At 34.3% G+C, this 52563-nt stretch carries 40 protein-coding genes, 1 tRNA gene, 1 rRNA gene, 1 other RNA gene and 1 pseudogene (1 of these 44 running past the window's edge); 13 read left to right on the top strand and 31 right to left on the bottom strand.

Annotation, left to right across the window (positions count from 1 at the left end):
* The 12 genes from MHZ36_RS01755 to gltB all read right to left on the bottom strand — a co-directional run.
* Positions 1-61, bottom strand: a 16S ribosomal RNA gene (locus MHZ36_RS01755); the annotation flags it as partial.
* A gap of 536 nt (positions 62-597) precedes the next feature.
* Positions 598-1194: a recombination mediator RecR gene (gene recR / locus MHZ36_RS01750; protein ID WP_239229204.1), complete on the bottom strand. Its 597-nt coding sequence runs from the start codon at positions 1192-1194 to the stop codon at positions 598-600.
* 4 nt (positions 1195-1198) lie between these two features.
* Positions 1199-1516 (bottom strand): YbaB/EbfC family nucleoid-associated protein, encoded by a 318-nt coding sequence (locus MHZ36_RS01745; RefSeq protein WP_002484224.1) that lies wholly within the window; start codon positions 1514-1516, stop codon positions 1199-1201.
* 83 nt (positions 1517-1599) lie between these two features.
* A complete protein-coding gene (gene dnaX, locus MHZ36_RS01740) occupies positions 1600-3330 on the bottom strand; it encodes a DNA polymerase III subunit gamma/tau (RefSeq protein ID WP_239229203.1) in 1731 nt (576 codons plus the stop codon).
* Between the two features lie 59 nt (positions 3331-3389).
* On the bottom strand, positions 3390-3920 hold the full coding sequence (locus MHZ36_RS01735) for a GNAT family N-acetyltransferase (RefSeq protein WP_239229202.1): 531 nt from the start codon (positions 3918-3920) through the stop codon (positions 3390-3392).
* Between the two features lie 180 nt (positions 3921-4100).
* An RNA gene (ffs, locus tag MHZ36_RS01730) (signal recognition particle sRNA large type) lies at positions 4101-4369 on the bottom strand.
* A gap of 115 nt (positions 4370-4484) precedes the next feature.
* Positions 4485-5204: a trehalose operon repressor gene (gene treR, locus MHZ36_RS01725; RefSeq protein ID WP_239229200.1), complete on the bottom strand. Its 720-nt coding sequence runs from the start codon at positions 5202-5204 to the stop codon at positions 4485-4487.
* 26 nt (positions 5205-5230) lie between these two features.
* The gene (gene treC / locus MHZ36_RS01720) at positions 5231-6865 is read right to left on the bottom strand and encodes an alpha,alpha-phosphotrehalase (RefSeq protein ID WP_239229199.1); all 1635 of its coding nucleotides are present in this window, start codon (positions 6863-6865) and stop codon (positions 5231-5233) included.
* Between the two features lie 77 nt (positions 6866-6942).
* Complete coding sequence (gene treP, locus MHZ36_RS01715) at positions 6943-8370, bottom strand: PTS system trehalose-specific EIIBC component (protein ID WP_239229198.1); 1428 nt, start codon at positions 8368-8370, stop codon at positions 6943-6945.
* A gap of 354 nt (positions 8371-8724) precedes the next feature.
* Positions 8725-8817: transfer RNA gene (locus MHZ36_RS01710), tRNA-Ser, on the bottom strand.
* Positions 8818-8876: 59 nt separating this feature from the next.
* The gene (locus MHZ36_RS01705; protein WP_239229197.1) at positions 8877-10340 is read right to left on the bottom strand and encodes a glutamate synthase subunit beta; all 1464 of its coding nucleotides are present in this window, start codon (positions 10338-10340) and stop codon (positions 8877-8879) included.
* 20 nt (positions 10341-10360) lie between these two features.
* Complete coding sequence (gene gltB / locus MHZ36_RS01700; RefSeq protein ID WP_239229196.1) at positions 10361-14860, bottom strand: glutamate synthase large subunit; 4500 nt, start codon at positions 14858-14860, stop codon at positions 10361-10363.
* A gap of 142 nt (positions 14861-15002) precedes the next feature.
* Here gltB and gltC point away from each other — a divergent pair, with 142 nt between their 5' ends.
* From gltC to MHZ36_RS01685, 3 genes are all read left to right on the top strand, one after another.
* Complete coding sequence (gene gltC / locus MHZ36_RS01695) at positions 15003-15890, top strand: glutamate biosynthesis transcriptional regulator GltC (RefSeq protein WP_239229195.1); 888 nt, start codon at positions 15003-15005, stop codon at positions 15888-15890.
* A gap of 97 nt (positions 15891-15987) precedes the next feature.
* Complete coding sequence (locus tag MHZ36_RS01690; protein WP_239229194.1) at positions 15988-17100, top strand: YibE/F family protein; 1113 nt, start codon at positions 15988-15990, stop codon at positions 17098-17100.
* Positions 17097-17873: a YibE/F family protein gene (locus MHZ36_RS01685; RefSeq protein ID WP_239229193.1), complete on the top strand. Its 777-nt coding sequence runs from the start codon at positions 17097-17099 to the stop codon at positions 17871-17873. The genes MHZ36_RS01690 and MHZ36_RS01685 overlap by 4 nt, the downstream gene beginning before the upstream one ends.
* A gap of 164 nt (positions 17874-18037) precedes the next feature.
* Here MHZ36_RS01685 and MHZ36_RS01680 read toward each other — a convergent pair whose 3' ends face one another.
* The 3 genes and pseudogenes from MHZ36_RS01680 to MHZ36_RS14370 all read right to left on the bottom strand — a co-directional run.
* Positions 18038-19312 (bottom strand): ammonium transporter, encoded by a 1275-nt coding sequence (locus MHZ36_RS01680; RefSeq protein ID WP_239229192.1) that lies wholly within the window; start codon positions 19310-19312, stop codon positions 18038-18040.
* Between the two features lie 105 nt (positions 19313-19417).
* Positions 19418-19819 carry a GNAT family N-acetyltransferase gene (locus MHZ36_RS14375; protein ID WP_343237196.1) on the bottom strand — a complete coding sequence of 134 codons (402 nt, stop codon included), beginning with the start codon at positions 19817-19819 and terminating at the stop codon, positions 19418-19420.
* Between the two features lie 117 nt (positions 19820-19936).
* Positions 19937-20302: pseudogene (locus tag MHZ36_RS14370) on the bottom strand (NUDIX hydrolase); the annotation flags it as partial.
* Between the two features lie 193 nt (positions 20303-20495).
* Here MHZ36_RS14370 and MHZ36_RS01670 point away from each other — a divergent pair.
* The gene (locus tag MHZ36_RS01670; RefSeq protein ID WP_239229188.1) at positions 20496-20768 is read left to right on the top strand and encodes a hypothetical protein; all 273 of its coding nucleotides are present in this window, start codon (positions 20496-20498) and stop codon (positions 20766-20768) included.
* Between the two features lie 101 nt (positions 20769-20869).
* On the opposite strand, the gene MHZ36_RS01665 is transcribed toward MHZ36_RS01670, so the two are convergent.
* The gene (locus MHZ36_RS01665) at positions 20870-21856 is read right to left on the bottom strand and encodes a LysM peptidoglycan-binding domain-containing protein (protein ID WP_239229186.1); all 987 of its coding nucleotides are present in this window, start codon (positions 21854-21856) and stop codon (positions 20870-20872) included.
* A gap of 447 nt (positions 21857-22303) precedes the next feature.
* Here MHZ36_RS01665 and ilvD point away from each other — a divergent pair, with 447 nt between their 5' ends.
* Positions 22304-23992, top strand: coding sequence for a dihydroxy-acid dehydratase (ilvD, locus tag MHZ36_RS01660; RefSeq protein ID WP_239229185.1), 1689 nt, complete (start codon positions 22304-22306; stop codon positions 23990-23992).
* 618 nt (positions 23993-24610) lie between these two features.
* On the opposite strand, the gene lip is transcribed toward ilvD, so the two are convergent.
* Both lip and MHZ36_RS01650 read right to left on the bottom strand, forming a co-directional pair.
* A complete protein-coding gene (lip, locus tag MHZ36_RS01655; protein ID WP_239229184.1) occupies positions 24611-26725 on the bottom strand; it encodes a YSIRK-targeted triacylglycerol lipase in 2115 nt (704 codons plus the stop codon).
* A gap of 596 nt (positions 26726-27321) precedes the next feature.
* Positions 27322-28650: a sodium-dependent transporter gene (locus MHZ36_RS01650; RefSeq protein WP_239229183.1), complete on the bottom strand. Its 1329-nt coding sequence runs from the start codon at positions 28648-28650 to the stop codon at positions 27322-27324.
* Between the two features lie 300 nt (positions 28651-28950).
* Here MHZ36_RS01650 and brnQ point away from each other — a divergent pair, with 300 nt between their 5' ends.
* Both brnQ and MHZ36_RS01640 read left to right on the top strand, forming a co-directional pair.
* Positions 28951-30270, top strand: coding sequence for a branched-chain amino acid transport system II carrier protein (gene brnQ, locus MHZ36_RS01645; RefSeq protein ID WP_239229182.1), 1320 nt, complete (start codon positions 28951-28953; stop codon positions 30268-30270).
* Positions 30271-30576: 306 nt separating this feature from the next.
* Positions 30577-30948, top strand: a complete 372-nt coding sequence (locus MHZ36_RS01640) for an iron chaperone (RefSeq protein WP_239229181.1) — start codon at positions 30577-30579, stop codon at positions 30946-30948.
* 180 nt (positions 30949-31128) lie between these two features.
* On the opposite strand, the gene MHZ36_RS01635 is transcribed toward MHZ36_RS01640, so the two are convergent.
* Both MHZ36_RS01635 and MHZ36_RS01630 read right to left on the bottom strand, forming a co-directional pair.
* Positions 31129-31869 (bottom strand): alpha/beta hydrolase, encoded by a 741-nt coding sequence (locus MHZ36_RS01635; RefSeq protein ID WP_239229180.1) that lies wholly within the window; start codon positions 31867-31869, stop codon positions 31129-31131.
* Between the two features lie 191 nt (positions 31870-32060).
* A complete protein-coding gene (locus MHZ36_RS01630; protein ID WP_239229179.1) occupies positions 32061-32582 on the bottom strand; it encodes a hypothetical protein in 522 nt (173 codons plus the stop codon).
* 259 nt (positions 32583-32841) lie between these two features.
* On the opposite strand from MHZ36_RS01630, the gene MHZ36_RS01625 reads away from it, so the two are divergent.
* Together MHZ36_RS01625 and MHZ36_RS01620 are read left to right on the top strand one after the other, a co-directional pair.
* On the top strand, positions 32842-33570 hold the full coding sequence (locus MHZ36_RS01625; protein ID WP_239229178.1) for a poly-gamma-glutamate hydrolase family protein: 729 nt from the start codon (positions 32842-32844) through the stop codon (positions 33568-33570).
* A gap of 157 nt (positions 33571-33727) precedes the next feature.
* On the top strand, positions 33728-34942 hold the full coding sequence (locus tag MHZ36_RS01620) for a pyridoxal-phosphate-dependent aminotransferase family protein (protein WP_239229177.1): 1215 nt from the start codon (positions 33728-33730) through the stop codon (positions 34940-34942).
* A gap of 627 nt (positions 34943-35569) precedes the next feature.
* On the opposite strand, the gene MHZ36_RS01615 is transcribed toward MHZ36_RS01620, so the two are convergent.
* The 9 genes from MHZ36_RS01615 to allC form a co-directional block, all read right to left on the bottom strand.
* Complete coding sequence (locus tag MHZ36_RS01615) at positions 35570-36781, bottom strand: CynX/NimT family MFS transporter (RefSeq protein ID WP_239229176.1); 1212 nt, start codon at positions 36779-36781, stop codon at positions 35570-35572.
* 99 nt (positions 36782-36880) lie between these two features.
* Positions 36881-37840, bottom strand: coding sequence for a carbamate kinase (gene arcC, locus MHZ36_RS01610; protein WP_239229175.1), 960 nt, complete (start codon positions 37838-37840; stop codon positions 36881-36883).
* Positions 37806-38624: an oxamate carbamoyltransferase subunit AllH family protein gene (locus tag MHZ36_RS01605; RefSeq protein WP_239229174.1), complete on the bottom strand. Its 819-nt coding sequence runs from the start codon at positions 38622-38624 to the stop codon at positions 37806-37808. Before MHZ36_RS01605 ends, arcC begins: the two co-directional genes overlap by 35 nt.
* Positions 38621-39886 carry a YlbE family protein gene (locus MHZ36_RS01600; RefSeq protein WP_239229173.1) on the bottom strand — a complete coding sequence of 422 codons (1266 nt, stop codon included), beginning with the start codon at positions 39884-39886 and terminating at the stop codon, positions 38621-38623. The genes MHZ36_RS01605 and MHZ36_RS01600 overlap by 4 nt, the downstream gene beginning before the upstream one ends.
* Position 39887: 1 nt before the next feature.
* The gene (fdrA, locus tag MHZ36_RS01595) at positions 39888-41648 is read right to left on the bottom strand and encodes an acyl-CoA synthetase FdrA (RefSeq protein WP_239229172.1); all 1761 of its coding nucleotides are present in this window, start codon (positions 41646-41648) and stop codon (positions 39888-39890) included.
* A gap of 15 nt (positions 41649-41663) precedes the next feature.
* A complete protein-coding gene (allD, locus tag MHZ36_RS01590) occupies positions 41664-42713 on the bottom strand; it encodes an ureidoglycolate dehydrogenase (protein WP_239229171.1) in 1050 nt (349 codons plus the stop codon).
* Positions 42714-42901: 188 nt separating this feature from the next.
* Entirely contained in the window at positions 42902-43933 is a 1032-nt protein-coding gene (gene allD, locus MHZ36_RS01585; protein WP_239229170.1) for an ureidoglycolate dehydrogenase, read from the bottom strand.
* Between the two features lie 15 nt (positions 43934-43948).
* A complete protein-coding gene (gene allE, locus MHZ36_RS01580) occupies positions 43949-44737 on the bottom strand; it encodes a (S)-ureidoglycine aminohydrolase (RefSeq protein WP_239229169.1) in 789 nt (262 codons plus the stop codon).
* Between the two features lie 130 nt (positions 44738-44867).
* A complete protein-coding gene (gene allC / locus MHZ36_RS01575) occupies positions 44868-46100 on the bottom strand; it encodes an allantoate deiminase (RefSeq protein ID WP_239229168.1) in 1233 nt (410 codons plus the stop codon).
* Positions 46101-46274: 174 nt separating this feature from the next.
* Here allC and MHZ36_RS01570 point away from each other — a divergent pair, with 174 nt between their 5' ends.
* The 3 genes from MHZ36_RS01570 (at position 46275) to MHZ36_RS01560 (ending at position 49102) form a co-directional block, all read left to right on the top strand.
* Positions 46275-47108 carry an alpha/beta hydrolase gene (locus MHZ36_RS01570; protein WP_239229167.1) on the top strand — a complete coding sequence of 278 codons (834 nt, stop codon included), beginning with the start codon at positions 46275-46277 and terminating at the stop codon, positions 47106-47108.
* Positions 47105-48352, top strand: a complete 1248-nt coding sequence (locus MHZ36_RS01565; RefSeq protein WP_239229166.1) for a M20 family metallo-hydrolase — start codon at positions 47105-47107, stop codon at positions 48350-48352. The genes MHZ36_RS01570 and MHZ36_RS01565 overlap by 4 nt, the downstream gene beginning before the upstream one ends.
* A 150-nt stretch (positions 48353-48502) precedes the next feature.
* Positions 48503-49102: a histidine phosphatase family protein gene (locus tag MHZ36_RS01560; protein WP_239229165.1), complete on the top strand. Its 600-nt coding sequence runs from the start codon at positions 48503-48505 to the stop codon at positions 49100-49102.
* A 224-nt stretch (positions 49103-49326) separates the two neighbouring features.
* Here the strand turns inward: MHZ36_RS01560 and allB are convergent, their stop codons facing one another.
* Both allB and allW read right to left on the bottom strand, forming a co-directional pair.
* Complete coding sequence (allB, locus tag MHZ36_RS01555) at positions 49327-50694, bottom strand: allantoinase AllB (protein WP_239229164.1); 1368 nt, start codon at positions 50692-50694, stop codon at positions 49327-49329.
* Positions 50684-52174, bottom strand: a complete 1491-nt coding sequence (gene allW, locus MHZ36_RS01550; protein WP_239229163.1) for an allantoin permease — start codon at positions 52172-52174, stop codon at positions 50684-50686. The genes allB and allW overlap by 11 nt, the downstream gene beginning before the upstream one ends.
* 307 nt (positions 52175-52481) lie before the next feature.
* On the opposite strand from allW, the gene MHZ36_RS01545 reads away from it, so the two are divergent.
* Positions 52482-52563, top strand: the beginning of a protein-coding gene (locus MHZ36_RS01545) for a PucR family transcriptional regulator (protein ID WP_239229161.1). 1538 nt of this gene lie beyond the right edge of the window; the window shows 82 of its 1620 coding nt (coding positions 1-82); its start codon is at positions 52482-52484; the stop codon falls past the right edge of the window.

Here is a 52563-nt window from a genome sequence, read left to right as displayed (position 1 = left end):
CTTGCATGTATTAGGCACGCCGCCAGCGTTCATCCTGAGCCAGGATCAAACTCTCCATAAAAAATTATGATGTTTGATTAGCTCATAAAATACTAATTTGTGTTATCATTAACACGTTTTTGAACCAACGAATTATCGTTGTGTTCGGAATTAACGTTGACATATTGCGATTCAGTTTTCAATGTTCATTTCTTCAACACAAGAATTAATTTTACAGGTTTTGACTTATAAAAGCAAGAACTTTTTAAAATTAATTTTCGTTTATTTGTTTGAAGCGTTTTGTTTGTTTCTGTCGTTTGCTTCGTCCGACAAGTAAATACTATACACGCTTATCAAAGCTTTAACAACGCTAAAAATTACACTTTTCTACCTGTTAAAAACTTACATCCGCTTAAATAACGAACAATAAAGCTATTTTCATTTTAATAGTTTGTTATGTGGTGGTTAAGAGTAGGTTCGATGTACTTTCAAGCCCCAATATAGCCTACATTACAAACTTTGAAATAATTTACTCTTTTTTAAAATTCTCAATAAAAAATTAAAGCCACCTTCACAAGGTGGCTTTAATAAGAGTCAAATGGCTAATACTAGCATCTTTTACATTTCTGTTCGTCCCATAATTGCTTTTGATAATGTAACTTCATCTGCATATTCCAAGTCACCACCAACAGAAAGACCTTGTGCCAATCTAGTCACAGTAATACCAATTGGCTTAACAAGACGAGAAATATACATTGCTGTTGATTCACCTTCTAAATTAGGGTTCATGGCTAATATCAACTCTTTAACTTCATCATTTTTCAACCGTTCTATTAATGAAGGGATATTAATATCTTCTGGTCCAATACCATCCATAGGCGAAATCGACCCATGCAATACATGATAAAGTCCTTTATATTCCCTCATTTTTTCCATCGCAATAACATCTTTATCATCTTCTACCACACATATCACAGAACGATCTCTTTGTTTATCTTCACATATATAACAAGGATCATTTTCTGTAATATGCCCGCAAACATTACAATAGGTAAGTTCTCGTTTTACATCAACTAACGCTTTGGCAAATTGTACTACGTCATCTTCTTTCATATCTAATACATGAAACGCCAGACGTTGAGCCGTCTTCGGTCCAATGCCTGGCAGTTTCATGAAACTATCAATTAGTTTAGAAATAGGTTCTGGATAATGCATATTATCACATACCAGGAATGTTTAAGCCTTGCGTGTGCTTACCTAAACGTTCTTGTGTAAGTTCATCAGCTTTGTTCATCGCTTCATTAGTTGCAGCAATTACTAAATCTTGTAGCATTTCAATGTCATCTGGATCTACTGCTTCTTCTTTGATTTCTACATCTAAAACTTCTTTATGACCAGATACGGTAACTGTTACCATTCCGCCACCAGCTGTACCTTGTACTTTTTCTTCTTTTAACTTTTCTTGTTCTTCGCCCATTTTCTTTTGCATTTTCTGCATTTGTTTCATCATTTGTTGCATATTTCCGCCACCGCGCATAATATATCCTCCTTAAAACTTTTATATATAGTTATTAATCACTTTTAATTTATTATACATACCTTTTTATTCATTGTCATGTATCACTCTTCATCTAAGACATGCACTGTACTTTCCCCAAAAAGATCTTTTGCTTTTTGAACAACATCGACATTTTCGCTTTCGTCGCTTGATTGATCATCCGCTTCATTTGCTCGGTTTCCTTCACTCGAACTTCCTGATCCTTTTCTATTTTGAATGTATTCAGTCCTCACTCTCATCCATTGATCAGCAGGGACTCCTACAACTTTTACAGTTTTATCTATTATCTTACAGACAACATTTTCTATATTCGTTCGTTTTTCATCATCTTTATTTACAATCTCACAATGAATCTCTTCTTCTAATTTAATCAATACATGTGTTTCACTGGCAGCAACTGGCTCTGAATTCTGTAGTAAACTTACCAATGATTTCATATCATTATTTTTAGCATGATCTATAACTTCATTCCAATGATCTTTTAACAATTTAATATCATCTTTATTCGCTTTGTCTAACACTTTAGTAATTTGTTGCATTGAAAATGCATTTTTACTTTGATTATTTCTACTGTTAGAAGATTTTTTCGTTTGTTGTTGCGATGATCCACCTGTTACACCTTGAGCTTTCAGTGACTTAAGTTCATTCTCCAACTGTTCCATTCTTTGTAAAAGTACATCATTATTAGGCTCAGATGCAACACTTGTAGTAGCAACAGTCTGAATGCTTTCCGGTTGAGTTTTAATCATTTCAGCAATTTTAACTAACAGCACTTCAAAATGTACATTTTGATTAACGCTGAATCGTATAGAAACGAGTGTGTCATTAATAACATCTATCATTTTATATAGCGTATCTAAATCATAATGAAGTAGCGCGTCATACTCTACCTGTAAATTCGATGTTTTATTCATAATGGTATCCCTAACGAAGTAAATCATGTCATTTATCAATCTATTTACTTCTTTACCTTCAGATACAAATTGATGATACGTTGAAAAAGCTGCTTTTACATCACCGCTAGCCACTTCTTTAAACAGTTCATTCAATGCATTTGCATCAACACTACCAGTTACATTCAATGCATCTTGCAATGTTAAGTGTTCATCTCCAAATGCAATTGCTTGATCCATAATACTTAAAGCGTCCCTCATACCACCTTCAGATGCTTTCGCGACAAATTCAAGCGCATCCTCGTCGTATTCTATAGACTGAGATTGTGCTACAAATCTTAATCGATCTACAATCTCATCTTGACCAATCGCCTTAAAATCAAAACGTTGTGCTCTTGAAATAATTGTTGGAGGTATTTTATGTGGTTCAGTTGTAGCTAAGATAAATATGGCATGTGCTGGTGGTTCTTCTAATGTTTTTAACAACGCATTAAATGCACCAGTTGTTAGCATATGCACTTCATCTATAATATAGACTTTGAATTTCGATTCACTCGGAGCATATTTAACTTTATCTCTAATATTTCGAATTTCATCTACACCATTGTTACTCGCTGCATCTATCTCTATAACATCTGAATTCGTACCTCTTGTAATTCCCTTACAAATCGCACATTCATTACAAGGTTCACCATCAGAACGCTCTAAACAGTTAATTGCTTTAGCAAATACTTTTGCGATACTTGTTTTTCCTGTTCCTCTTGGACCACTAAAAATATAAGCATGCGACTGTTTGTCTTTAGAAATCGCATTGCGTAATGTTTTTGTTACATGTTCTTGTCCCACTACATCATCAAAACTTTGCGGACGAAACATTCTATATAATGCTTGATAATTCACTTTCGCACCTCCAATAGCGTTCAACAATTATTATACATTGTAATGTAGCATTGTGAACATCATTTAAATGCATCCGAGTATACTACTGTACCATTTGGTCTATCAATAAGCTGATCCCATAAAAATTTCACCATAAAGTATTCAGACGGTACATTAAAAGGACTAATAATGTCATATGCTTTAGCTTCTTCATACCCAAATCTACTATAATAGTTCGGATCACCCAACACGATAATCGTTGTATAATCCAATGCCTTCACACGCTCTTCAACTGCTTGAATCAATGCTTTACCCAAGCCTTTTTTTCGGTATTCAGGCACCACCGATAATGGCGCTAAAGCCAACGCTGTATAAGATTTTGTGTCATTTACAATTTTAATTTCTGAAAGCATAATATGCCCTACAACATCGCCGTTTTCATTTTTTGCAACAACTTCTAATTCATAATTGTATTCTGGTGACTCTCTTAATCTCACCACTAATTCTTGTTCATCGTGATTCGATTCGACCACATCTTCAAATGCAGTTTTTATCGCTTGTAAACTAGTGTCATAATCATTTTCTGTTAAAGAACTCAAATAAATTTGCATTGGCGCCTCCTCTTAGCTAAACCATAAATAAATTGTTTCAATAACACCTTTTATTCTTTATCCAAATCATTTTTAATCTTAACAAAGTATTGCTTATATTTTAATATAAAAAAAGAGTGACTGCTATTAAAAGACAAGTCACTCATTATATATATTCAAAACGTTATATTAATAATAAAGCCGTGCACCTTTGCTTCGAGTGTGTATCATAAACGTTACCAAAGTCGACAGCTAAATCTCGGCAACCCTACGGCACATACGATGATCCACTTAATGCTGCTTCCGTCAGGACCTGACATGATTCATGGGTTCATATTGCATAGGACCGAAACCTTCAAACACTACGTGCTTCGGGCTGCTTCACAAAAACACAACCTTAGCAAAGGAATTAAGTCTCGCATAAAGCGGATTTCGAGTACAGGGAACCGCTACCTCCCCACCTAGCACGGCAAAATATATCATACTATAATTTAACACTTAAATGCAAGTATAAGCTTATATTCATTATATTATTTTAATTGAATTCTTTTTCGTATCTTAACTAAAGCGCGTACTCAAAACTGCTCAACGCCTTCTTGAAAAATCATTAAATTTAAAATCTGTTGCTAAATGGCGCGAAATATTATATTGAAATTTGGTTGTATCTTCAAAATGAACAATACCTCTAACCGTTGCAGTATATGGTACAACATAATCACCAAATATTTGATATTCTAAAGCGCCAAATGATTCAAAGGTAATCGACTTGTTTGAGTAACTAATAACTAAATTCAAATCTTGTTCTATATATGCATACAAAGATTGACGTGCAATTCTTTTGGTTATATTTGGAACAAGCGCTTCAATCAAGTAATCTTCATCAATGATTTTTACTTGTCCATTAATTTTTCTCGTACGCACTAAATGCCACAACCATGTATTTGAACTAATTTCCAATGCTTCTTTGACATTGGGAACTTCACTTGCAGTTATACGTTCTAATACCTCTACCTCGGTTTCATGCTCTAAACCTAAGCCTTTTTGCACTTCACTAAAACTAATTAAATCTGAAAACGGAAATTCGGTTAAACCCTGGTAAATAACAATCGAACCTTTCCCCCGAATTTTTTGTATCATTCCGTCTCTCACTAATAAATTCAAAGCTTTGCGCACCGTTTCACGTGACGCTTGGTATTGTTCTACTAATTCATTTTCTGATGGTATTTGAGTCCCATAAACTAATTTCTCTTCTAAGATGTCTTTACGAAGTGTTTCATATATCGTAATAAATTTTTTTTGTACCATTTCGCCCACTCACTTACCTTTTAAAATTACTGTTTTAGTACGATAGCGCCGTATCCAGTGATATGACCTTCACTTATTTCACCATTTGCTATTATAATTTCACCTTCTAATTTAATTTCTGATGGTATTTCACATGTTTCTTTAGAAAAATTAGCTATAACCAACCATGTTTCTTTATTATAATGACGTTTATATATGAACAAGTCATTATGTTCCATATGCATCGGCTCAATACTACCATATGTTATAATATCATGCTCATGTCTCAGAGCTATCAATTTTCTATACGTATGCAACACAGAATCTTTGTCATTAATTGCATCTTCTACATTTATACTTTGATAATTACTTGGAATATCAATCCATGGCTTCCCTGTAGTAAAACCTGCATTGGATTCACGCGACCATTGTACAGGTGTTCTTGAATTGTCTCGTGACTTCTGACTCAATATTTCAATGATTTCACTTTCTTTGATACCTTGTTCCTTCATATTATGATATGCATTTAGCGATTCTATGTCTCGATATTGGTTAATATCATTAAAATGTGGATCTGTCATTCCTATTTCTTCACCTTGATAAATATAAGGTGTACCTTGGAGCATATGCAAGACTGTAGCTAACATTTTAGCACTTTCTCTGTGTGTATCAGGCGTCGTGTCATCACCAAATCTTGTCACCACTCTTGGTTGATCATGATTGCACCAGAATATTGCATTCCAACCACCACCTTCATAAATGCCAAGTTGCCACTCCATCAATATTTCCTTCAACTTATGAAAATCAAGTTTTGAATTCGTCCATTTTTCACCATCTACATAATCCACTTTTAAATGATGAAAATTAAAAACACTGCTCAGTTCCTGTCGCTTGGGATTCGAATATTTAATACAATCTTCTATCGTCGTCGAAGACATTTCCCCAACAGTCATCATTTCTCGATTACCAAATGTATATTGATTCATTTCATGGAGATATTCATGAACTTTAGGGCCATCAGTATAAAATTCCTTACCTATATACTTCGAATCTTTAAACTCTCCTTTGGAAATCAGGTTGATTACATCGAATCTAAATCCATCTACACCAAAATCAATCCAATAATTAATCACATCATACAAAGCTTTTCTCACTTCAGGATTGTCCCAATTCAAATCTGCTTGTGTCACGTCGAAAAGATGCAAATAATATTCCTCTGTTTCAGCATCATACTTCCATGCATTACCGCCAAATTTAGATTCCCAGTTTGTCGGTGGTTTACTATCTGCTGAACGTCTAAAGAAATAATAATCTCTGTATGGACTGTTCTTATCTGTATACGCTTGTTTAAACCATTCGTGTTCAGTAGACGTATGATTGATAACAATATCCATCATAATCTTCAAATTACGTTTATGTGCTTCTGACACCAGCATTTGCAAGTCTTCAATCGTTCCAAATTGTTCGTTAATCTTATAATAGTTACTAATATCATAGCCATTATCATTCATTGGCGATTCATATACTGGAGTTAGCCATAAATAATCAACACCTAAATATTGTAAATAATCTAATTTTTCTATAATTCCTTGTAAATCTCCCTGACCACTACCTGTTGTATCATTAAATGATTTAGGATAAATTTGATAGACTACCGATTTTCTCCAATCTTTCTGTTCCATATTAAAGACCACCTTAATTTAATATTTTAAAAACTCGCTAATTGATTTTAGCGAGTTTAATTGTTGACTGTCACACCTTATTCATCGACAAGTTCTTTCGTTTCTTCTTTACTAAATCTAGATAAGAAGATAGTAAGGATAAATGGTACGCAAATCGCTATAATGATACAGATACCGTAAACTAGCCAATATTCTTTCTGTATTGAAATAATTGCCGGTACACCGCCGACACCTACATTACCTAAAACTCTATTCGCTCCTATAATCGCTCCTAAAACACCAGACGTAATAATAGATGCAAGAAATGGATATTTTAGTGGTAAATTCACTCCAAACATTGCTGGCTCTGTAACACCTAAAAATCCTGAAATACCTGAAGTCATCGCCAAACCTTGTTCTTTGCCCATGCTTCTTTTTTTATAAATATACCAAGCACCAAACGCCGCTGAACCTTGACATATATTTGAGATAGCAAGTATTGGCCATAAATAAGTGCCGCCAAGTTTACTTCCCATCAATTGGAAATCTACAGCTAAAAACATATGGTGCAAACCAGTAATAACAAGCGGCGCATAGAATAAACCATATATGGCGCCACCTAACCAACCTGCATGTTCAAATACAAACGTTACACCAGTTGTTATACCAGTTCCAAGCCACAGTGCAATTGGTCCTATAATAATAAATGACAAGAACCCAGTTATCAATAATGCAATCGGCCCTACAACTAACATTTTAATAGAGTCATGAACAACTTTATTTAAGCCTTTTTCTATCTGAGCTAATACATAAGATGCGAGCAAGATTGGTAATACTTGTCCTTGGTAATTCAATTGTTTAATTTCTAACCCAAAGATGTGCCAAGTTGGTATATGACCTTTAGCAATATCATATTGTGACACTAATTGTGGATTCATCAGTACTAAACCTAGTACTAAACCTAGTATTTGACTACCACCAAACACTCTCATACTACTCCAACCAATGAGCGCCGGTAAGAAAATAAATGCAGTGCTCGCTATAACATTTATAATATTCGAGAAATCACCGAGTTGCGGAAACTGTTCTACTAATGGTTTAGGTCCAAACAATCCCTTCATCGTCAGTAGATTGTTTATCCCCATTAATAAACCTGCAGTAACGATAGCTGGCAAAATCGGAATAAATATATCCCCCAATAATTTAATCAATCTTTGTATCGGGTTCCCTTTTTTAGCTGCCGCTGACTTTGCATCTTCTTTTGAAGCTTCAGTAGTTCCTGTGACTTCAACGAACTGCTTATAAACTTCATCTACTGTACCAGGACCAATAACAATTTGGTATTGATTATCTGCCTTAAACTGTCCTTTAACTAAGTCATTATTGCTCAGTCTATCTTTGTCTACTTTATCATCATCTTTCAAGACTAATCTTAAGCGTGTGACACAATGCGTCGCTGTGTCCAAATTATCTTTGCCCCCAACCGCTTCGACTATATCCTCTACATCTTTCTTTTTAACAGCCATGATGATCCACTCCCTACGTTTTATGATTAACAAAATTATAACTTGTCTATACAAGTTTTGTAAAGGCTTTCATAAAATGTTTTACAATATCCTTATTCTACATTTTCATTTAGCATTGAAAAAATTGTGCGATCATCATACTTATCTATCCCTATTTAGCAAACTATACTTACTATCTCTTAAAATCAAAAGCATATGTAAAATCATTAACGCGAAAATTCACAATATATAGCTATGATCAAACTTGCACCAACCTTTATTTGCCGCAAATTACTTTCAGACATAAAAAAACAACACTCAATCAATGATTGAGTGTTGTTTAAATCTATTTATTAGTCTTGGTTTTAAAAATAATGGCGGAGGAAGAGGGATTCGAACCCCCGCGGGCCGTTAAGCCCCTGTCGGTTTTCAAGACCGATCCCTTCAGCCGGACTTGGGTATTCCTCCATAACGAACACAATAAATATAATATTATAGCTCGTCATAAATGTCAAACATTTTTTATATTACACCAACGTTTTTTCTTTCAAATATTCATCAACTGAATTCGCTACTGCTCTACCTTCTTGAATCGCCCACACAACTAGACTTTGTCCTCTACGCGCATCACCCGCTGCAAATATATGTGGTTGGTTTGTTCTAAAGTCTTTGTTATCAGCTACAATTTTATTACGCTCAGTCTGAATATCAAACGCATGTGGCACCGTAGTTTCTGTACCAATAAAACCAATAGATAGTAATACTAAATCAGCTGGCCAATGACGTTCCGTACCGTCAACTACAACCATACCATCTTCTGTTTCTTCTAATATTTGAGTATAAACGCCTTTAATATTTCCAATATGGTCTACATCATAACGCATAGTTTGCACACCATAAGCACGTGGTTCAAACCCAAATCTCGATTTGTATTCTTTATGAGCATAATCCATTTTAAATACTGGCATAGCCAATGGCCAATACGTATTTTCATCAAATTCAATTTCTTCTGGTTGCTTCGTATATTTATTAAACTGAACAATTGATTTACAATTTTCACGTAGTGCACTCGCAACACAGTCTGCACCAGTATCACCCGCACCGATGACAATTACATTTTTACCTTCAGCTGTAATTGTTGGCTCGCTTAATTCGCCATTTAACACTTGTGCTTGTTCTGTTAAATAATCCATAGCAAAGTGAATGCCTTGACCCATGCGTCCTTCTAATGGTAAATCTCTTGCATTTTGTGAACCTGTACATAAAATAATTGCATCATGTCGTTCATTTAATGCTTCTCTACTAATATCGACACCAATTTCAGTATCTGTTACAAATTTAATACCAGATGCTTCCATAATTTGAATTCTACGTCGAATTACATCTTTATCTAATTTCATGTTAGGTATACCATACATTAATAAACCACCAGCTTCGTGTGCACGTTCGTATACTGTAACATTATAACCTAATTTATTAAGTTCATCCGCGGCAGTCAACCCTGCTGGTCCACTTCCAACAATGGCAACTGTTTCACTTTTTCGTTCATTCGGAATTGTAGGTTGCACCCAACCATTTTCATATGCTTCATCAATAATTGTTCGCTCTATACCTTTAATAGCTACTGAGTCACGATTAATTTTCATTACACATGATTGTTCACATGGTGCTGGACAAACTCGTCCTGTAAATTCAGGGAAGTTATTTGTTTCACTCAGACGCTCATATGCACCTTTAAAATCTTGTCTATATACAAGATCATTCCATTCAGGAATATAATTTCCAATAGGACACCCTATCGTTTCTCTACCAAACGGTTCTCCCGTTTGGCAAAATGGCGTACCGCAATCCATACAACGCGCCCCTTGTTCGGCTGCTTCTTCATTGGTAAACCTTTGTTGGAAAGCATCGTGATTATTTAAACGATCAACTAATGATAATTCATGTAGTTGTTGTTTGTCATAATTCATAAATCCTTTGAATTCACCCATGATAATTCCCCCCTCTATGATTAGTAAACGGCACTCAATTGTTGTTCTGATTCAATATTTGTGCGTTTGTCGTTAAAGGCTTTTAATAAAGCTTCGTCTAATTGACTTGAACTGCGTTTTTGTAAATCAATTTTTTGCATCATTAATTTATAGTCTTTAGGTATTACTTTCACAACTTTACTCGCAATATTATCAAAATCAGCTAAGATTTCTTTAGCCTTTGTACTATCTGTATATTTGACGTGTGCCTCTAACATTTCTTTTAATACTGAACGTTCTTCTTCAACTGTAATTGCATCAAAATCTAATGTATCTAGTTCATGTTCTTTTTTAAATTGTTTTACATTTGAAGGGAAGATATAACTTACTCCACCACTCATACCTTGACCAAAGTTTTTACCAACATCACCAAGTATTACAATACGACCACCAGTCATATATTCTAATCCGTGATCTCCAATACCTTCAACGACAGCTTGAACACCACTATTACGAATACAGAAACGCTCACCCGCTTTACCATTGATAAATGCCTTACCTTCAGATGCACCATAGAAACATACATTACCTGCTATTATTTCTTTTTCGCGTTGATTATTAGGAGCATTGATAATAATTTTACCTCCGGACAATCCTTTACCAACATAATCATTGGCGTCACCTGTATGATGTACTGTAAATCCTTTTGGCGTATATGCAGCTAAACTTTGTCCAGCATGACCAGTAGTCTTGGCATAAATCGTATCTTCAGGTAATCCTTCTGTTCCATGTGCATTTGTAATCGCACTACCAGTTATTACACCGACGTCACGTTGTTCATTGTTTAATATATATTCACCAGTGAATGATGTTCCCTGTTCAATTGCTGTTTTAGCTTCTGGATATAATCTTGTCATATCAAGACTTACATCCAAATGATGATTTTGTTCAATTTTCTTAAAGCGATCACCTTCATGTTGATATAGTAACGCTTCAACATTCATTGCAGCAGCTTTCGGACGACGTGAAGCTAAATTAGTTGTACGTTGTAGTAAATCTGTTCGACCGATTAATTCTTCAACAGATTTCAATCCTAATTCAGCTAAGATTTCTCTCAATTCTTCAGCGACAAAATGCATGAAGTTTACGACATGATCTGCACGACCATTATATAACGCACGTAAATCTTGGTTTTGAGTCGCAATACCAACCGGACATGTATCCTTATGACATACACGCATCATGATACAACCCAATACTACAAGTGGAGCAGTAGCGAAACCGAATTCTTCTGCACCTAATGCACAAGCATAAGCAACGTCTTTACCTGTCAGCAATTTACCATCTGTTTCGACTTTCACTCTTGATCTTAAATCATTCATCATAAGTGTTTGATGTGTTTCAGCAAGTCCAATCTCCCATGGGACACCAGCATGTTGAATACTTGTCTTAGGAGAAGCACCTGTACCACCATCATATCCACTGATAACGATCTTATCTGCATAAGCTTTTGCAACACCTGCAGCAATCGTACCAACACCTGTCTTAGACACAAGTTTCACTGTAATATTGGCTTCTTTATTAGCATTTTTTAAATCGTGAATCAACTGTGCTAAATCTTCTATTGAATAGATATCATGATGTGGTGGCGGAGAAATCAATCCAATACCAGGTGTTGAACCCCTTACTTCAGCAATCCATGGATAGACTTTTGTACCTGGTAATTGTCCACCTTCACCTGGCTTAGCCCCTTGAGCAACTTTAATTTGAATTTCTTTTGCATGTTGCAAGTAATCACTCGTGACACCAAATCTACCTGATGCAACTTGTTTAATAGCACTAGAATGATTTCGACCTTCGTCATCAATCGTATAACGTTCTGGGTTCTCTCCACCTTCACCACTATTACTCTTACCACCCATGCGATTCATCGCTTCTGCTAATGTTTGATGTGCTTCTTCAGAGATAGAACCATAACTCATCGCTCCTGTATTAAAACGTTTTACGATATCACTTGCTGGTTCTACTTGGCTTATATCTATAGGTGATTGCGTTTTAAATTCCATTAAATGACGTATATGGTCGGTACGTTTATGATTTACATCAGTTGAAAATTGCTTGAATTTTGCATAGTCATTTGAACGACAAGCATGTTGTAACAAATGAATTGAAGTTGGATTAAAGGCATGATGTTGACCTTGTTGACGCCATTGGAACGTACTTCCAGACTCTATATATTCACTTTTTGGTTTCTGTCTTTCTTTATTTTCCCGATCTATCATATGAATGGATATACCGGACAATTTAGATTGTGTACCTGTAAAATATTTATCGATAACTTCATCAGACAAGCCAATTGCTTCAAAAATTTGTGCACCTTGATAACTTTGAACAGTCGAAATACCCATTTTTGCCATGACTTTAATAACACCTTCAGATAAAGTATCTGTATACGCTTGTACATTTTCCGCTACTTCACCTTCAATACGTTGCTTCAACACCAATTGTTCTATTGTTCTCTGTGCTAAATAAGGTACAACGGCATTTGCGCCATAGCCTAATAAACAAGCAACGTGATGCACTTCTCTCGTTTCTCCAGATAAAGCTACAAGACTTGTACGCATACGTAGTCCTTCTCTTATCAATAACTGATGTATGTGACTTAAAGCCAATAACATAGGCATCGCATAACCATCTTCTGTTTCCAACACACGATCATCTAGCACCAAAATTTCATTTCCATCTTTGACTGCACGAATTGCTTGTGAACCTAATGCATCAAGTGCCATTTCTAAATCTTCACGATATATAGTCGAAAGATGTTTTACATTAAATCTACTATTTTCAATAGCGTCTAATTGAGCTTCCGTGATGACTGGTTTTTTAAGTTGTATTCTATTTAAGACGTCTTCATTTGGATCCAATAAGTTACCTTCACTTCCTAGATAACTTAATTCACTCGTTACTATTTTTTCACGATAAGCGTCAATAGGTGGGTTCGTAACTTGTGCAAACAATTGTTTAAAGTAATTAAACAATGTTTCATCTTTTTCGTTCAATACCGCAATGGGTACATCATAGCCCATCGCACCAATTGGATCCTTCTTACTTTCCACTAATTCAGTCATGTATTTGTCCATTTCTTCCTTAGTATAAACAAATTGTTTTTGCAATTTAGTTAATGTTTCTTCATTCCATTTAGAAGATTCATATTTTACTTGGTCTAATTTTAAGTCTACTGAAAATTGTTCAAGCCAACTTTCATACGGTAATTCATCTGCAATACGTGTTTTCAATTCATTATTTTCAATGACTTTATTTTCTTTAAAGTCTACTAATAATAATTTTCCAGGATTCAATTGACCCTTATAAGCAACTTCTTCTTCTGGTACATCAATCACACCTACTTCGGATGAAAAGACAATATAATTATCATTCGTAATTGTATAACGCCCTGGACGCAATCCATTTCTATCTGTTAATGCACCAATTTTATCGCCATTACAAAACGAAATCATTGTAGGTCCATCCCACGGTTCCATTAAATAACTATAGAATTCATAAAACGCACGAACATTGGCATCGTTAGCTTTATTATATAGCCATGGTTCTGGAATCATTAACATCGCTGCACGTTCAGGTTCCATTGCTAATGATAAAAACTCTAACGCATTATCTACTATTGCAGAGTCACTGCCATCTTCATCAACAATTTCTTTCACTTTGTTTTTTTCATCACCGAAAACCGTTTCGATTAATTCGTTTTGTCTTGCTCTCATCCAATTAACATTACCTTTAATCGTATTGATTTCACCATTGTGCATCAACAATCTATTAGGATGTGCACGTTTCCAACTAGGAAATGTATTAGTACTAAATCTTGAATGTACGAGCCCCAATTTAGAAACATAAGTTTCATTGTTTAAATCTAAATATAGTGCTTTGATTTGATCGGAACGTAACCAACCTTTATAGACAATTGTTCTATTAGACAAACTAGTAAAATATAAATCCAAATCTTGTTGATTTGCATAATTTTCGATTTGTTTACGAGCTAAAAATAGCATGCGTTCTACATGTGAAACATCATTTAAAGATACAAATACCTGCTGAATATGCGGCATCGTAGCTGCAACGTGTGGTGCAATCGCTGTTACATCTACCGGTACATCTCTGTAGCCAATTACTGATAAGCCTTCCGCTTCAAAATGTGCATTAAATTGCGCTTCATGTTTCGAACCAGCTATTTTCTCTTTTGCAAAAAACATACCAACTGCATAATGCCCCTCTTCAGGCAATTCTAAATCTATATTTTTTGAAAAATAGTCGTACGGTACTTCAGTCATGATACCTGCGCCATCACCCGTCACGCCATCAGCACCTACGCCACCACGATGGTCCAATCTACGCAACATTTCTAATGATTTTTCAACTATATCATGATTTCTTTTATTATCCATATTGGCATAAAATCCTATACCACATGCATCATGTTCCTCACGACTATCATATAAGCCCAATTTTTTATTATATTCGAGCATGATGTTCACCTCTTTTACGAAAATTCTGAATATTAAATTAAGTAAGTAAACTATATAGCAGTTGATTAATCTGTTCAATATATAAATTAGATGATATCATTCTAATTATTAGAACAATAGTTAATTAATGGGGGATTAAATATTGGAGATCAAGCAATTAAAGTATTTTATAGAAGTAGCTAAACGGGAGCATTTATCTGAGGCAGCACTCGAATTAGACATTGCACAATCAGCAATTAGTAGACAAATCACACAATTAGAAGAAGAACTACAAGTCACTTTATTCAAAAGAGAAGGTCGTAATATTTATTTAACAGATTCGGGTAAACAATTATTTGCAGAAGCTACAAAAATAATTGATCAATTGGACGAAACGAAACGTTTATTTCATAAACAATCTCGATCAAATCATTTTATTATTCGAATTGGTTATGTCGAAAGTTATATCTCTCAAGTGTTAACTTTATTAATTCAGTCCTTTGAAAATCAAAGCGAATCCATCATCGAACCAATACTAATGGAAGAAGAAGAAATTATAAGTGCCTTATTAACTGATCAAATCGATATCGGCTTTACCGACCTAACACATACCATTAAACAAAATCCAAGGCTAAAGATCAATCCGTTATTCGAAGAAAACTATCATATATATGCACCCAAAGACGATCCCATCACAATGGCTACTAATCCGCCATTAGTTCAGTTTTCAAATAAATCAATTTACGAACTCTATGCATTACCCAATAGTATTAAACAAATTTTAAGTAAAGTACTCGAAAAACCCATTCAAACCGTTACACATCCACAGTTGGCTCAATATTTATTAAATCATGAACGCGGTTATATTATCACAGCAACGTATCATTTCTTAGACCGGAATCCAACAAAGTGGGTTGATATTCCGCTTAATCATACAGAGCTCAAAAGAACCATTTGTAGTGTTACGAGAACAGATAATAGAAAAAATGATATCCAACTGATGCAGTCTACAATTGATCAGCTGCTTAGTCGTAGTGCAACTTATCATTAATTTATATAACTGAAATGAGAAACATATAAATCTTTGAATTCATATTTTCATGGGCGTATAATCACATTGTCTAAAGAGAGAGGATTGAAATACAATCATGAAGTTGAATTTATTTTTAAAACGCCCATTCAATTGGGTCATCTTACTGTTTTGTATCATCTTCATCGGGGTGTTTATTTTCACTTTTGTAAATGCTAAATTTTACCATAATACAATTGGCGAAATCACCAAAGTCGAAAATGTATCGACATCCCATGTAACAGATGATCATCACAATAAAGATACAAAGCACACTCAGAAACTAACAATCAAAATATTAAACGGTAAATTTGATGGACAAACTGCAACTATTGAAAATAATTACATAGCTTCACAAGCTGATAGTGAAGCCTTCTCGAAACATAACAAGGTGTTACTTCATATCGACAAACACCCTAACGATGCATATATCACTGAGAAAAAGCGTGATAGTCTGCTAGTTGCAGTAACGGGTATATTCCTTTTAACTGTACTTTTAGTTGGTAGAAAAATTGGTTTACAATCTCTAATATCATTAGTGATTAATTCAGGTGTTGTAATTCTAGCAATAATGATTCACAATCAATCACCAAATATTAGTCTGTTCTTGTTGGTAAGCATCGGAATTATCATATCGACTATTTTCACCTTACTACTGGTAACAGGATGGCAGTGGCGAACCTTAATCACCATTATTAGTACATTGCTCGGTACATTCATTTGTATTGGCGTCACACATTTAGTTATAGAGTTAACTGATGGCAAAGGGCTTAAATTTGAAACGATGAGTTTTTTAACTTTACCACCAAAAGAAATCTTTTTATCATCAGTCATGATCGGGTCCCTTGGTGCAGTTATGGATGTCGCTATTACAATTGCAAGTGGCATGCATGAAATATTACGTCGCACGCCTGATATTAGTATGACTCGTTGGGCTTTAGCAGGTCGTAATATCGGCCAAGATATCATGGGAACAATGACCAATATACTTTTGTTTTCATACCTATCTGGTAGCTTGCCCATGCTCTTAATTTATTTAAAAAATGGAAACACTATTACGTATACTATATCTATGAATTGGTCACTAGAAGTATCTAGAGCCATTACTGGCGGCATAGGAATTGTATTGACGATACCTATCACCATCATACTTATGCAAGTATGGTTTAAAATGCGAGGTGCTAAACAATGAGTGTAACAACTATATTAGGAATATTATTATTCATATTAATGGTAATATTCGGAGGAAAGAAAGGTCTCGTTTCCTACCTAACACTATTCCTTAACTTCGTTATATTATTATTATCTATTATTTTCATTATGTTTGGCGCACCAATTTATATCGTCACATTAATTTTTTGTATCGTAATTGCATGTTGTAATTTATTTGTACTGAATAGTTACAACACAAAGACCAAAGCTGCTTTCTATGCCACAATACTCACAACGATCATCTTAATTGTTGGCATCTATCTTTCAGTATCTATTGGTCACTTACAAGGATTTACAACAGAACAACAAGACGAAACGTATATTTTTTCTATGAATATCGGCATAGATATGGTGAAATTTATGGTATTCACAGTTGTACTTGCGGTCATTGCTGTCGTTATTGATTTAGCAATAACAATCAGCTCACCGATGTATGAGTTAAATCAGGCTAATCCATTATTAAGCCAAAGTGATTTATTCCATTCCGGCATGCGTGTAGGCAGAGAAATATTAGCTACGTCTGCAAATACAATTTACTTAGCTTATTTTGGTGGACAACTTACATTATTCTTTTGGTTTTTTAAACTGAATTATTCTTTTGGCCACATTATTAATTCTAAAATTTTCGTTCAAGAATTTATTTCAATCATGCTCGGAGGTATTGCAGTAGCTATTAGCATCCCAATCACCGCATGGTTATCTGCACTACTTATCAAACAACAGCAACGCCAAGAACAAGAAAATAAATCCTAAACACTTAACAAATCGCCTCTCCAACTTATTTTATATGCTTGAGAGGCGATTTTCTCTACTTTATATTGCATCATTCCATTGCTTTACCCTTTTATATTCTCTCAATTATTATATTTTCACTATTTATAAAACGTTGTTTAAGACAAATAGTTCATTTCTATAACCTATGGTCTCCTATTAAACTTATTTAATTCTCCACTGAAGTAATCTCTTTCACCAAACTCACCACTAAAGTATGCGCGCTCACCATGTACCACATAATCCAAACCTTGCTCTTCTTCCACTTCATCTGTACCTAACGCACTGAATAATCCTATAAATTTCGCTATTACAAATGTAAGTACCCCACTAAATATAATTGTCACTACTACAGCAACGATTTGCACCCACACGGTTTCAACACCACCGCCAAAGACAATTCCGTCTGATACGCCTTCATTCACTCTATGCGATTGAAATACACCAGTAAGTATCGCTCCCACTACACCACCAATACCATGTATGCCAAAAGCATCTAACGCATCATTATATTTCAATTTCACTTTAATATAGTTAATTGCAAAGTAACAACAGATTCCTCCAATAATCGCAATAATAATTGCACTCATATAACCAACAAAACCTGCAGCTGGTGTAATAGCTACTAAACCAGCTAACATACCTGAAAGCATCCCAATTAAACTCGTTGTTTTTTTCATTAAATACTCCATTACAGACCAACCTAATGATCCAGCACTTGCAGCAATGACTGTATTTACAAATGATGTCATAGCAATGCTATCAAATGTCAAAGCACTACCAACGTTAAAGCCATACCATCCAACCCAAACCAGAATTGCACCTATTAAAGTAATAATTAAATTATGAGGTGGACGTTTATCGAAATTTTTCCCTGCACCAATCATAATGGCCAATACTAACCCTGAAATACCCGAAGTAATATGGACAACTGTGCCACCTGCATAATCTATAGCACCTAATTCATCTATCCAACCGCCACCCCATACCCAATGGGCAACTGGACTATAAACTAAGATGACCCATAAAAACACAAATATTAAATATGGAATAAACTTCATCTTTTCTGCAATAGATCCGGATAAAATAGAAACCGCAATCGTACAAAACATTAGCTGAAATAACATAAACAATGCCAATGGTATATGTGGCGAAATATCAGCTTGTGTGTTAAATCCAACATGTTGCAATCCTAAATATGTAAAATCCCCTAGGATATGATTTCCCGACCCAAACCCTAAACTAAACCCGAGTATAATCCATGCAAATGTAACTACTACAATTGCAGACATACTTTGCATTACAGTATTCAATACATTTTTAGACTGGACTAATCCTCCATAAAACAAACTTAAACCAGGTGTCATCAACCAAACTAACAAAGTACATAAGAATAAAAACAACGTATCATTTAGATTCATTTTACATCACTCCTTTGCAACGCATCATACCGCCTATTTTAAGAGATGGCAAAAATGCGTCATGTAAAATAACACTAGATGTTAAGTTACATGACGCATTTCTATTTACTTTATCTTTTTCTTCATATTATATACTGGACGACCTTCTAGTAAACTTTCCCCTATATGTACATAGTTATATTTCATATATAGATTTTGTGCTATCCAATTGTCATCATTGACCGTTAGATAGATATATTTAATTTGTGGAAAATAATGTTTCACATAATCTTCGACAACTTCTATAACGTTTTTAGCATAACCCAATCCTCTATATTTCACATCAATGCTGAATGACCTAAAGAAGATACTTTCAGTAATGTTTTCCGTATAAGGACTTACACCCGCACCTGCATGCAATGTAAAGAAACCGATACATTGCTGCTCTGCATTAAATACCAATGTTGGATGGCGCTCATCATCCGTTTGAGCAAGTTGAATATTTTCAATAGGTGTTTTTGTAAACAAATTATCTGAAACTTTCAACTCAATACCTTCAACGATTTCATAAAAATCAGAGTGATAAGGTATTAACGTGATACCACTAGGTGAGGATTGAGCCTCTTTTATCCCCCTCGAATAGTCAATCCATGTTAATACTGCAGGAGCAATTCGCTCTCTATCTTCTATATCGACCCACTGTACATCTGTGATTTCTTGCGCTGACTTTACTTCCAACAAATCCACATCTAAATCAGTTGTAAAACAATTTAACTCTGTCTGAGTATTAGGCTGAGGATAAGCATCGCCTATTATTGTACCCTTATACTCCAAATTCTCTTCTGGAATTGTGAGTTGCAGTTCCTCTTGTAATTCTCTTTGTAATGCTTGAATATGTAATTCTCCAGGGTCTATTTTACCTCCAGGAAAGTAATACTTCTCCCTATTCCTCGCTTGAACAAGCAATAATAGTCCTTCCCTCTCAATTACTAAGCACACACATCTAATCATCACACTGCACTCCTTAATTTATTTTACAAATACTAGTCAAAGTATTTTTAAATGATTTAAGCTTATGTTATCATACTTCAATATTCGTACGTATCAAGTTTTTCAAAATACATTTAAATACAAGTTTTTTCCTAATCGAAAATGTTATAATATTGAGCGAAACTTATTAATATATAAAATGGAGGCTTCTAGAATGGCAAAAAAGACTAAACTTAACCGCATTTCAAATACAGTCAATTTCGTTGGTGTGGCTGTGGAAGGTTTTAACTGGTACGCTTATCAATCTAAAAACAAAAAATTAATTTATGCTAGTATGGCAATTTCAAGTGTCGGTGCTGTACTCGATTTTTATACTGCCTTAAAATCACCAAAAAAATTCACTAAAATTTTTTCTGCCTTTACATTAGGTAGTACACTGTTCACAACTGCAAAACGTATCAAATCTCTACGTAAACAAGCATCATAATATTTCGAGCAAATGCTCACAAATCATATCAAAAAGACTCCTTAGCGCTAAGTGAATTCAAGTTTCACCTATCTAGGAGTCTTTTTGATTAATTATAATTATTAATGAATATATTTATAAGCACTCACTTGTGAGGCAGGTATTGTTCTATAAGTTTTAATTCCTGGAGAAGCACTGTAATTCATTTCCGAAACAGTGATGCTACCATCAGAATTTTTTGATTCAACAAAAGCAACGTGACCATAATATCCAGCATCCGATTGTAATATAGAGCCTACTGTCGCCTTATGATCTACGGTATAACCATCCGCAGCCGAAGCAGTATCCCAATTATTCGCATTCCACCAATAAGTACTGATACCCTTGCCTATTTCTGCTCTTCTATTAAATACGTGCCAAGTACATTGACCCCAATCATAAAGGTTAGAGTGATTAAAAACAGGTGTATTATAACTTGTTGAAGTCGAACCTGAATTTGATGAACCACTCGTTGTTGAACCTGAAATTTTTAATTTTTGACCAGGGTAAATATTATAATTTGATAAATTATTTAAGCTCATGATTTTTTGATATGTTGTACCATACTTTGCAGCAATTGCTGATAATGAATCTCCAGATTGTACTGTATAGGTTTTTGTTGATCCGCTCGTCGTTGTACTACCTGTACTTCCTGAAGATGTTGATGCACTACCCGAAACCTTTAATTTTTGACCTGGATAAATATTATAATTTGATAAATTATTCAAGCTCATGATTTTTTGATATGTTGTACCATACTTTGCAGCAATTGCTGATAATGAATCTCCAGATTGTACTGTATATGTAGTTCCTGATGAAGTACTTGTCGAAGTACTGTTCGAACTAGACGTTCCCGAAACCTTCAACGTTTGATTTGGAAAAATAACATTTGAAGATAAATTATTTAATGATTTTAATTTCGATACTGAAATATTGTATTTATTCGCTATTGACCAAAGTGAATCTCCACTTTTCACCTTATAAGTTGTGGCTGCTTCTGCATTTGTATTTGTTGCAACTGCAGCTAGCGCACTACTCCCAATTACAGTTGCAAGAATTTTTTTACGCACTAATTGTAAACCTCCCAATATATCTCTTTCATCTTGTATACAATTTTTTTACTTCTTAATTATACAACTACAAATTGCATTTTAGTATAAATTTTATATGACATTATCATTACAAAGGTCTATCTTATCTCTTTCGGCTTCAATATCTGTCATTGTGCGTTTTTTAAAGTATTTTTTTATAAACATTACAATATAGCTATATCACTCTGTAACATAAACATGTATATATTCACTTCAATATACTTTTTAAATCTTCAAAAATATAATTTATATTTAAAATTATCAATCGATTATGCACACTTCCTTTAATAAAATAGAGATACGGGTAAAGACATATATAGCATCCATAGAATTAAAATCAACACGCATTACGTTTAATATTAAATATAGCCTATTCTATATAAACATTTGCAGAAATTAAGCGAATCATTACTGGGGGGTAATTATTTGACTGAAAAAAAAGCAAATAAAGATTTACGTATAAAAAGTAAGGTTATCAGTGAAGGTGTTAGTAGAACACCAAACCGTTCATATTTACGGGCTCTAGGTTTCGAAGATGAGGATTTTAATAATCCAATGATTGGTGTCGCAAGTACATGGAGTGAAGTAACACCGTGTAATATGCACATCGATAAACTTGCCCGTGCTTCAAAGCAAGGCATTAGCGAGTCAGGTGCTTCACCACTTATTTTCAACACAATAACGGTATCTGATGGTATATCAATGGGTACTGACGGTATGCGCTTTTCATTACCAAGTCGTGAAATTATTGCTGACTCAATAGAAACTGTAATGAGTGCAGAAAATCTAGATGCACTAGTTGCTATAGGTGGTTGTGATAAAAATATGCCTGGTTGTATGATTGGAATTGCACGTTTAAATTTACCAGCAGTTTTTGTCTATGGTGGCACAACATTACCAGGGAAACTAGACGGCAAGGATGTAGATGCTGTATCTGCATTTGAAGGCGTAGGGCAGTATAATAATGGCGAAATCGATGATACGGCATTGCATAAGGTTGAATGCGCTGCCTGCCCTGGTGCTGGATCTTGCGGTGGAATGTTTACTGCTAATACAATGGCTTCTGCAATTGAGGCAATGGGTATGAGTTTACCTGGAAGTTCGTCTCATCCTGCAGTGTCCTCTAATAAAGCAAAAGATAGTCGAGCTGCTGGAAAGGCAGTTTACAAACTTTTAGAACAAGACATTTATCCAAAAGATATAATGACTAAGGAAGCATTCGAAAATGCCATAACAATTGTCATGGCATTAGGTGGCTCAACTAATGCCATACTTCATCTTCTTGCAATCGCACAATCTGCAGATGTCGATTTAACACTCGACGACTTTGAAAAGGTGCGTAAGCGTGTACCACATATCGCAGATTTACGTCCAAGTGGTAAGTACGTCATGGCACATTTAGATGAAGTTGGTGGTATTCCTGCAGTAATGAAACTATTATACGATAAAGGGTTAATTCACGGTGATTGTCTGACTGTTACAGGTAAGACAGTAGCAGAAAACCTAGCAAATCAAGAAGATTTAACCGATAATAATGCCATTATTAATTTCGATAATCCGAAACATCCTACAGGACCACTCGTTATACTAAAAGGCAATCTCGCTCCTGAAGGTGCAGTAGCAAAAATTTCTGGGTTAAGTGTCACTTATATAAAAGGACCTGCACGTGTGTTTGATTCAGAAGCTGCAGCAACTCAAGCGATTCTCAATAACAAAATTAATGAAGGTGACGTTGTTGTCATTCGTTATGCTGGTCCAAAAGGCGCACCAGGTATGCCAGAGATGTTATCTGCTTCTTCTATACTTGTAGGAAAAGGATTAGGGGAATCTGTTGCCCTCGTAACAGACGGTAGATTTTCAGGAGGTTCTCACGGCTTAGTTATCGGACACGCTGCTCCTGAATCTCAAGTAGGTGGACCGATGGCTTTACTTGAGGAAAATGATATCGTGACCATCGATGCTAAGCAGCTAGAAATAAGCTTTGATGTCACAGATGAAGAACTCAACCATCGTCGCGAACAATGGCAAGCGCCACCGTTAAAAGCTACAAAAGGCACCTTAGCAAAATATGCTAAACTCGTCTCTTCCGCATCAAAAGGTGCCACAACAGATTAAACAAGCTTTATTAATATCATTTTTTCACATTAATTATCTATGCTTCTTTTATTAGAACATTTTTAATTAATGTGATTTTTATTTTAAAAATTTTAAGCAATACAGTTTTGAATGCAAAACTGTAAAAAATTATTAAATTCCTTCATTTATGCATGAATTTATATAAATTAAGAAGTTAACAACATAGTTTTGTTCAATTATATTATATTTGAGTTAACAAAGATAAAGAGGGGTGAAATAATAATGGAATTCATCATCGATATCATCAAAAAATTAATCGAAACTTTCTCAAAATAATTTATCCTTAATTATACTTATGTCTTTAGGATTCAAAACCTAAATCAAAGCCCTTAAATGAATTTATCAAATTCATTTAAGGGCTTTTTATATCAAAATTTCATATATTAAACATTGATACTGTTACTATCCTTCCACAATTTTTTAACAATAAATAATTTTACACATACTTAGTTAAATTAAGAAAAAACATAGGATAGCAATCACTATCCTATGTTTCGCTCTTAAAAGAATAACGTTTTAATTACATTAAATAATGACCCTAATAATTCAAAGATATCTCCAGTCATTTGCATCCCTTCTTTCCTTTTTATTATTCATTTATGCGTCTAACTGTTCACTTCTCACCAATTCATCTGCAATGTTATGCCAAAATTGCTGCAATTCTAGACTATTATGGAATGGATCTGTTGAATCTTGACCAACAAAATCCACATGGTCCCAACCATGTCTTACTGGCGTAACTTGCCATACACCTTTTTGAATTTCGTCTGTAGCATCCACGTATGCTTGATTATTCGGATGCTGTGAAGACACAACGGATACGAGTCCATCATTTTCCCTCCAACTAGCATTGGCTGTTTTACCAATCACATTACCAGTAAGCGTAAATGGTAAAAACATATTTAAGTCTGATTTTTGACGTCCGAATAATGTAGGTCTTGTCGATTCGCCAGTATAAGTTTTGTAGACAATATTTGGATTTAATGAGGTATTCGAATTTAATTTTTCAGCGCCTTCAGTAGATAAATCATAAAAACCATTATCTTGCGTTTTCCATAACTTACTGTTTTTTACACGTTTCACATAATCTAAATAAGACTCACCCTCTTTTTGTTTTAAACCCCATTGATTCAAGCCAAAATCAGAATGTGAATCTGTATTTCCTTTGAATTTTACATAATCATAAACAATTTGTCTGATTAATGCTTCATTACCTAATTCATCTGAGGCAACTGTACCATTATGTGGTGTACCTAGCGTCGTTATTGACGTGATCATATTATCATGGTCACCTTGATAAAGTGGGTATATTTCGCCACCATGTTCTTTTTGATAGTCTATCTCCTCAGGGTTACCATTACGAAGTAGCTCTTCTAATTGTCTAACCGTTTGACCACCCATACTATGTGCAACTAAATGAACTTTTTGTCCCGGTTGCCAATCTTTATAAACACCTTCATAAGTTCTTCCATAACGTTCATGACCATATTTTTCAGCATGGGCTGCTCCGTAATCAACTGTACCGCCCTTAATGTAGTAATATAGTTCTACAGCTCTGTCATAGTTACTACTTAGCGCACCAATACTCGCTTCATAAGTTTCATAGCCATTATCTTGTAAATCCTGTCTAATATTTAATTTGTCTCCACCCCAATAATGAGAAAGAATTGGTGGATTAATATCATCTGTGAAACCATTGAATCCATGCACTAATATAATAGGGTCATCATTTTTATACTGACCTTGTTTTGCTATTTTAGTTGGCTGCTCAATTGCTGGTTCATTTGTTTTCTGAGTTTGGTTTGGCGTAGTTGCTACGGCACTATCTTTTAAAGTTTTCAAACTTGTATTTGATTTATTATCTCTATTTTCATCATTTATGCCTTCGGGAGACTGTAATTCATTTTGAAGTTGTTCTAATGACACATCATTATTTTGTTGCGTTTCATCTATATCATTCTGCCCATGTTGTTGTACTGGAGCACTTTTATTATCCGTATTTTGTGAAAATACATTCGAATCTGAAGTCTTTGCGTCAGTTGCTTTATCTTTTTGTTCAGTTGTTAGTGCATTATCTGTGATTACTTGTTTTGTAGATGTTTTCACTGATGCTTCATCGTTATATTGAGAATCTACTTTCGTTTTTTCTTCTAATTTGCCTTTAAATTGCTCGTTATACTGTGGGTCTACTTCCGCTTTTTCTTCTGGTTTTGCTTCAGATTGCTCGTTATACTGTGGGTCTACTTCCGCTTTTTCTTCTGGTTTTGCTTCAGATTGCTCGTTATACTGTGGGTCTACTTCCGCTTTTTCTTCTGATTTGGCTTTAGCTTGCTCGTTATTTTCTAAATCTACATCTTCCTTGTTATTCTCTTTACTTATTTTAATATTTTGATTGGTTTCCATTCCTTTTACTGAATCTACTACAGTCGAAGATGACTGTGCATTATGTAATTGTTTCGCTTTCGTAGGTTCAGTAGTAACATCTTCAGTCTCAGAGTTTCCCTGATTAGACTGCTTATTTTGATTAGCGTCGTCTGTTACGAAATTACTTCCCTTCACTTCCTGTGTTGATTGAGCCACATCATTTTGCTGGCTATTTTCTTCAGATGCTTGTGCCGTTCCTGATCCTAAAAATAATAAAGATCCTATTAGAATTGACGAAGCACCTACACTAAATTTTCGAATACTGTATTTGTTTTGCTTTTTCTCCATTTTAGACACCTCTTCGAATTTATAACTTTCTAGTCATAGATACCTATCAATTAGATAAATAAATTCACGATAAAGCGTGGTAATAATTCAAAAAACTTTCCGATGAGAGCTTCCATCAATGTTACCTCCTTTTTAAGAAAACGCTTACATAAATAAGGAAAATTTTTATTTATTAAAAGTATCAATCCATAATTTATATATTCTAATATAATAATTAACAATTAAATCCTTCTAATAAATAATTTATTAAAATTGTACTAAATACTTAGTTCTCAGTCAATAGATTGTCACAATTTAATTACGCACAACTCGAAAACTCATATTCCCATCTACAAAGTATGATTTGTATAAATTTTACATAGTAAATACCTTAACGTAAAAAATCATAACTACTAAAATCTATTTGTATAACGCATTATAAATACTGATATATTAACTTGAAGTGGCACATACATTTTCGGTTTACTTAATTGAAATGAGATACTTCAACTAAAATCCTACTTTATTGTTTTCACATTATAATACGAACACTGAAAGCCCAAAAAACTGTCGACAGATAAATCAATCGACAGTTTCTCATTATTTAAGCTATTCTTTTATATAAATTGAACAACAAATATTAAAATTATCACAACAGGTAATACAAATTTTATTAAATAATACCATGGTAAAAATATTTTATATTTATCTTTTCCAAAGTGTTCAATTAAATCATCTTTATTCAAGACATGACCTACTACTAACGTCGTTCCTAAAGCACCTAATGGCATCAAAATGTTAGAAACCAGGAAATCCATATTATCAAAAATTGTTCCAGCAGCAAAGTGGATACCACTCAAACTACTGAAAGATAATGTCGCTGGAATACTAATAACAAACACTAACACACTAGCATAGAACGACACTGATTTTCTTTTAGAATTATCATTTTTAGTAAAATTAGATACATTGAGTTCTAGTAATGAAATTGAAGAAGTTAGTGCAGCAAATAAAAATAATATTAAAAAAATCAAATAGAATGTAGATCCTAGTGCCATTTGATCAAAAACTTTTGGTAGGACTTTAAATAGCAATCCAGGTCCATCTGTTGGCTTATAACCAAATGCAGCAATTGCTGGGAATATAGCTAAACCTGCAAGTACAGATACCAATACATTCATCGCAACAATAGAAACTGCTGATGTTTTAATTGGCATCTCTTTTGAAGCATAGCTTGCATAAGTTATCATTCCTGTTGTTCCTAAAGATAAAGTAAAGAATGACTGTCCTAATGCAAATAATATTCCTTCCATTGATATATCCTCAACACGAGGTTGAAGAATAAATTTCAACCCTTCTATTGATCCTCCAAGTGTTAAAGACTTTATAACAATGACAATTAAGAAAATAAATAATAACGGCATCATAAATTTAGATGCTTTCTCTAATCCTTTTTCAACACCCATCATAACAATAATCATTGTTAACAAGATAAATACACCTTGTCCTACAATCGTCAACAATGGACTGCCTATAATCGATTCAAACTGAATATCCCCAAGTTGACCACCTTGGAACGACAGTATTTGTAGCGCTACATTAAATATATAAATAATAATCCAACCGCCAATAACACTGTAAAACCCAAATAGTATAAATACTGCTAAATTTCCGTTCCATCCAATAATATTCAACCATTTTTTCTTAGTAAGCTTTTCATAAATTTTAGTGGTATAAGTTTGTCCCATTTTACCAACAGTAAATTCCATAATTAATAATGGTAAACCTACAAAAACTGTAAATAGTAAAAACATTAATAAAAATGCGCCGCCGCCATATATTCCTGCCATATATGGGAACTTCCACATGGCGCCTAGTCCTATTGCAGAGCCTGCACTAGCTAAGATAAAGCCAGTAGAAGACTTCCATTGTGATTGTTTGCTCATAACTCTACATCCTTTATATTTTACAAAACTTTATTGCGTTAAAGCGTTTTAGTGATATAAATTATACTATACCATTTTTCAAGTAACCTCTCAATAGCATTTTAATGTTCACTTTAATAGATTTTGATATGGCACTTAGCTAACGTATATCGCACTGAAAATGTATAATTTGTGACTATATGTAATTGTAATACTTTAAATATTAAAAATTGTCTGAAAGTTCATTGAATTAAATGAATTTCTATGTTAAAGTATTTTGTGTTTTGCGCAAGTAAATATCCTTGAAATTGAGGTAATCAAATGAATAAACTAATATTAATGTCTGGTCTCATGCTATTTTCTTTTTTCTTTGGGGCTGGAAATTTAATTTTCCCACCGATGCTTGGGTATACTGCTCAAGATAACATGTGGATTGCGATGGGTGGATTTGCGATAACAGGTATTTTACTACCTTATTTAACTGTTATTGTAGTCGCATATATGAATGGTGGTGTTGAAAGTATTGGTAATAAAGTACATCCAATATTCGGCACTATTTTTGCAGTATGTATATATTTGTCTATCGGAGCGCTTTATGGCATTCCGAGAGCAGCAAATGTGGCATATGAAATAGGTACAAATCATATTTTACCTGTACATAACCAAACAACGTTAATTGTATTTTCTATTATATTTTTCTTTATTGTTTATTTTATAGCATTATATCCAAGCCGCATTATAGATAATTTAGGAAAATACTTAACACCAATATTAATTATTATTATAGCTATTCTATGTATATTAGTAATCTTTAACCCTGAAGGTTCTATAGGGCAAGCATCTGGAGATTATGCAAAAACACCTGTTGTTTCAGGTATTTTACAAGGCTATTTCACAATGGACCTTGTAGCAGCACTCGCTTTCTCAGTTGTGATCGTACAAATGTTTAAAATGCATGGTATAGAAGATCATCGCACTTTAGTGAAAAATGTCATCAAAGCCGGATTTATTTCTGCAATTTTATTATTGTTAATCTATTTTGCGCTTGCATATGTCGGTGCAACTACGAGCCAAGGCGATTTTAAAGATGGCACTGGTATCTTAACCTTCAACTCACTACGTGTATTTGGTTCATTAGGTAATTTGATTTTTGGTATTATTGTTATTCTCGCATGCTTAACAACTTGTGTAGGACTTGTAAATGCTTGTGCAGCATTTGCAATGAAGAAACTACCAAAGATTTCTTACAAAATGTTTGTACTTATTTTTTCACTATTAGGTTTCTTAGTATCTACACTAGGGCTTGATTTAATTTTACAAATAGCAGTACCTTTACTCACATTTATTTATCCTACATCAATTGTATTGGTACTCATTTCTTTAGTAAGTATTTTCATACCTTATGATTTAAAGTTTGCTTATATTTTACCGACAATTCTTACCTTAATCATTTCTGTGCTACAGATTATTAGTGACTTTAAATTATTAACATCTATATCAAATTTCTACAACGCATTGCCGTTGTCAGATATTCAACTTGCTTGGCTAATTCCATTTATACTTTTACTAGTAATAGGCTTAGTCATAGATAGTGTTTTCGTTAATAAAAAAAAGAAGATGCCAACAACTAAAATAAACTAAAACATTAAAATAAGCTTTATCTTACTGTGCAAACTACTACGATAGTGTTCAAAAAAGTGCGCAAAACAAGCACTTACTGTAATTCGCATAGTTAAGCTTCAAATCATACCAAAGCATGCTAGTATGCTTTGGTATTTTTATGTGTCATTATTTATTTAATTATGCCTTTCATTTACTATTTCTTCTCGTTAATATTACGCTCTCTTCCCCTATCCAGCTTATGTCACAAACTTTTTAATTAACAATTTTCCTGTGCTATAATCAAAATAATATTTTATATTTTAACTAAGGGGAGTTGAAGTTTAATTGGAATTATTTAAAGCGTTTATTGATTCATTAGAAAAAGATGATCAAAAAGAAACGATGACTCAGTTATTTCATTGGATACAAGAAACATTTCCTCAATTAGATACAACGGTTAAATGGAATCAGCCTATGTATACAGATCATGATACATTTATCATTGGATTTAGCAAGGCGAAACAGCACTTTTCTATTGCACCTGAAACAAAAGCAATGGATGCATTTTCTGATCGTATAGATAAGTCAGGCTATGCCCAAACTAATAATCTATTCAAAATAAAATGGACACAAGATATCGATTATGATTTATTAAAAACAATCATCCAATATAATATTGATGATAAACAAGAATGTACTTCATTTTGGAGGAAATAAACACACCTTCAATAAACAACACAATACTTACACATTCTAAGGTTTAGATCACGATTTAAAAGAGTGGTGCTTGAAACACAAAGATTTCAAGCACCACTCTTTTTATAATATTTTCCTACTACACAATAAAAAATACTAAGTGCATTTAGTGTAAATCAAAATAAAATATACCATACGATATTACTCATAGTCTTCAAAGAAAGCAATCACGTCTTGTTCCACATCTCCACGATCCTCACCATGTGTCATTAAATGTTTAGAATGTGGATATCCTGTAATTTCTTTATCTTCATGTTTGATATGTTCGTAAATGTAATTTGCACTCACTGTATAAGAAGGTTCATCTTGCTCGCCATATTTCACTGCAATTGGTGCGTTAATATAAGTTAAGTTTGCCATAACTTCATCTACTAACACTTTAAATTTCTGTAAATATGGATGATAATTTTCAATCATGCTTAGTTGTTTTTCTATTTCTTCCTCCGTCAATCCTACTAATTCTCCCATACGTTGGCCATAATATTCCAATCTACCCACTAATCCCGCATCATCTTTACTAAAGGGCGTAGACATCACTACAAGCGAATGAACAGGTTTCGTTTCTGCTAATTTAAGTGATAAGATACCGCCAAGCGACACACCACAAACACTAATTTTTTCATATCCTTGCTCTTCTAAAAAATGATATCCAGATTCCGCATTTTTCAACCAATCATCTGTATCATATTGCATTAAATCTTCCAATAGTAGTCCATGTCCATCATAAGCAGGTACATAGCACGTATAACCTGCCTTATATAATTTATTTGCCAATAATTTCACATCTCTTACCGTACCAGTAAAAGAATGTAACAATAATACTGCATGATTTGATTCATGATGTTCCATAAAAATAGAATTTGGTGCCTTTACATTTATCATCCTTCGTCACTCCATCGTTTAAATTCATTATTAAGTTTATAGGATATGGCCCACTTACACAAAATAAATTAAATTCATTGTTTAACCGACAACAATAAAGCGTTTCTAAAATAAATGTTTTCAACATTTTTAAAGAAACGCCATGCATCATCTCTAATGTATGATACTTATCTCATATTATCTTGTTCGAATTAAAAGAATTGTAATTCATAAACAGATTTATCATTATAAGTGTTAAAACTATCGATCTTCCCGTTTAAGTGCAAGTGTTGTTCCTTTCTACTTACATTATGTTTATATGTTATTTTTATATTCAAATTTGATTCATAACCTTCATTTTTTATCGTGCTTTCTATTTCACTATAAACATCTTTGTTAATCGGTAATAAATAGCCTTCTTTACTAGGTAATATATTAATATACTTACGCTGCAATACATCATCATCACCTAAATAAATCTCGACTTTAATATTTTTTGCAGCGCCTCCACCTAAATTATATAATTTCATATAATCTTGTTCTGATTCACTGTCGATACCAGTGTTCGTAAGTTGGATTTTATTATTTTCACGCGTAACAAGTATTTGATTAAAACTAAGTGCAGGTATAAAGCTAATCTTCATTTGATATAGTTGTATACTCACCGATACAAAATAGAACAATGCCATCACAAATGTTCCAATTGATCCTACCGCTGATATAATATTAATCATTTATAAATCCTCCTTCAAATCCTCTTTCCGCATTGTCCATTTTAAAATAATTCACTCATGTTTAAAATACTCATTCCTTAAATAAAGCACTACCATTGCATTCCAAATAACAACATTTAATAATACTAACCAAAATCCACATCGTTTAAAAACAAATTTTCATATTTTTTAATTTAAAATTAAAAATAATTCATTAATTTAATAATTATATGATAACATACTCATTGTGTTTGAAAATTTTATAATATAGGAGAATTCAATGTTAGTAAACACTTATTTTTTACGATGTATTTTGAGAAGGAAATTAATTATTATTATTTTAGCTTTTATCTTCATTTACCTTTTATTGTTATCTTCTAAACCTACATATGCCGATAGTTATACTTCTATGACGGAGTTATTGAATAATACAGAAGAAGGAATTGATTGGAACTTATCTTATGACCAACGATTTAGCAATACAATCATAGCTGCGGTGCATGGTGGTAATATAGAACCGGGAACAACTGAAGTTTCTAAATTAATCGCTAATCGTGGCCTATATAATTTTTATAGTTTTGAAGGGATAAGGATTACTAATAATAATGAATTGCATGTGACATCAACTAATTATGATGAACCTACCATATTAGATATGCAACAACATATGAATCAATCTGTAATGATTCACGGAGCAAGCGGTGACATTCCAGCGGTTTATATTGGAGGGAAAGATGAAGCCTTAAAATCATCTATCAAAAAACAATTAGAATTGAGAGGCTTTAATGTACAACCCACACCTCAAAATTTAGCAGGCACTTCAGATGCAAATATCGCTAATCAAAATGCAAAACAAGCAGGTGTTCAATTAGAGTTATCACTAGGCCAAAGAGCCGAATTTTTCAACAATAGAGATTTAACTCGTTATTCAAGGGAAGATGAAACAAATTGGAGTTCCAGAATGCATGAATTTGCAAATGCAATCAATATTGCTATATTGCAAAATTAATCTGCTATTTCATACAAACAAATACACATACCACCTTTAATTTTTGTAATATTCTAACAAATTATATATATTAATTCATCAATTTTGACGAATAATCTACATACACATTCATGTATAATGTAAAATGACGGAATTTAAAGAAAATGAGGTTATAAATATGGATGATTTGAAGATTAATAAACGGTTAATAATGACACCTGGTCCTGTAAGTGTAGACCCTCGTGTTTCTCAAGCAATGTCGAATTCTATATTAGGTCAATTCGACTACGAATTTGTTGATATAATGAATGAAACAATGGAATTAATTCGCCAATCTTTTTTGACTAAAAACAAATGGTCATTCCCAATTGACGGCACGAGCCGCGCAGGTTTGGAAGCTGTAATTGCTAGTGTGGTGAAACCTGGTGATGAAGTACTTGTGCCAATTATCGGCCGTTTTGGTTATTTATTTACTGAACTTGTAACAAGAGCTGGTGGTATTGTACACAATATTAAAAAGCCTATGGGTGAAGTATTTGATCAAGAAGAAATTATCAAGGCGTTAGACGAAATCAATCCAAAAGTCCTTGCCATTGTACATGGCGAAACATCTACAGGGCGACTTCAGCCTATTGATAAAATTGGTCGCGCTTGTAAAGAACGTGGCATTTTATCAGTTGTAGATGCAGTTGCAACATATCAAGGAATGATTATACCTGTTGATGATTGGGAACTTGATGCCGTTATAGGTGGCGCACAAAAATGTTTGTCTATACCTTCAGGTATCACACCAATTACATTTAATGAGCGCTTTAGTGAAGCAATTAATCGTCGTAAACGCGTTGAGCTTGGCATACGCTCGAATGAGATTTCAGAACAAGAACCATTCATCCGTAGCAACTATTTAGATTTAACTCAATTACAGGATTACTGGAGCCCTAAACGTCTAAATCATCATACTGAATCTACCACTTCAATCTATGCATTGAACACAGGTTTAAAGATTGCTCTCGCGGAAGGTATTGAAGCACGTGCACAGCGCCATGCATTTCACCAAGAAGGATTAAAATCCGCGCTTAAAGCGTTAGGGCTTGAAATCTATGGAGATGAAACAAATGAAATGAAGATGGTTATTTGTATTAAAATACCTAATGGTGTAGAAGATGCTTCCATCAGAGAAGGTCTTTTGAAGAACTATGGTATTGAAATTGCCGGATCATTTGGAGACTTACAAGGCAAAATTTGGAGAATTGGTATTATGGGTTATGCCGTAGAAAAACAAAATATATTAACTTTCTTATCAGTATTTTCACTGTTTTTATCACAACAAGGCGTTCCAAATTTAAATCCTGAAAAAGCACTGTCAACACTGATAGAACATTACACTTTATAAGGCGAATCGCATTTAAAACTTAAATGAATAATCACATTGCGCTCAAGCATTAAACTTCATCATAAAGTAAATGAAACTTATTTATTATAAACGACGATACCAGGATATAAATCCTCATTCTCAAAAAAACGAGTTAATCTATTACCGATTAGCTCGTTTTTTTATTTAAAATCTAATGATTTTGAACGTGCATGCTTGCCTTACTATGAAATGGTTCGAGCGTGTAGTCTCTTACTCATACTACGCACTCGTGGTCAGCATGTTACAAAATCTATGCTTTATCTTTTAATGTAAAAGCATAGATTTTTACGAAGTGTTTGGCAAAACTTCTGAGCAAGCAATACCAATCGAATACCAAAACTGAGACGATATTCTAGTAAATCGAGCCAAAAATACGAAATACTGTAAATAAAAAGCCAGTAAATGAATATAAAAACACATTTACCGACTCATTTTCTAGGCTTTATGTCCTAGATTTTTCTTTTTATATCAATGCTTTGTATTGTATTTAGTATATAGCTAACTCTGCTTTCCAAAATAAAAGGATATTTGATAACTAATCATATTTGATTTAACATCGAATAATTTAAATACTATTTCGGCTATATCAAATCAATTTATTAAGGTCTAATCATCCTCAATCACTCGTTTCTTCGAGGCTGGATACCCAAATAAGAAGAACAGTACTGACATCACAATCAAAGCAATAATTCCAGATATCCAACTGTCTGTTGCATCATGTAGATATCCAATTAAGAATGGTCCTATTGCTGCTATTAAATAACCAACAGACTGACCAAATCCAGATAACGAGATACTACCCTCACTCGTTTTTGCACGAATAGAAAAGAATGTCATACACAAGCTAAAGCATGCTCCCATCGCTAACCCTGCAATAATAATACCTGTAATTAGCAAGCTTAATGATTGCGTGAAGAACAAACTAAATCCAGTTAGGAACAATAATGTAATAATAATTACCAATATACGTTGATCCTTTAGCTTAGAAGCAATAATAGGAAACGTGAAGGTCATTGGCACCTGCGCAAATTGATTTAACATTAGTAAGTAGCCTGCTGTAGAAGGATCTAGTCCTCTATCAACTAATATTGAGGGTACCCATGCCACAACTGTATAGAATACCATAGACTGAAATCCCATCGTTAAAGCAATTGTCCAAGCTAGTTTAGATTTCATAATATTAATTTTCTTCGTTTTTACTTTTGTATTCGAGTCTGTTGCGATTTTTTCTAATTTGGCTCCTTGACGCGCTTTAGGCAACCATAAAATGATTGCAACAATAGCGAAAATACTCCAAAATACAAGCGATAACCTAAATCCAATTGGTGATATTTGTGATAAAGGAAAACTTAAACCGCCTCCTAAACCTGCAGTAAAATTCATTGTTCCACTATATATTCCTGTTGCGATTCCAATTTGCAACGGGAAATACCACTTTACATAGCTCGGTAATACAACATTGCCAAATGCAATGGCTATACCTAATACTACTGTACCTATAATAAAAAGAGTAAAGTCACCAGCTACTCTCATAAAAAGCGCAATAATAAGTAAAATTGTCGAGTAGAGTATTGTTCGTGACATTGTTAAACGCACAGTCACTTTTGATACCACAGGTGATACAATAGCGAAAATAACAAGCGGTATTGTTGTTAATATCCCTGCCACGCTGTTATTTATTTCCATCACATGCTTTATTTCATCTACAACAGGCCCTACTGAAGTAAGTGGCGCACGGAGCGTTGATGCAATAAAGACAATTGCTAAAATCACGCCCCAATTCTGATTTATCTTGTTCACATGGGAAGGGTCAGTCATTTTATATCACCTTTCTTTATTATCTCGTCATATAACAAGTTAACGAATCAATCAAAAAATTCACTTTGACTGATTCGTATCATGTTAAAATTAATCATTTTATTTTACAACTTCAGTACTCGCTTCTAATACAATACGTGTACCCGCTTTTCCTTCTAGTGCTTCTAAAGCATCATCTAATGAACAAATAATGGCTTCTTTACCCATCTCAGCGAACTGAATTGCCGCTTCAACTTTCGGTAACATACTTCCAGCTGGAAATTGGCCTTCATCCACATATTGTTTAGCTTGAGTCACAGAAATTGTTTCTAATTTTTCTTGATTTGACTTGCCATAATTCACATAGACATTTGATACATCCGTTAACATTATAAATGTATCAGCTTCAACTTGTTGCGCCAACTTAAGCCCTGACCGGTCTTTATCTATGACCGCCTCGACACCATGAATTTTACCCTCAGCATCACGATAAACTGGAATACCTCCACCACCAGAAGATATAACGATTGCATGATCAATTAACGTCTTAATTTGACTTACACCATGTATCACCAAAGGTTCTGGTGAAGGTACTACACGTCGATATCCTCGACCCGCGTCTTCTTGCATAACAAAGCCATGTTTTGTTTCTAAACGTCTCGCTTCAACCTCATCAAAGAATACACCTATAGGTTTTGTTGGATTATTAAATGCTTTATCATCTTTATCGACCTCTACCATTGTCAATAACGTTACTACATCACTTTCAATATTTAAAGACTCAAGATGGTTCTTTAATGCTTCTTCCATCATATAACCAATAAAACCTTGTGATTCTGCATTACAAGCATTAATTGGTAACGGTTCGACAATATCTTTAGCCGCCTCATTCTGCGCAATTATATTACCTACTTGCGGACCATTACCGTGCGTAACAACTACATTATGCCCTTGTTGCTTTAATTCTGCCATCTTTTTAGTTGCAGCATATACATTATTATATTGATTCTCGTATGTCGCTTCTTGCTTCGGCTGCAAAATTGCATTACCACCTAAAGCGAGTACTACACGCTTTCCCATACGTTCCACTCCTTAAAGTTAATGCTACAAACGCCCCATATAATGTATCTTTTCCTGATGATGATCCCACTTTGATTAAGCGATCAATATGATATGGCGTTGGTTCAGTTTGTAACACTGCTATTTTCGAACTAAACAAACCTTTTTGTGCACATTTTAAAAAAGTTTCACTGACTATTGTTGTTAATGTTTCACTCAAGAGTTGATTTAAAATGAGTAAATTATCTTTTCGAATATATGGTTTGATAAAATGAATGAATAACATACCCGTTAAAATATCATCACCTGTTGGCGTTAACCCTTGGCCTCTTCCAATAATATAACGATAGTAACGCTCACATTCCTTTGCGGAACCTCGCTCTAACACACACATAAACTGCTTTAAATACTCGCTGTTAAACTGTCCATGTTCATATTCAGAAAAATCATAAGCTTCAACACACGTGCTAAGTTGATTAACTTTTTCACTTGTATATGCTTTAAATGAATTCAGTAAATTTACCTTCCAAATGAGTTGAGTAGCAGAATCGATATATATTGTGTTTGAACTTACTTTTAGATATTGTTGTTGTTTCATTTTAGCTAAAAGTGCATCTCTTGTTTGCTTATCTACTAATATGCCAAACGGAAAGGTCCCATTATCATCTGTACCAATAAATATAAGTTCTTTCTTTTCATTGATTATGTTAAATCCTTTTTTAAAAATACTATGCACATAAAACGTCTCTTTTTTTTCTAATATTTCCTGGGCAATACTACCTATCGCACTTGCACGAAAAATCAAGCTTTATATCCTAATTTTTCTGCATATGCAGTGATTGCTTTTTCAAAACATTCTACTGGAGGATGAACAGTACCAGCTCCAATTTGTCCATAACCTGCTATTTTATGTGCAATGCCAGTATTGATAACAGGTGTAATACCTGTTTCAACAACTTTACGTGCATCTATACCTAAACATGCACCTTTAAAGTTCCAAGTTGGAATCGCAAAGTTTGGATTTTCACCAATACAAATTTCAGTCATTTCATTACTGATTGCTAAAGCGTCCTCAAATCCTCCTGTACCAACAAAGCGTGTAACAGCTGGTGCAGCAATCATTGCCATACCACCTACACCAATTGTTTCGGTAATTGCCGAGTCACCTATATCAGTATTCGCATCTTCTGCTGAATAACCTGTAAAATAAAGTCCTTGTGGCGTATTTACTGGAGCAGTAAACCATTCATCTCCCATTCCAGCAATACGAACACCAAAGTTTTCACCATTACGGCACATAGCAGTTACAACTGTACCATGTTCAATTTGTCTTGCTGCATCCATCATTGCTTTACCTGTTGCCATCGCAATATTTAGGAAAAATTGATCCGTGTCCGCTAAGAATTGTAATACTTCTGTACGCTTTGCTTGCTCTACATCTTCAAGAGCACTAATGATTGGCGTAACTTCTTTCAAAAATGCTAATGATGCAGCAATATTACGTTGATGGAATTCATCCCCCATTGCAATCGCTTTTGCGATTAATACATTAACATTTAACCCTTCATCCATTTGTCTCAATGCTTTACTCAACACAGGACCTAATACATCTTTCATCCAGTGTAAACGATTCACTACGGTTTCATTGTAAGCACCAAAACGCAATACTGCACCGATACCTTCATTCATTTGGCAATATGCTTCATTACCACTTTCTCTATTTTCAACGACAAGTACAGGCATGTTTGCCGAAGTAATACCACCCATCGGTCCAACGGCATTCACGTGGTGACAAGGAATCAGTGTTATTTTTCCATCCTCTAATAATTGTCTTGCTTCCTGCTCATTATCTGCCCATCCCTCAAATAGAATGGCACCTACACAAGATCCTTGCATTGGGTCAGTCATATTTTCATATTTAATTGGCGGACCGGCATGTAATAATACGTAATCTGTTAATTCTGGAATTTTAGACTTTGCAGGTACTACATCAACTAAAAATGGTGCTGCTGAAATCATTTTATCTATTACAGCTTGATTTGCTTCATCTATCGTTTTATAACCCATCTTATACCGTCTCTCCTTCGAAATGATTTAAAAATTGGAGTACTTTTATAAGTTTTTCATCTCCGCCAGCAATTGGTTTCCAATTAAATTGGACAACATCTGCACCACTTGTCTGAATAGCTTCTGTAAAACTTTTCAAGCCGATATTGATTACACTCGGTTTAACATTGATTAAATTCATTACTTTTTCATCGACAGTTAAATCTACTACTTGTGTATCAATTGTTTTAACTTCTAATTGAGGTTGCTCTACTTTACTACCAATTAAGTTTAAAGCTGTACGAACCATCTGATCATTCGTTTCACAAACTACGGCCCCAGCTGCTTGAAGTGTGTCTATTTGAGCTTGATAATCTTGATAATCAAGTTCTGTTCCCACAACTGTCGCTAATACTACAAGCGAGCGACCATCTTGTTTAACTTTATTTAAGATGTTTTTAATTGTAGGTGCAAGCTCACTAGCCATATCTTCATGACTGCCAAATCCAATTACGTTATCTAACATAATTACTGCAGTAGAAGGGTCATCTGAAGATGCCTCCAACATTTCAATTCGCTTAGATGGATCAATCATTGGATGCGGTTTACCTTGTGTATAAACATCATCACCTAAATCAATAATTTCATGGTTACCACCCTTAAAAACATATCCTTCAGGTGTTAATTCAGCAGCAATATCCCCTAGAGTATCTTTAACCAGCATTGCAGCTTCCGATGCTAACGTCCCCCCTGAATAATATCCTTTTATGCCATCTTGTTTTGCAGTTAAATTAACTGATATATTTTCTAATAGGCTTGGTTTATAGTTAGGTGATTCATCGTTTGTAAGTTGCACTGAAACACGTGCCGCTTCTTCCAAAGTATAAGCATGATAAATATTTGCTTCCGTATACGTCGGTTTTGCACCTAAGAATAAAGTAACAACTGGTTTTTCAATATTGCGTAAAGTATTAAGTACTTTTTCTTCTACTTCTTTAGCTGGTGGTTTAGAAATCACTGTAATAACTTTTACAGAAGGGTCTTGATTCAATGCTTTGATACTATCTAACATTGTGATTGCATTCACTTCAGTAGAAAGATCTCTACCACCAGTACCTATTGCATTTGTGACACCTTCACCTTCTCTATTGATAATTGTAGTAACTTCCTGTATTCCTGTACCAGATGCACCTACAATACCTATACGCCCTTCGTTTACAATATTCGTAAACGCTAGAGGTAGACCGTGAATAATACCTGTACCACAGTCTGGTCCCATAACAAGCAAGCCTTTTTCTTGTGCTAATTTCTTCAATCGCACTTCATCTTCTTTAGCAACATTATCACTAAACATGAAGACATTTAAATTATTGTTCAAAGCATTTTCCGCTTCCATCGCAGCATATTGACCTGGAATAGATATCAACGCTAAATTAGGATTCTTGGCTAACTCTAATGCACGATCCCAATTCGAAGCTTCATTTTGCTTTTGTTCTTGCACGCCATCTTCAGCTTTACCTTTCAATTCGGCTTCAACTGCTTGATTAACTTCATCTACTTTAGCGGCATCATCAGTATCAATAACAATTACAATATCATTGGGCTTAGCCCCTTCTAATTCTAGCGTCCTTAAACCTGATGATTTAAAAATATCTTTATTAGCAGGCGTTCCCATCATAATCGAAACTTTATTTACACCTTCTATCGCAGATAATTTATTTGATAATAGCATGAGCACAATTGAATCTTGATATGTGTTTTCTTTAATAATTGTGTGTAACATTTCATTCCTCCATTATTATTCTGCAAATCTATTTTTACCGTGATATCGATCATAGTGAACATCTTCAGAAATTAAATAATTGTATATTTCATCAACAATTTCGATACCATCTTTGTCATATTTATCACTGCGTAATCTACCTCGTTCTCCTGGATAGAAAATTTCACCATAACCTTCAGCAGCAGGTTGATCTTTAAGTTCATCTAACATTTTAGAAATATTTAATTTAAATTGATTTAAATCAGTGAAAAATGCTGGATTAATAACAATATGTAACTGTCCTAAATCACGGCCTTTGGTTAAGTCTTTATACATCGATGATACGTGCATGCCGTGTGGTACACCTAACAAACTCCCTGACAATATATCAACCATCATCATTAATCCATAGCCTTTTGGTCCTGCAACTGGCAATAACGCGTGCACATCTCTAGAATTTGTAGTTGCTTCCCCTTGTGCGTTAACCGCCCATGTATCAGGAATCGATTGATGTTTAGCTCTCGCATCTAATACTTTACCCCACGCTTGTACAGTCGTCGCCATATCAAATGTAATAATCCTCTCATCATTTGAAGGAGAACTAAAAGCGATTGGATTGGTACCAAAATACGGCTCTGTCCCACCAAATGGCACAACCATTGGATCGGATTGACACATACTAATACCAACCATATCTTGTTTAGCTGCCATTTCTACAAAATAGCCTAATGCTCCGCTATGAGAAATATGTTTGACACCTACGACAGCAACACCAGTTTCTTTTGCTATTTCAATTGCATGTTCCATTGCTTTTTTAGCTGCTTGATGCCCTGGTCCATTATCTCCTTCGAATACGGCTGCAGAAGGACCCGTCTTTTCGAATTGATATTCTGGATTTAACGTGATACCTCCTTTAGCAATACGCTCAGCATAATATTCAACTCTTACGGCACCATGTGAATGTATACCTCTATGATCAGCAAACGTTAGTACATCAGCAACATCGCTTGCTGCATCTTCGTTTAAACCAGCCATTTGCAACTTACGTTTCATTAAATCGAACAATTTTTCTTTAGATAAGCGCAAGTCTATACCTCCTTCAACAAATATGTTTGTTATAATTTATTTTTAATATAAAAGTACATTAAGGAATTTTCATTGCCCTTTATTTAGTTGAATTTCATAATAAAAAAGAAGTCACTCAAGATTTACAATCATTTGATATCAAAAGATAAAATTCGTAAATAATACTAGTAACTTCTATATACAACGCATTAATAAATTGCATCAGAAATTAGATAATCATAGATACTTTGTGCAATTGGTATACCACTTTCTGCATAACGTTGTTTTACTTTCTCTTGTATTTCACCTGGATAATATACTTGGTCAAACCCTTTAGCAGGAGAGATATCATGTAATTCCTTTACCATTTCAGAAACTTGTTGCAAAAACAACTGTCTATCCCCAAAGAATGCTGGGTTAATGACGATGTGAAATTGACCTAATCTCCTATATTCACTTAAATCTTCATACATAGAACTTACATGTTTACCAAAAGGTAATCCCAATAAACCACCTGCTAAAACATCAATCATCATCATTAATCCATAACCCTTTGCTCCTGCTACTGGTAATAATGCCGATACTTGATAGGGATCTTTTGTTGGTTTTCCATGCTTATCAACAGCCCAATGTTCTGGTATTGATTTGTGTTTTGAACGTGCATCTAAAATCTTACCCCAGGCTTGAACAGTTGTTGCCATATCGAATAATATGGGTTCGCCTACTTGCTGTGGACTCGCAAAAGCAATAGGATTTGTTCCAAAATAGGGTTCAGTTCCTCCAAATGGCACAACCATAGGGTCAGATTGACACACAGTCAGTGCAACCATACCTTCGTATGCCGCTTGTTGTGCAAAGTAACCTATTGCGCCACTATGACCGATTTCCTTCACGCCTACCATACCAATGCCACTTGTTTTAGCAAGTTCAATGGCTTCTTTCATAGCTTCGAATGCTACATAATGTCCAACCGTATTATCTCCAAAATATGTCCCTGCTGAAGGACCTGTCTTCGTGAATTTCAACTTCGGTTCTATATTAATACCTTGTTTTATAATACGTTCAGCATAATATTGCATTCGTACAGACCCATGTGAATGAATGCCTCTTTCATCTGCAAATATCATCAAGTCCGCCGTCTTTTCAGCATAGATCTCTGGCAATCCTGCACGAGTTAATTTCTTAAGAAATAATTGGCGTAGTTGTAAACGATCAACATAAATTAATGCTTCTTCATCCATCCATAACAACCTTTCTTATATTTCAATATCTCTATTTGCATCTTTTGAATAGATGTAAGCAAAAGGTTCATCTAAACCTACTGCATATGTTGCTTGAGGTGAGTATGCACCCATAAAGATGTAATCACCTTTATCTACTGGCATCCACTCATTATCTAAGTTGTACATGCCACGGCCACTTAAAATATATGCACCATGCTCTTGAACATGAGTTTCAATATAACCATGCGAAGCCCCTGGCTTGAATGATAAAATATGAATATTCATATCATAAGCAAGTTCTTTCGGTAATAAATCTAGTACTTTCACTTCTTCCATTCCTTCATAAGGTACTTGTTCCATTTCGTTGACATTACCAGTTACAACTTGAGGTTCATAGCCTGCTAATGGTTGATAGCGTTTTTTATATAAAAATACACGACTGTCTTTATTTTGATTACTATTTTCAAAGGTCATGACTAAATGTGATGGTACATACAGATAGCCTCCAGCACTTAATTCATATTTTTCGTCTCCTGCATAAGCGTTGATATTGCCATATTCAACAAAGATAAATGTTTGTACACCATCCCCACCAAAACCTTGGCGATTTCCACCTTGATTTTTGAGTGTAACGATATAATCTACAAAGCGTGCACCCAATCTTGGCGTACCCATAATCGTTACATCACAATCTTCAAAGCCAGGAACTACATTATTAACTAAGCCATCTGGTGTTATTAATGCGTAATTATCTTTTTTTATTACAGAACGTGTTTCTAGTAAACCTTCTCTATATCCTTGATTATGATTAATATAACCCATAAATATGTCATGCTCCTTTATATTATTGATATATGCTTTTTTTGCATCTTTGTCTTGATATTATTGTTTCTAAACTTTCACAACTCATATATAAAACATCAATATAAATTTAAAACTATGTCATTATCGCTTATTCTTCATAAGCCAATTGATACAACACTTGCTTTAATACTTCGATACCTTTAACCAAATCATCCATTTCTGTTTCTTCTTCGATATTATGGCTCACTCCGTTTATCGAAGGTACAAATATCATTGCTGTAGGCACGTGTTTAGCAAAAATTTGTGAATCATGACCTGCGCCTGAAGGCATCAATTTACAATCCGATTCTCCTACTATTTGTTTCGCAGCCTTAGTAATTTCTCCTACTAAGCGTTTATCCATTAATGTAGGTGCTTCATCCATCCATAAATCGATTTCGTATGAGACGCCTTCATCTTCTGCTATACGTTTGATACATTTATCAATTTCTGATGCAAATTGATCTAATTCTATTTGATTAATATGCCTACAATCAATCGAGAACGTTACTTCCCCTGGTACTACATTTACCGTATTGGGCACGGGATCTACTCGTCCAAAAGTAATTACGAGTGGGTCACCAATCATTTCAGCACGTTCTGTTAATTCCACCGCTATCTTACTGAATGCTACAACCGCATCCTTTCTTAAGCCCATTGGCGTTGTCCCGGCATGGTTTGCTTCCCCTTTTAAGTTAACTGTATAACGTTTTTGTCCAACAATACCTTCAACAATTCCGATTGATTTTTGTTCTGTTTCAAGCACTTTACCTTGTTCTATATGTACCTCTACAAATGATTTCACATCACTGTAATCGTTATCTGATGTTCGATAGTCAAATCCAGATTGATGCATTGCATCTTCAAACTTGATGCCTTTTGCATCAGTAATTGATTCTACTTCCGCCTTCTCAGCTAAATTGAAAAAGTTCTTACTTCCCCAAAATGCGAAAGGAAAACGGCTGCCTTCCTCTTCTGCTAATGCTAGTATTTCTAATGAACGTAACGGTTGACCATGGGCTGCTTGCAATGATTCCATCGCAACTGTAGCAGCAAGTACACCAAACTGCCCATCTAGATGACCACCTTCAACTACCGTATCAATATGTGAACCGGACATAATCGTTTCCTCAGGATATTTACTGCCCTCGATACGACCTATAAGATTTCCTACACTATCAAAACGTGTTGTAAAACCTTTTTCCTTTAATAATCCTCTTAAACCCTGTACAGCATTTAACCATTCTTCTGTATAGAGCAAACGTGTAATACCACCGCCATCTAAACCACCATAACTCGTGATTTTTTTGTCTAAAGCTTCAAAAGAAGATCGGATATCCATACATTTCAACTCCTTTGTTATGTCATTTTCAATTATAAGCGTTTTCATTTTTGTAATCATTCACAATTCATACAATAATAACCGCTGTTTTTATTCGTTTTATACAAATACTTCTTAAAATTTCTTTGAGATAATATAATTAGCTTAATATATCTAAATTAAGGGGGATTCATTTTGGCTCAACTTACAACAACAGATGGATTTTCATTACCATATACCGTAATCTCTGCCAAAAAAGAAAATGCTAAAGGTGTTATTGTTTATTATCATGGTGGTGGACTAATCTTCGGACAGCCTGATGACTTAGCACCGGAATATATTAATTTACTGACTAATGATTATCATTTGGTACTAGCTTCTTATCGTTTAGCACCAGAGAGTACTTTGGATATAATTAAAGATGATGCCTTTGCAACCTTTGATTATGTTGAACAACTTTATTCTGAACTGCCTATATTCACATTTGGTCGTTCGGCTGGTGCTTATTTGGCCATGCTTGTCGCATTACATAAAAATGTAGCAGGTGTAATCGATTTTTATGGTTATTCACGTATACATGTACCTGCATTCTTAAGACCTAATAAGCAATTCCAATCTTTATCATCACAACTTTCTCCAACAATCATCACTCAATTGATTCAAAAAGAACCCTTGATAACTGGTCCAATACAAGCTAGATATACACTTTATTTATATGCTAGAGGGCAAGCACAATGGATAAACTATTTAGGCGTTCAGTCTTCATCTCATCATAAATATAACATTTCACCTCAACAACTAGAGTCGTTTCCACCAACCTTTATCGTTCATTGTATCGGAGATCCTGATGTACCGTATAGCGAAAGTGAACACATACATCGTTTTATAGAAGAAAGTCATTTTGAATCACTATCACTTAACACACATGATTTTGATCGAACAGTCAGTGAAAAAAGTATCAATATATACGACAAAGCAGTTCAATTTCTAAATCAAATTGTCCAACATTATGGAGGAGATAAACAATGAATATAGATCATGTAATTGAGAATTTCCATACTTTTAATAACTTTGCTCGCAATAAAATAAATGGTGGAATTAACCGCATTGCTTTTAGTCAACCTGAACGGTTAGCAGCACTTAAGTTTTCAATGCTTTGTCAAAAAGCCGGACTTGATGTCTATTTTGATTTTTTTGGAAACGTAATAGCTAGAAGAGAAGGTAAATATCCAAATTTAAAGCCAATTGTACTCGGTTCTCATATAGATACAGTTAAAGATGGTGGCCAATATGACGGATTGCTCGGCGTGCTTGGTGCATTAGAAGTCGTTGAGTATTTAAATGAACATCATATAGAAACAGATCATCCAATTATTATCATCGCATTTGCATGTGAAGAATCTACACGCTTTAACGAAGCGACTTTAGGCAGTAAATATCTTACTGGTAAAATGACCAAAAATGATATGAAATCAATACAGGATAATGATGGCAATGTTTTATATGATATCGTTGCTCCATTGGCACAAGATATGAACGGTAAGACAGCGTTATTCGAACGAAATAAAATCAAAGCCTTTCTAGAATTACATATTGAGCAAGGACCAATTTTAGAAAATAATAAGAAAGATATCGGTATTGTTACTGATATCGCTGCGCCTCATAGGTTCAAACTGCAAATTCAAGGTGTAACTAGCCATTCAGGTTCGACACCAATGCCCATGCGCCGTGATGCTTTAACAACAGCCGCTGAAATCATTTTAAAAATTGAATCTATAGGTAAAACTTATCACGCTCAAGGCATAGTAACTACCGTAGGCTATGCACAAGTTTACCCTAATACGATGAATGCCATTCCAGGTGAGGTAACATTACTAATCGATATTCGCGGCAAAAAGCAAGATATCCGGGAACGCGTTGTTAGTGAAATTAAAGAACAAATTGAATTAACTGTCGAAGCACGTAACTTATCCCACCAATTAATAGACTTAGGCCACGATGAGCCACGTAGTCTTAATCAACAAATGGCAAATATTACAGAACAGAGTTGTATCAATCAAAATTTCACCTATCGCTATATGTACAGTGGCGCAGGTCACGATGCAATGAATTTTGCTCCAATATGTCCGACAAGCATGATTTTCATTCCATGTAAAAACGGTGTCAGTCATTCTCCTGAAGAATCTGTCACGCCTTCTCAGATTGAGAAAGGCATACAAGTAATGATTGATACAACAATAGAATTATCAAAATTAGATACAACACTTGTTTAATTTCATTTTCATTGAAACAAAATCAATAAAAACCGCTTCTGATGAAATATCAACAGAAGCGGTTTTTATTTTTGTAAATATACTTCACTAGTGAGAAACTATGAAGCATGAAGTAATTACTAAACAAAAAATATTCAGAGGTTGATTACAATGACGCATATTAGTTTTATAAGACACGGTGAAACGGCATGGAACACTGCCGGTAGATTGCAAGGTCGAACAGATATTGCCTTAAACTCAACTGGGTTACAACAAGCTAAAGCCTGTGGCGAATACCTTGAAGCAAAAGATTGGGACATTATTATAACAAGTCCTCTAAAGCGGGCACGGAAAACAGCAGAAATTATTCAATCTAAACTTGAAATACCATTAATTGAAATGGAAGAATTTATTGAAGTAGGATTTGGCGAAGCTGAAGGTTTAACGTTTGCAGAACGAGATAAATTGTATCCAAACCGTGATTATCCTAAAAAAGAACATGCTGACATGGTTACTAAGCGCTTCTTAAAAGGATTAAACAAAGTTAAACAACAATATAAAGATCAACATATCCTTATCGTTTCGCATGGTGCATTCATCAACGCAATTGCATATCACTATTCAAATGGTCGCATAGGTACTGGTGTGTCACGATTGAACAACGGTGGCATTACTTCTCTATATTTAGATGATACACATGGAAAAATAACTGCATACAATCAAATAGATCATTTAAACTCACTTATTTTAAATAACGATAACAAGATATGAGTTGATTTATGTTCATAATAACGTATAGCATGATATTTTATTACATCAATCAAACAAATTAAATAAAAGTATACACAACATTGCAAATACTAGTACTATCACATATTACGCTAACCCACTTTCTCTCAACAATTCGCTTTATATTAAAAATAAATATTTACTTACAAAAAATCCTTTAATGTATGCACATTTGACGTGCTTCATTAAAGGATTGTTTACTGTCATTAAAAATTAATAAAACGACCATTTCTTTTATCTACTACACCTGTTTCTTGGTTATAAATTTCTTGACCCCTCAAGATTGTTCTAGCAACTTGTGCACCAATCTCTCTACCAAGGTATGGACTCATTTTATTACGATATTCCAAATCTTCCTCAGTTAATGTATAAGATGAATTTGGTTTAATAAGTACAAAATCTGCGTCCTTGCCTATTGATATGCTCCCTTTATTGTACATACCGAATCGTTTTGCTGGCTCAGTAGCAATTATTTCTGCAAATCGTTTTAATGACATCTTACGTTTTTGTACTCCTTCATCAAAAAGTACATCTACATTATTTTGTAATCCAGCAATGCCACCCCATGCTTCAAAAGCATTATCAGTCGCTTTCAAATCAGGTGTACATGGCGAATGATCCGAAGTAACAAATCCAATTTCACCATTGATAACGCGTTGCCACATACCCTCTAAACGTGATTGCTCACGAATTGGTGGTGAACATTTAACTACCGGTCCAATTTCATCTAATTCTTCTTTATAAAAATATAAATAGTGTGTACATGTTTCACAGGTAATATCTACACCTTCTTGCTGTGCCTTTATCACCTCATCTACACCTTCTTCACAAGCGACATGTACAATATGCACACGACACCCTGTTTCCTTTGCAAATAAGATAATCTTACGAATGGGTTCAACTTCAGTAAATACCGGTCGCGTATCTACATAAGCACTTAATGTTGTTTCACCATTTTCTTTAGCAATCTGACCCAAACGGTCTGTGATTGCAGCATTTTCCGAATGGATAGATAATATTTTTCCAGTCTTCGCAATTTGTTTCATACCTTCATAAAGTGAATAATCATCTACATCTTGGAAATCACCTTCAATTGAACGATCACCACAAGTAGCAATAAATGCTTTATATCCGATAACACCCGCTTCATCTAATTCTTGAATACCACCGTTTAAATTATATGGTACCAAGCCACCATAACTTGCTACATCAACTGCAAGTTCATTCTTACCAGCTTCAAATTTCACTTCAATGGAAGCTTTATCTGTTGTTGCCGGTACTTGATTTAAGGGCATTTCTATAAATGAAGTAACTCCACCTTTAGCCGCAGCTTTTGTTCCAGTTTCATAACCTTCCCAACCATCACGATAACCACCGCCAGGTTCAGTAATATGCACATGTGCATCAACCATGCCTGGAGAAACAATTTGATTTTCAGCATTAATAACCTTAACTGCTTCACCTAAATCATGACCAATTGCAGCAATTTTACCATCTTTAACGCCTACCTCAACATTTTGCTCTCCATTTTCTAAAATTACTAAACCATTTTTGATAATTAAATCAAACTTCATTATACTTCACTCCTTCTTTTTCTTTAGAAAATACCTTTAATAAATAGTGCAAAACAATGTATATCACACTAGAAATCATGAAACCGATAAACCATGAAAAATCAGAAATAACCTTAAATGCTGGTAAGAATCCTAGTAAGGAAATAACGACACCAGCAATGGTTGCGATATATGCTGAAATGTTAATACGTTGAATATTGATTTCTTTATCAAACATATCAAAATATAATGCCTCTAAATCGATTTGACAACGTGTCACAAGATAGAAATGCACAATCATAACACCCGCTACAGGTCCTAAAAATGCACCAATTGCATTTAAAAATACTACGATACTGCCTTCATTTTCCATCATCTTCCAAGGCATAATCATTACACTCGCTATACACGCTATCACAACGCCTCTACGATAGTTAACAATTTTAGGCATTAGCGCACTTAATTGATACGCTGCCGGAATAATATTACTAGTCGCATTCGTTGAAATCGTAGTCATCAACAATACACCCGTAGCAATAAGAATAGCCCAGAAATTACTCCACTCATTAATTATCGTTAAGATATTCCATTCTTGATGACCTAAATAAATCGAACCACCAATAATAATAAACACACTTGCAAATGCGAATAAGACATGTGCAACGACAATACCAGCTATTTGTCCAATAATTTGAGTTTTCGTTGATTTAGCATTTTGTGTAAAATCAGATACACTAGATCCTGGTCCTGCCCATACGCCTAATAGCGAATTAAATATTAAGAAGAAAGATAATATCGCCGGATAAACCATACCATCTGTCTTAGTAGCAATGTCATAGTTTAATATATTGCTCACACCGCCAGATACTGTGATACCCCAAATCGCCATACCACCAAATACTATATAAATAAGTGGATTCAATATCGCCGTAAATTTATTTAATATTTCACCACCACCAAAACCTATAGCAAAACTAATTGCCCAAAAAATCAAAAATGCTATCAATGCTGGTATTGTAATTCCTAAAATCGTTACGCCATGACCAATATCATTAAAATTAGGAAAAATTTTGTTCAATAAAATATGTAATGCTTGAGAACCAGCAAATGTCTGGAGGCCAAACCATGCGATACCTGCGATTACACCACGTAATACACCTGGCAATTTAGCACCGACATCTCCATATGTAGACCTTAATTGCATCGCAAAAGGTATCCCATATTTCGATCCAGCATATCCATTAGCCACTAATAGTAATGCAATAAAGAAGGAACTAAAAATTAATGCGATAATTACTTGTAGCGGTGATAAACCAATTAATAAAAATCCTCCAACCGCTGTATAATTTGGAATGTTATGCACAGCGCCCATCCACAACGTGAAAAAATTAAAAGCTGAGTTATTTCTTTGTGCAGGTGTCTTAGGTATGATGTCTTTATTGTAACCACGCTTTTCGAAAAAACTTTCATCGTGCGACATGGCTTTCCCCTTTATTACCATTATTTAAAACTCCTTTGCTATAAAAAGCTAATCATCTTTTATATAATCCTTTATAAACAGTTTATAACTAGTGAAAGCGTTTTTCTTTGTTGACTATGACATATCTCTTAACAAAAATTATATGTTTCGAACAAAAAAGTGTATAATTCATATTGTATAGAGTTATTTTTATCAAATTTTATTATGTTATTAATATGTAATATTTTCTTATAAATATACTATATTATTACTTTTATCAATGATAAACGCAATAACTTTTTATAATTTTCTAAAAAATTTCATTATTATTGAAGCGGAGGTAAGTAAATTGACTACACTTAAAGAAATTTTATCCGTTCCTCAATTTAAAACATTAGAGCTAATAAATAAATATGGGGACTTGTCTTCTG

Source organism: Staphylococcus sp. ACRSN (genome assembly GCF_022346615.1).
Taxonomy (GTDB): domain Bacteria; phylum Bacillota; class Bacilli; order Staphylococcales; family Staphylococcaceae; genus Staphylococcus.
This window is presented reverse-complemented; position numbering and strand designations above follow the sequence as displayed.

Excerpts from the sequence above, each read along its gene's own strand:
- recR (WP_239229204.1), bottom strand. The coding sequence starts at position 1,194 with ATGCATTATCCAGAACCTATTTCTAAACTAATTGATAGTTTCATGAAA.
- MHZ36_RS01745 (WP_002484224.1), bottom strand. The coding sequence starts at position 1,516 with ATGCGCGGTGGCGGAAATATGCAACAAATGATGAAACAAATGCAGAAA.
- MHZ36_RS01735 (WP_239229202.1), bottom strand. The coding sequence starts at position 3,920 with ATGCAAATTTATTTGAGTTCTTTAACAGAAAATGATTATGACACTAGT.
- treR (WP_239229200.1), bottom strand. The coding sequence starts at position 5,204 with ATGGTACAAAAAAAATTTATTACGATATATGAAACACTTCGTAAAGAC.
- treC (WP_239229199.1), bottom strand. The coding sequence starts at position 6,865 with ATGGAACAGAAAGATTGGAGAAAATCGGTAGTCTATCAAATTTATCCT.
- treP (WP_239229198.1), bottom strand. The coding sequence starts at position 8,370 with ATGGCTGTTAAAAAGAAAGATGTAGAGGATATAGTCGAAGCGGTTGGG.
- MHZ36_RS01705 (WP_239229197.1), bottom strand. The coding sequence starts at position 10,340 with ATGGGTGAATTCAAAGGATTTATGAATTATGACAAACAACAACTACAT.
- gltB (WP_239229196.1), bottom strand. The coding sequence starts at position 14,860 with ATGCTCGAATATAATAAAAAATTGGGCTTATATGATAGTCGTGAGGAA.
- MHZ36_RS01690 (WP_239229194.1), top strand. The coding sequence starts at position 15,988 with ATGAAGTTGAATTTATTTTTAAAACGCCCATTCAATTGGGTCATCTTA.
- MHZ36_RS01685 (WP_239229193.1), top strand. The coding sequence starts at position 17,097 with ATGAGTGTAACAACTATATTAGGAATATTATTATTCATATTAATGGTA.
- MHZ36_RS01680 (WP_239229192.1), bottom strand. The coding sequence starts at position 19,312 with ATGAATCTAAATGATACGTTGTTTTTATTCTTATGTACTTTGTTAGTT.
- MHZ36_RS01670 (WP_239229188.1), top strand. The coding sequence starts at position 20,496 with ATGGCAAAAAAGACTAAACTTAACCGCATTTCAAATACAGTCAATTTC.
- lip (WP_239229184.1), bottom strand. The coding sequence starts at position 26,725 with ATGGAGAAAAAGCAAAACAAATACAGTATTCGAAAATTTAGTGTAGGT.
- MHZ36_RS01650 (WP_239229183.1), bottom strand. The coding sequence starts at position 28,650 with ATGAGCAAACAATCACAATGGAAGTCTTCTACTGGCTTTATCTTAGCT.
- brnQ (WP_239229182.1), top strand. The coding sequence starts at position 28,951 with ATGAATAAACTAATATTAATGTCTGGTCTCATGCTATTTTCTTTTTTC.
- MHZ36_RS01635 (WP_239229180.1), bottom strand. The coding sequence starts at position 31,869 with ATGATAAATGTAAAGGCACCAAATTCTATTTTTATGGAACATCATGAA.
- MHZ36_RS01630 (WP_239229179.1), bottom strand. The coding sequence starts at position 32,582 with ATGATTAATATTATATCAGCGGTAGGATCAATTGGAACATTTGTGATG.
- MHZ36_RS01625 (WP_239229178.1), top strand. The coding sequence starts at position 32,842 with ATGTTAGTAAACACTTATTTTTTACGATGTATTTTGAGAAGGAAATTA.
- MHZ36_RS01620 (WP_239229177.1), top strand. The coding sequence starts at position 33,728 with ATGGATGATTTGAAGATTAATAAACGGTTAATAATGACACCTGGTCCT.
- MHZ36_RS01615 (WP_239229176.1), bottom strand. The coding sequence starts at position 36,781 with ATGACTGACCCTTCCCATGTGAACAAGATAAATCAGAATTGGGGCGTG.
- arcC (WP_239229175.1), bottom strand. The coding sequence starts at position 37,840 with ATGGGAAAGCGTGTAGTACTCGCTTTAGGTGGTAATGCAATTTTGCAG.
- MHZ36_RS01600 (WP_239229173.1), bottom strand. The coding sequence starts at position 39,886 with ATGGGTTATAAAACGATAGATGAAGCAAATCAAGCTGTAATAGATAAA.
- fdrA (WP_239229172.1), bottom strand. The coding sequence starts at position 41,648 with ATGTTACACACAATTATTAAAGAAAACACATATCAAGATTCAATTGTG.
- allD (WP_239229170.1), bottom strand. The coding sequence starts at position 43,933 with ATGGATGAAGAAGCATTAATTTATGTTGATCGTTTACAACTACGCCAA.
- allE (WP_239229169.1), bottom strand. The coding sequence starts at position 44,737 with ATGGGTTATATTAATCATAATCAAGGATATAGAGAAGGTTTACTAGAA.
- allC (WP_239229168.1), bottom strand. The coding sequence starts at position 46,100 with ATGGATATCCGATCTTCTTTTGAAGCTTTAGACAAAAAAATCACGAGT.
- MHZ36_RS01565 (WP_239229166.1), top strand. The coding sequence starts at position 47,105 with ATGAATATAGATCATGTAATTGAGAATTTCCATACTTTTAATAACTTT.
- MHZ36_RS01560 (WP_239229165.1), top strand. The coding sequence starts at position 48,503 with ATGACGCATATTAGTTTTATAAGACACGGTGAAACGGCATGGAACACT.
- allB (WP_239229164.1), bottom strand. The coding sequence starts at position 50,694 with ATGAAGTTTGATTTAATTATCAAAAATGGTTTAGTAATTTTAGAAAAT.
- allW (WP_239229163.1), bottom strand. The coding sequence starts at position 52,174 with ATGGTAATAAAGGGGAAAGCCATGTCGCACGATGAAAGTTTTTTCGAA.